The organism is Nocardia sp. NPDC004260, assembly GCF_053603155.1.
Genome location: NZ_JBSGEZ010000022.1, coordinates 56,044 through 100,351 on the forward strand (window position 1 = coordinate 56,044; position 44,308 = coordinate 100,351).

General features: G+C 67.2%; 42 protein-coding genes and 2 pseudogenes (1 of these 44 cut by a window edge). 29 read left to right on the forward strand and 15 right to left on the reverse strand.

Annotated features, from left to right (window positions below; translation table 11 throughout):
• A protein-coding gene (fabG, locus tag ACWEO7_RS15435; RefSeq protein WP_452423858.1) for a 3-oxoacyl-ACP reductase FabG crosses the window boundary here: on the reverse strand, positions 1 to 226 show its 5' portion. 527 nt of this gene lie to the left of the window's left edge; only the first 226 of its 753 coding nucleotides appear in the window; its start codon is at positions 224 to 226; its stop codon lies off the left edge, out of view.
• A gap of 163 nt (positions 227 to 389) precedes the next feature.
• Between fabG and ACWEO7_RS15440 the strand changes: the two genes are divergently transcribed.
• Positions 390 to 866, forward strand: coding sequence for an SRPBCC family protein (locus tag ACWEO7_RS15440; RefSeq protein WP_452423860.1), 477 nt, complete (start codon positions 390 to 392; stop codon positions 864 to 866).
• Positions 867 to 1,322: 456 nt separating this feature from the next.
• Positions 1,323 to 1,880: a TetR/AcrR family transcriptional regulator gene (locus ACWEO7_RS15445; protein WP_452423861.1), complete on the forward strand. Its 558-nt coding sequence runs from the start codon at positions 1,323 to 1,325 to the stop codon at positions 1,878 to 1,880.
• A 285-nt stretch (positions 1,881 to 2,165) separates the two neighbouring features.
• On the opposite strand, the gene ACWEO7_RS15450 is transcribed toward ACWEO7_RS15445, so the two are convergent.
• Positions 2,166 to 2,348, reverse strand: coding sequence for a hypothetical protein (locus tag ACWEO7_RS15450; protein WP_452423863.1), 183 nt, complete (start codon positions 2,346 to 2,348; stop codon positions 2,166 to 2,168).
• 169 nt (positions 2,349 to 2,517) lie between these two features.
• Between ACWEO7_RS15450 and ACWEO7_RS15455 the strand changes: the two genes are divergently transcribed.
• Entirely contained in the window at positions 2,518 to 3,759 is a 1,242-nt protein-coding gene (locus ACWEO7_RS15455) for a PepSY-associated TM helix domain-containing protein (protein ID WP_452423866.1), read from the forward strand.
• Positions 3,760 to 3,772: 13 nt separating this feature from the next.
• Here the strand turns inward: ACWEO7_RS15455 and ACWEO7_RS15460 are convergent, their stop codons facing one another.
• Positions 3,773 to 4,420: a LysM peptidoglycan-binding domain-containing protein gene (locus ACWEO7_RS15460; protein WP_452423867.1), complete on the reverse strand. Its 648-nt coding sequence runs from the start codon at positions 4,418 to 4,420 to the stop codon at positions 3,773 to 3,775.
• A 419-nt stretch (positions 4,421 to 4,839) separates the two neighbouring features.
• Between ACWEO7_RS15460 and ACWEO7_RS15465 the strand changes: the two genes are divergently transcribed.
• The 6 genes from ACWEO7_RS15465 (at position 4,840) to ACWEO7_RS15490 (ending at position 9,394) form a co-directional block, all read left to right on the forward strand.
• Positions 4,840 to 5,040 carry a hypothetical protein gene (locus ACWEO7_RS15465; protein ID WP_355080113.1) on the forward strand — a complete coding sequence of 67 codons (201 nt, stop codon included), beginning with the start codon at positions 4,840 to 4,842 and terminating at the stop codon, positions 5,038 to 5,040.
• Positions 5,041 to 5,471: 431 nt separating this feature from the next.
• Positions 5,472 to 6,713, forward strand: coding sequence for an oxygenase MpaB family protein (locus ACWEO7_RS15470; RefSeq protein WP_364436411.1), 1,242 nt, complete (start codon positions 5,472 to 5,474; stop codon positions 6,711 to 6,713).
• Positions 6,714 to 7,002: 289 nt separating this feature from the next.
• A complete protein-coding gene (locus ACWEO7_RS15475; RefSeq protein ID WP_452423869.1) occupies positions 7,003 to 7,197 on the forward strand; it encodes a hypothetical protein in 195 nt (64 codons plus the stop codon).
• A 61-nt stretch (positions 7,198 to 7,258) separates the two neighbouring features.
• A complete protein-coding gene (locus ACWEO7_RS15480) occupies positions 7,259 to 7,672 on the forward strand; it encodes an SRPBCC family protein (RefSeq protein ID WP_379252568.1) in 414 nt (137 codons plus the stop codon).
• A gap of 19 nt (positions 7,673 to 7,691) precedes the next feature.
• Positions 7,692 to 8,444 carry a helix-turn-helix transcriptional regulator gene (locus ACWEO7_RS15485; protein ID WP_452423925.1) on the forward strand — a complete coding sequence of 251 codons (753 nt, stop codon included), beginning with the start codon at positions 7,692 to 7,694 and terminating at the stop codon, positions 8,442 to 8,444.
• Positions 8,445 to 8,491: 47 nt separating this feature from the next.
• A complete protein-coding gene (locus tag ACWEO7_RS15490) occupies positions 8,492 to 9,394 on the forward strand; it encodes a sterol desaturase family protein (protein ID WP_452423871.1) in 903 nt (300 codons plus the stop codon).
• Here ACWEO7_RS15490 and ACWEO7_RS15495 read toward each other — a convergent pair.
• Complete coding sequence (locus tag ACWEO7_RS15495) at positions 9,358 to 10,305, reverse strand: NAD-dependent epimerase/dehydratase family protein (protein WP_452423873.1); 948 nt, start codon at positions 10,303 to 10,305, stop codon at positions 9,358 to 9,360. The genes ACWEO7_RS15490 and ACWEO7_RS15495 overlap by 37 nt on opposite strands.
• Positions 10,306 to 10,376: 71 nt before the next feature.
• Here ACWEO7_RS15495 and ACWEO7_RS15500 point away from each other — a divergent pair, with 71 nt between their 5' ends.
• Positions 10,377 to 10,832 carry a MarR family winged helix-turn-helix transcriptional regulator gene (locus ACWEO7_RS15500; protein ID WP_452423874.1) on the forward strand — a complete coding sequence of 152 codons (456 nt, stop codon included), beginning with the start codon at positions 10,377 to 10,379 and terminating at the stop codon, positions 10,830 to 10,832.
• A gap of 110 nt (positions 10,833 to 10,942) precedes the next feature.
• A complete protein-coding gene (locus tag ACWEO7_RS15505) occupies positions 10,943 to 11,248 on the forward strand; it encodes a WHG domain-containing protein (protein WP_452423876.1) in 306 nt (101 codons plus the stop codon).
• Between the two features lie 28 nt (positions 11,249 to 11,276).
• On the opposite strand, the gene ACWEO7_RS15510 is transcribed toward ACWEO7_RS15505, so the two are convergent.
• Together ACWEO7_RS15510 and ACWEO7_RS15515 are read right to left on the reverse strand one after the other, a co-directional pair.
• A complete protein-coding gene (locus ACWEO7_RS15510) occupies positions 11,277 to 12,017 on the reverse strand; it encodes an SDR family oxidoreductase (protein ID WP_452423878.1) in 741 nt (246 codons plus the stop codon).
• Between the two features lie 359 nt (positions 12,018 to 12,376).
• Positions 12,377 to 13,291, reverse strand: a complete 915-nt coding sequence (locus tag ACWEO7_RS15515) for an RNA polymerase sigma-70 factor (RefSeq protein ID WP_452423879.1) — start codon at positions 13,289 to 13,291, stop codon at positions 12,377 to 12,379.
• Between the two features lie 177 nt (positions 13,292 to 13,468).
• Between ACWEO7_RS15515 and ACWEO7_RS15520 the strand changes: the two genes are divergently transcribed.
• Positions 13,469 to 13,954 carry a carboxymuconolactone decarboxylase family protein gene (locus tag ACWEO7_RS15520; RefSeq protein ID WP_452423881.1) on the forward strand — a complete coding sequence of 162 codons (486 nt, stop codon included), beginning with the start codon at positions 13,469 to 13,471 and terminating at the stop codon, positions 13,952 to 13,954.
• A gap of 25 nt (positions 13,955 to 13,979) precedes the next feature.
• Here the strand turns inward: ACWEO7_RS15520 and ACWEO7_RS15525 are convergent, their stop codons facing one another.
• A complete protein-coding gene (locus tag ACWEO7_RS15525) occupies positions 13,980 to 14,942 on the reverse strand; it encodes a cation diffusion facilitator family transporter (protein WP_452423882.1) in 963 nt (320 codons plus the stop codon).
• A 228-nt stretch (positions 14,943 to 15,170) separates the two neighbouring features.
• On the opposite strand from ACWEO7_RS15525, the gene ACWEO7_RS15530 reads away from it, so the two are divergent.
• The gene (locus tag ACWEO7_RS15530) at positions 15,171 to 16,655 is read left to right on the forward strand and encodes a purine-cytosine permease family protein (RefSeq protein WP_452423883.1); all 1,485 of its coding nucleotides are present in this window, start codon (positions 15,171 to 15,173) and stop codon (positions 16,653 to 16,655) included.
• A 47-nt stretch (positions 16,656 to 16,702) separates the two neighbouring features.
• On the opposite strand, the gene ACWEO7_RS15535 is transcribed toward ACWEO7_RS15530, so the two are convergent.
• Positions 16,703 to 17,266: a PadR family transcriptional regulator gene (locus ACWEO7_RS15535; RefSeq protein WP_452423885.1), complete on the reverse strand. Its 564-nt coding sequence runs from the start codon at positions 17,264 to 17,266 to the stop codon at positions 16,703 to 16,705.
• A 122-nt stretch (positions 17,267 to 17,388) separates the two neighbouring features.
• Between ACWEO7_RS15535 and ACWEO7_RS15540 the strand changes: the two genes are divergently transcribed.
• From ACWEO7_RS15540 to ACWEO7_RS15560, 5 genes are all read left to right on the forward strand, one after another.
• Positions 17,389 to 17,805 (forward strand): nuclear transport factor 2 family protein, encoded by a 417-nt coding sequence (locus tag ACWEO7_RS15540; protein WP_452423887.1) that lies wholly within the window; start codon positions 17,389 to 17,391, stop codon positions 17,803 to 17,805.
• Entirely contained in the window at positions 17,802 to 19,289 is a 1,488-nt protein-coding gene (locus ACWEO7_RS15545) for a phytoene desaturase family protein (RefSeq protein ID WP_452423889.1), read from the forward strand. Before ACWEO7_RS15540 ends, ACWEO7_RS15545 begins: the two co-directional genes overlap by 4 nt.
• Positions 19,290 to 19,303: 14 nt before the next feature.
• Complete coding sequence (locus tag ACWEO7_RS15550) at positions 19,304 to 20,443, forward strand: 2Fe-2S iron-sulfur cluster-binding protein (protein ID WP_452423891.1); 1,140 nt, start codon at positions 19,304 to 19,306, stop codon at positions 20,441 to 20,443.
• Positions 20,440 to 21,246, forward strand: coding sequence for an SGNH/GDSL hydrolase family protein (locus tag ACWEO7_RS15555; RefSeq protein WP_452423893.1), 807 nt, complete (start codon positions 20,440 to 20,442; stop codon positions 21,244 to 21,246). The genes ACWEO7_RS15550 and ACWEO7_RS15555 overlap by 4 nt, the downstream gene beginning before the upstream one ends.
• Positions 21,247 to 21,374: 128 nt before the next feature.
• Positions 21,375 to 21,722 carry a DUF1330 domain-containing protein gene (locus ACWEO7_RS15560; protein ID WP_450017181.1) on the forward strand — a complete coding sequence of 116 codons (348 nt, stop codon included), beginning with the start codon at positions 21,375 to 21,377 and terminating at the stop codon, positions 21,720 to 21,722.
• On the opposite strand, the pseudogene ACWEO7_RS15565 reads toward ACWEO7_RS15560, so the two are convergent.
• Positions 21,719 to 21,931 (reverse strand): annotated as a pseudogene (locus ACWEO7_RS15565) (ATP-binding protein); the annotation flags it as partial. The gene ACWEO7_RS15560 and the pseudogene ACWEO7_RS15565 overlap by 4 nt on opposite strands.
• A gap of 126 nt (positions 21,932 to 22,057) precedes the next feature.
• On the opposite strand from ACWEO7_RS15565, the gene ACWEO7_RS15570 reads away from it, so the two are divergent.
• The 4 genes from ACWEO7_RS15570 to ACWEO7_RS15585 all read left to right on the forward strand — a co-directional run bounded on the left by ACWEO7_RS15570 (position 22,058) and on the right by ACWEO7_RS15585 (position 26,996).
• Positions 22,058 to 23,437, forward strand: a complete 1,380-nt coding sequence (locus tag ACWEO7_RS15570) for a serine hydrolase domain-containing protein (RefSeq protein ID WP_452423895.1) — start codon at positions 22,058 to 22,060, stop codon at positions 23,435 to 23,437.
• 28 nt (positions 23,438 to 23,465) lie between these two features.
• The gene (locus ACWEO7_RS15575; RefSeq protein ID WP_452423896.1) at positions 23,466 to 24,197 is read left to right on the forward strand and encodes a MerR family transcriptional regulator; all 732 of its coding nucleotides are present in this window, start codon (positions 23,466 to 23,468) and stop codon (positions 24,195 to 24,197) included.
• 188 nt (positions 24,198 to 24,385) lie between these two features.
• Entirely contained in the window at positions 24,386 to 25,504 is a 1,119-nt protein-coding gene (locus tag ACWEO7_RS15580; RefSeq protein ID WP_452423898.1) for an aminoglycoside phosphotransferase family protein, read from the forward strand.
• 325 nt (positions 25,505 to 25,829) lie between these two features.
• On the forward strand, positions 25,830 to 26,996 hold the full coding sequence (locus ACWEO7_RS15585) for a cytochrome P450 (protein ID WP_452423900.1): 1,167 nt from the start codon (positions 25,830 to 25,832) through the stop codon (positions 26,994 to 26,996).
• Between the two features lie 230 nt (positions 26,997 to 27,226).
• Here the strand turns inward: ACWEO7_RS15585 and ACWEO7_RS15590 are convergent, their stop codons facing one another.
• On the reverse strand, positions 27,227 to 27,529 hold the full coding sequence (locus ACWEO7_RS15590) for a hypothetical protein (RefSeq protein ID WP_452423902.1): 303 nt from the start codon (positions 27,527 to 27,529) through the stop codon (positions 27,227 to 27,229).
• Positions 27,530 to 28,014: 485 nt separating this feature from the next.
• Positions 28,015 to 28,878 carry an NmrA family NAD(P)-binding protein gene (locus tag ACWEO7_RS15595; protein ID WP_452423904.1) on the reverse strand — a complete coding sequence of 288 codons (864 nt, stop codon included), beginning with the start codon at positions 28,876 to 28,878 and terminating at the stop codon, positions 28,015 to 28,017.
• A gap of 96 nt (positions 28,879 to 28,974) precedes the next feature.
• Here ACWEO7_RS15595 and ACWEO7_RS15600 point away from each other — a divergent pair, with 96 nt between their 5' ends.
• Complete coding sequence (locus ACWEO7_RS15600; RefSeq protein ID WP_452423906.1) at positions 28,975 to 29,718, forward strand: TetR/AcrR family transcriptional regulator; 744 nt, start codon at positions 28,975 to 28,977, stop codon at positions 29,716 to 29,718.
• Here ACWEO7_RS15600 and ACWEO7_RS15605 read toward each other — a convergent pair.
• The gene (locus ACWEO7_RS15605) at positions 29,677 to 32,499 is read right to left on the reverse strand and encodes an aminotransferase class I/II-fold pyridoxal phosphate-dependent enzyme (RefSeq protein WP_452423908.1); all 2,823 of its coding nucleotides are present in this window, start codon (positions 32,497 to 32,499) and stop codon (positions 29,677 to 29,679) included. The two genes, ACWEO7_RS15600 and ACWEO7_RS15605, sit on opposite strands and share 42 nt — an antisense overlap.
• 189 nt (positions 32,500 to 32,688) lie before the next feature.
• Between ACWEO7_RS15605 and ACWEO7_RS15610 the strand changes: the two genes are divergently transcribed.
• The 6 genes and pseudogenes from ACWEO7_RS15610 (at position 32,689) to ACWEO7_RS15635 (ending at position 40,399) form a co-directional block, all read left to right on the forward strand.
• Positions 32,689 to 33,975, forward strand: a complete 1,287-nt coding sequence (locus tag ACWEO7_RS15610) for a helix-turn-helix domain-containing protein (protein WP_452423909.1) — start codon at positions 32,689 to 32,691, stop codon at positions 33,973 to 33,975.
• Between the two features lie 124 nt (positions 33,976 to 34,099).
• Positions 34,100 to 34,567, forward strand: a complete 468-nt coding sequence (locus ACWEO7_RS15615; RefSeq protein WP_450017205.1) for a hypothetical protein — start codon at positions 34,100 to 34,102, stop codon at positions 34,565 to 34,567.
• Between the two features lie 178 nt (positions 34,568 to 34,745).
• The gene (locus ACWEO7_RS15620) at positions 34,746 to 35,153 is read left to right on the forward strand and encodes a Zn-ribbon domain-containing OB-fold protein (protein WP_452423911.1); all 408 of its coding nucleotides are present in this window, start codon (positions 34,746 to 34,748) and stop codon (positions 35,151 to 35,153) included.
• Between the two features lie 117 nt (positions 35,154 to 35,270).
• Positions 35,271 to 38,548 (forward strand): annotated as a pseudogene (locus tag ACWEO7_RS15625) (protein kinase domain-containing protein).
• A gap of 185 nt (positions 38,549 to 38,733) precedes the next feature.
• The gene (locus ACWEO7_RS15630) at positions 38,734 to 39,246 is read left to right on the forward strand and encodes a zinc metalloprotease (RefSeq protein WP_355076685.1); all 513 of its coding nucleotides are present in this window, start codon (positions 38,734 to 38,736) and stop codon (positions 39,244 to 39,246) included.
• A 1-nt stretch (position 39,247) separates the two neighbouring features.
• Positions 39,248 to 40,399, forward strand: a complete 1,152-nt coding sequence (locus tag ACWEO7_RS15635) for an MAB_1171c family putative transporter (protein ID WP_452423913.1) — start codon at positions 39,248 to 39,250, stop codon at positions 40,397 to 40,399.
• A 213-nt stretch (positions 40,400 to 40,612) separates the two neighbouring features.
• On the opposite strand, the gene ACWEO7_RS15640 is transcribed toward ACWEO7_RS15635, so the two are convergent.
• From ACWEO7_RS15640 to ACWEO7_RS15650, 3 genes are all read right to left on the reverse strand, one after another.
• Positions 40,613 to 41,908 (reverse strand): DUF2254 domain-containing protein, encoded by a 1,296-nt coding sequence (locus tag ACWEO7_RS15640; RefSeq protein WP_452423915.1) that lies wholly within the window; start codon positions 41,906 to 41,908, stop codon positions 40,613 to 40,615.
• A 392-nt stretch (positions 41,909 to 42,300) separates the two neighbouring features.
• Complete coding sequence (locus ACWEO7_RS15645) at positions 42,301 to 42,714, reverse strand: GlcG/HbpS family heme-binding protein (RefSeq protein WP_450017217.1); 414 nt, start codon at positions 42,712 to 42,714, stop codon at positions 42,301 to 42,303.
• 81 nt (positions 42,715 to 42,795) lie between these two features.
• Complete coding sequence (locus ACWEO7_RS15650; protein ID WP_452423916.1) at positions 42,796 to 43,935, reverse strand: glutathione-independent formaldehyde dehydrogenase; 1,140 nt, start codon at positions 43,933 to 43,935, stop codon at positions 42,796 to 42,798.
• Positions 43,936 to 44,308 lie beyond the last annotated feature (373 nt).

Below are 44,308 nucleotides of genomic sequence, written 5' to 3' on the forward strand. Positions count from 1 at the left end.
TCTCCAGTTGCGCGACGGCGGCGGCGACCGACTCCTCGTTCGACACGTCGGCGCCGAGTGCGACGGCTCGGCCGCCCGCCTCGGTGATCGCGCCGACCGTGTCGGCGCAGGCGGCCGCGTCGAGGTCGAGCACGCCGACCCGAAGCCCGTCCGCCGCCAAGCGCTTGGCGATCGCCGCGCCGATCCCTCGTGCGGCGCCGGACACTACTGCAACTCGCTCGCCCATGAGCGCGTCCCTTCGTCGATCGGATGTCGGATCGAATCAGTCTTACCGCACCGGTCCGCCGTGGCCGGGAGGCGGATCGGTCGCCGGATCGGCGCCGGGGAATTAACACCGGCCTCGAGCGGAAGGCTTGCCCGGCTCTCGACCCGGATGCTTCGATCGGCACGTGACCGAGCAGAACGAGGTTCCCCGTATCGTCCGCGCCAGCCGTGAGATCAACGCGACTCCCGCGGAGATCTTCGAGCTCATCGCCGATCCCGCCGAGCAGCCGCGCTGGGACGGCAACGACAACTTGGCCGAGGCCGCGGCGGGGCAGCGGGTGCGAGAAGCCGGAGCGGTGTTCAGCACCACCCTGACCAACGGGGCTGTGCGCGACAACCACGTGGTGGAGTTCACCGAGGGCAGCCGCATCGCGTGGCATCCGTCGGAACCGGGCAAGCAGCCGCCCGGCCACCTCTGGCGCTGGGAACTGGAGGCGGTGGGCGATGGCCGCACCCGGGTCACCCACACCTACGACTGGACATCGCTGACCGACGAGAAGCGCCAAGTCCGGGCGCGCGCGACCACCGCGGACAAGCTGTCGGCCTCCCTCGACCGGCTCGCCGAACTGGCCGAGCAGCAAGCGGTTTCGTCGCAGCAGTAGTCGGCGTCGTCGCCCGGGCGCCGAATATCGTGGCCTCGGAACACCCACGCCGGACCACCGCGATGCGGCCCGGTCCAGTCGCGCCGGAGCCGCAGAGCACGCACGATGTGGTGGTTCAGGGCTGAGACACGGCCGGCCGGTGGCCCGGCGCCACCGGCCGCTACCGCGACGCCGCGGTGACGGCAGCGTCATCGTGTATCCGGACCACCCGATGCGGCATGGTGGCGTCGAACGAGTGTCGAATCCGTCCTGGCGCAACGGCGTCCCTACTCGCCGAGCCGGGCCGAGCCGACCCCCTCGCCATGCCGGACTGTATTGTCCGGTTACTCGGTCAGGGTCGTGAGATCACCGCGCCGCGTCAATACGGCGCGGCTGTATCCGGTCGGATTCCGGCATCCGTGCCGGCCCTCCGGCGTGCTGCGTGGCGGTCGGCGATGGTCCGGTAGCCTTGCCCGAATGACCTCGCCACGCCGTGTGAACAGGGGGCCGAAGGCGGCGGCCGGCAATCGGGCGGCCTTGATCCAGGCGGCGCGGGAGGTTTTCGCGGACAGTGGCTTCGACGCGCCGTTCAGCTCCATCGCGCGGGCCGCCGGCGTGGGGCAGGGCGTGCTCTACCGGCACTTCCCGACTCGGGAGAGCATCGCTCTCGCGGTGTTCGAGGAGAACATCGAGGGCATCGAGGCGCTGGCGGACGATCCCGCGGTCACCGTGGACGATCTGCTGGCGATCATGGTCGATCAGATCACCACCTCGGCGGCGTTCATCGCGATGATCCATCCCACCAACACCGACGACATGCGCCTGTTCGAGGTGGCGCGACGGCTGATCACCCTCATCACGGAGAAGCTGGAGGATCCGCGTCAGCGCGGCACGATCAGCGCCGACATCACCACCGCGGACGTGGTCCTGGCGCTGGCGATGCTGGCGGCCGTGCTGTCGAAGACCGATGCGCAGTCCAAGAAGGAGACCGCCCGGCAGGCATGGGCGTTGCTGGACCGCGCTCTGCGCGGCTGAAGGGCGCGCGTTCGTCGCGTGTCACGCCGCGCGATCGACGCCAGTGCGTCGGCGACGCGGTCGAGCGAACGGATCACGTGCAGGAGCCCGTTGGCGAATTCGCAGTGTGCCGGACCGGGAGAGCACCGCGCATGCACCCGGGATACGGCGTCGACCTCGGGCCCGCGGGGTAACGTGCCCGCCGACGACTCGATTGCTCGGGATGCCGCCCGTGGCCGCCGTGGTCGAGCCCTTCGGGGCCCGCGCGGATGGCCTCCGTTCGCCGGTACCGGGTGTGCGGTGACCTCAGATGCAGAAGCTGATGCTGGCCGGGCCCAGTGGGATATTGAGGCATACCGTGACCGAACCGAGGGCGTCGTTCGTCGGTACTGGTGAAGCCGGTGCGGCGGAGGCTGCCGGGGCGAAAAGGGCCCCGATGGTGAGTGTGAGAGCGGCTGCGGCGATCGCTTGCGTGGCTTTGGTGATCATGGTGATTTCCTTGGCTGAGCGATAGGGCGATCCGAACCCGGCCCGGCAACGTGGATCCGAGTCCGGGGTGACTCTGATCAGATCATCCGCCGGTGAGGTGGTGTAGACAAGCCCTCCGGGCTGCCATGCCCCCATTGGGAAGCTCGGATTTTGAAGTTAGCCTAACCTTATGAACACGACCGTGGTGGTGCGCGAGCCTGGCAAGCGGATCGTCGGATCACCGAAGCGATCCCGAAAACCGGTACGCCGCAGGCTGATCTCGATCCATCGCTGGTCGGCGCTGATTCTCGGCTCGGTCTTGGTGATCCAGTCGACCTCGGGCGCGATCCTGCTCTACCACGCGGAATTTTTCCGGGCTCGACACGCATCGTTCTATCGCCATACGGACGCGCCGGCGGTGATCGACGCCGAACAGGCCGTCGCGATGGTGCGTGCCACCGACCCCGGCTTCGACGTCGGCTGGGTCGGTAGAGACGGCGGCGTGATCGCGATCGGGAACACGAAGTACACCGCCGCCTACTCCGTCGATCCCGGCACCGGCCGAATCAACGAGCGGGTGAACCTGACCGACGGCGTTCTCGGCTGGCTGACCAACCTGCACAACTGCGCGTTCGGCTGTGCGCGCTACTCCCGCGCGATCCCGATCCTGGAGAATCAGGCTCCGCTCCTCGGCATCAAATGGGGCGCGGTGATTCTCGGCGCGCTCGGCGTCCTGCTGGTTTCGCTCGCGGTGTCCGGCGCCGTCATCTGGTGGCCGTCACTCGCACGGCTGCGCCACGGATTCCGGGTCCGGCTGCGGAAGGGACGCTTCGCCCGGGACCGCGACCTGCACGGCGTCGTCGGTATTCTCGCGGTGCCGTTCCTGTTGGTGTGGGGCATCACCGGCACCGCCATCGAATGGCCTGCCGTGCAACGGGCTTGGCTCATGGCGACCGGCGGCACCACGACCCTCGAACGAACCGAGAGGTCTTTCGTGCCGCGGTCGAGCGATGCCCGACGGCCCCCGCTGTCCATCGGCGAGGCCACGGCGATCGCGGATCGTGCCGCGCCGGGCCGACTCGCCTACCTGTTGCTGCCCACGGACGCCGCCCCGTACTACCGCGCCGTCGTCGCCGGGGCCTACTCCCCGCGCGAGCACCGCCTCTTCTACAGCGGTGACGTCATGGTCTACGTGAACGCCCATGACGATTCCGACATCAAGGTGGTCGACGCGAGCCACGACCGGCCGCTGGCGAACACCTTCTACGCCAAAGTCTTCGAGCCCGCTCACTTCGGCTGGCTGGTGAACGGCTGGTGGCGACTGATCTGGCTGGCCTTCGGCCTGACACCGCTCGCGCTGGCGATCACCGGCCTGTCGACCTGGCTGTTACGGCGCCGGACCCGGCGCCGCCGCGCTCACGCGACGATGTAGCGGCCGACCACGGTCACGACGGGAAGTGGATCACCTGGCGGGAGAAGAGCGCTTCGGGCTCGGCGATGTGATTCGCCGCCGCGACGACTTCCACTCTGGTGTCCAGATCCGCGGGACCGTACTGGTCCTCGCACATCGAGCGCAGCGTGTCGCCCGCGACGCCGCGGCGGCGGTTCAGGCCGGGCACGACGAGCACGTGGCCGGGAGCCGGTTCGGTGCCCGAGGGCAAGTGGTTGGCCAGTGCGATCACCAGGGCGAGATTCGCGTCGCCGTACCAGCGCTCGGCGAGTATCGCCAGGGTTTCGTTTTCCGTCACCGTGTGGTGACCGACATCGGCGAGCTCCGGAATGTGCAGCCACGCGCCGGGCTGGATGACACGTTGCGCCACGCCGTTGACGACTTCCCAGATCAGCTGGACGCCGGTGTCCTCGGTTCCGTAGTAGCGCTGGGTGATCTGCTTGCGCACCGCGGTGGAGTCGGGCGTGGTGAGGAGGTGGCGCCGCGTGATGTAGGGGATCAGGAGCTGTTGTCCGACGTCGATCGAATTCGGATCGGCGAGGTGGTTCTGGCGGGCGATCGCCGGGAACAGGCTGCCGTCTCCGTACTCCCGATGCGCGATCGCGGAGAGGGTGTCGCCGGGTTGGACTTCGTACTTCTTCATCTCTTCGGCCTTTCTGCACTGCTGACAGCCGGCGCCGCGAACCCCGATTCCCGCTTGTCTCGCACGCGCACCTGCCGTCCACGAACGGATGTGGCGCTACCGAATGCTCGTCGCGATCGGCCGCGCGATCGTGCGTAGGCGACTACTCGTTTCCGGCGGCGCTCGCCGCGATCCCGCCGGGGCGGCGTCCCGATTACCCGGTTGGTCTCGCCGGATACGCAGGTGGCGCCCAGCCGGTGTGGCCCGGTCGGATGCCGCGACCAGCTTCCGGGGGCGGCTCGTATAAGCCGTTTCCGGACAGTTCTTTTCGATCGTGTGAAGAAGCGCCGAGGCTGATTCGAGCGCTGGGTCAGGGGTAGCACGAAGACGTGGCGCCAAGAGCCACAGTCGGTTTCATCCGCTGCCGAAAGGAGCAAGTGATGGCAGACCAGAAGAACCCGGGCCAGTTCGGCAACCGTTCCGACACCGAGGAGCAGGCGCGTCGCGGCGGCCAGGCCAGCACCGGCAGCTTCGGCGAGCGTAACTCGGCCGATCCGAGTGCGGCCGGACGCAAGGGCGCCGAAGCGCAGCCCAACGAAGCGAAGGTGCGCGGCGGACAGCACAGCCACGCCGGTCGCTGACGTCGACCGAAGACGGGCCGGGCGGTACAACCGCCCGGCCCGTTTCGTTGTGCGGCGGTCATGATCCGCGGTGGCACGGCAGCGAGAAGACTGCGTGACCAACTGTCTATGTGACTAGCTATTAGCGAATGACGCAGGTAGTGATAGGCGCGGAGGTCCTGATGGCACGCCGGATGCCGTTCTACGGAGAGTGGCTGATCGAGTGTTCAAATACGGCGAATGTGCTGATCGTGCTGGATTTTCTGCCGGAGCCGCGCGAGTGCCGACCATGGTGCGATCGGCACCGGCAAGTTACGGAAAAGTCGGGACAACAAGCGCCAAGCTTGTTAAGTTAATCACTGTTCTTATCGCTGCGACGGCGATGTTGAGTGCTGCCGGTCTTTCGTCGCATCACCACGGCGGCGCTCGGCTCAATGAGGAGTGGCGCAGACATGGATGGACTCAGCAGGCGCAACGCGTTGAAAGCCGGTGGGGTGTTGGGCGCGCTCGGCGCGCTGGCCATGGCGACCCCCGCGCGCGCGGAGCCGTGGACGTGGTCCCCGCAGGGTTCGGTGGCCGGCTCCGGTGAAGGGGCCGACCCGCTCACCGTCTGGGATCCCGAGGCGGATCAGTTGGTCGCCTCTCTGATCGACCGGGGGGAGGTGCCGAGGGTCAACGAGTTGTTGCGCACCTGGACCGCGAACGGGCAGCCTTTGCCGGACGGATTGCCGCCGGATCTGCGCGACTTCATGGAGTACGCACGTCAGCTGCCGCCCTGGGCTGATCGCGGAAAGCTGGCCACCGCCGTCGAGTTCAACAAGAAGCGCGGGCTGTATCTCGGCGTGCTCTACGGGCTGGCCAGCGGGATGATGAGCACGGTCATTCCCAAGGAGGCGCGCGCGGTCTACTACTCCAAGGGCGGTCACGACCTGAAGGACCGCATCTTGAAGACCGCCAAGCTCGGTTACGACATCGGGACCGCGAATGCCTACGCGCCCGCCGGTGAGATGGTCGTGACCTGCGTGAAGACCCGGCTGGTTCATGCCGCTGTGCGTCACTTGCTGCCGCAGTCCCCGCACTGGGTGTACTCCGCCGAGGAGGACATCCCGATCAGCCAGAACGACCTGATGGTCACCTGGCACAGCCTGCCGACCACCGTGATGAAGCATCTGACCGCGTGGCAGGTGCCGATGCCCGTCGCGGAGTCGGAGGCGTTCCTGCATTCGTGGCAGGTGGGCGCGCACATGCTCGGCATCCGTGACGAATACATTCCCAACTCCTGGGCGGAGGCCGACTCGCAGGCCGCGCAGGTGCTGGATCCGATCCTGGCGCCGACCCCGGAGGGCGCCAAGCTGGCCGACCGGCTGCTGCGCCTCGGGGCGAACCTCGACTTCGCCGTCCTCACCAAACCGGTGCTCGGCGCCTTCACCCGCTTCCTGCTCGGCGACAAGATCGCCGACGGGCTGGCCATCGCCAGGGAGCCGGTCTGGGACCCGCTGCTGCGGGTGAGCTGGGGGCCCTTCATCGCCGTGCGTGAAGGTCTCCTGCCCGTGGTGCCGCTCGCGCCGGATGCCTACTGGCTGTTCGACGAATTCCTCCGCAGGGCGGCGCTGCTCTATCTGGCGGAACTGCGGATGCCGATCAGCATCGAGATCCCCACCATGAACCGGGACATGAGCCAGCCGCCGCGGTGAGCCTTCCGGACGCCGATGCGCTCTCGAAGCCTTCTGGAGTGCATCGGCGATAGCTGGTAAGTTACTGACTGTTCTTTGCGGTTAGATCGCCGAGATGGACCTTCTCCTCGCCATAAGCGCGCTGATGGGCGCGCGATCGAAGGGTTGATCTCGGTCTAAGTTACGAGGAGTTCGGAAACATGAGCCATAGGGCGCTCGGTCCTTCGCATGGCTCGGCCGCGCTGCGATCGATGTCTGGAGGTGGCGCGGAGTATGCCGTACCGACAACACACCGGCCAGTGCGGTGGACATGACGAACCCGCAGCACATCCGGCACATCCACATCGAATCCGGCGCCCTTGTCCTGGACTACCGGGCGTGCGCGGAACAGGCCCGGAGTCTGGCCGCCGACTTGGCGCGCAGTCATCCGGACCTGATCGTCACGATCGATGACGATGTCCACGTCGAGTTGCCCGAGCTGCCCTGCGGCGGTCTGTGGCGGTGATCGGCGCCCGGGCTCGAGTAGATTGACGATGATCTGACCCACGACGAGAAAGCGTCGGCCCATGACAGCGATTCGCCATGAGATCGTGATCGACGCTTCGCCGCGCCACATCTGGGATGTCGTGCGTGATGTCGGCGCCGTGCATCGACGTCTGCTGCCCGGCCGGGTCGTCGACACCCGCCTCGAGGGAGCGCGGCGTTGGCTGACTTTCCCGGACGGGCATGTGATCCGTGAACTGATCGTCTCCATCGATGACGAGGCCCGCCGCTTGGCGTACTCCGTCGTCGAAGGCGCCAGGCCCGCGCTGGACTATCACCACGCTTCGTTCGAGGTTCGCGCCGAGGGGGAGCGCGGTCGGCTGATCTGGATCACCGATGTCTTGCCGGAGTCGGCCGCGCCGGAAGTGCGGATTCGTACCGAATACGGTCTCGCGGAGATGAAGCAGGCGATCGAAGCTGCGGCGGCCGAGTCGTAAGGATCGGAAGGTGTCGGACATGTGGCAGGGCACCGCGACGCTGTACCCGGGCAAATTGTTGTACACGGGGCGGCTCGGGAGCGCGCACCGCCACCATCATGCCGCCGCGCAATTGATCTTCAGCGCCAACGGCTCCGTCGGTCTGCGCGACGACGCGGGCCGCCACTGGGCGGGGCGAGCGGCGCTGATCCCTCCCGGTGTGCCGCACGAAACCACCGGCACGGCAACGGGATTGCTCGTCTTCGCCGACGCGCAGTCGCCCCTCGGGCGCGCGCTGACCGATTGTGTGCGGCGCACCGGGAGCGCCGTCGACTCGGTCACCGCGTGGTCGCGGGCCGCGCTGCCACTGCTCGACCTCGGCGACGGCGAGCGGGATCCCCGGCAACTGGCGCACGCCGCACTGACGGCCTTGATCGGCGATCCCGCTCCCACCGGCGCTGCCCGACACCCGGCGCTGTCTCGCGCGCTGGAGCTGCTGCCGGACCTGCTCGACGGCCCGCTGCGTCTGGCCGAGCTCGCCGCCGCGGTCGGACTGTCGGCGAGTCGACTCGGTCATCTGTTCCGTGCCGAGCTCGGGCTGGCGTTCCCACCGTATCTGCGGTGGGCGCGCCTGCGACGAGCGATGGACCACGCCCGTCGCGGCGGCACGCTCACCGAGGCCGCGCACGCCGCGGGTTTCGCCGACAGCGCGCATCTCACCCGAGTCTGCCGCGAGATGTTCGGGCTCACCCCCTCCGAACTCGCCGGTGCGGTCACCATGGTGCGGCCGTAGCGAATCCGTTCAAGCGCCATCGGGACCGCGGCCCCACGCTGAACGGCATGCACACCTTGGTTCGCTACGGCTACGTGCCGTTCATGCTCTTGGCGGTCAACGGCGCCGCGCTGGCCGTCATCGCCACCGGCGTCGGCAAAGTATGGCTGTTGCCGCTGCTGGTACTCGCGATCGCCGCATCGTTCGCCGCCGAACGGATCTTGCCCTACCACGACGACTGGAACCGCGCCCACGACGACGGTCGGCGCGACACCGCGCACGCCGTGGTCAACGAACTGCTCACCCTCGGCGGCGTGGCCGCACTGCCGCTGATGGCCGCGCTGATCCCTTCCGCCGATGTCTGGCCGCACCGGTGGCCCTTCCCGATTCAGGTGCTGGTCGCGGTTCTCGTCGCTGATCTCGGCATCACGCTGACCCACTTGGCCAGCCACAAGATTCCCGCGCTGTGGCGGCTGCACGCCGTGCACCACAGCGTCGAACGCGCCTACGGTTTCAACGGACTGATGAAACATCCCCTGCACCAGACCCTGGAGACCGTCGCCGGTGTCACCCCGCTCGTACTGCTGGGCCTGCCCACCTCGGTGGCTTCCGCCCTCGCGTTCACCGTCGCGGTGCAACTCCTACTGCAACACTCGAACGTCGACTACCGCGTAGGCCCCCTGCGTACCGTGCTCGCGCTCAACCAGGCACACCGGTTCCACCACTTGAAATGGGCGGGCATCGGTGACGTCAACTTCGGACTGTTCACCTTGTTCTGGGATCACCTGTTGCGCACCTACTCCTACGACCCGGACCGCCGCTTCACCAGCGACGACCTCGGGATGGCCGCCAAGCCCCACTACCCCGGCGGCTATCTCGCCCAACTCGTCGAACCCTTCCGGCCCAGCGGCGCTTGCGGGGCCACGAAACCCGCTCAGCGCTCATTGCCCGCGCGCAGCCAGGCGATGTAGTCGGCGGTCGCGCGTTCGGTGTCGTAGTCGGGCCGGTAGCCGGTGTCCTGCTGGATACGGGTGATGTCGAGGTAGTTGCGTTGTCCGGACCCACCGGCGGGGAGGTCGATCCCGGCGGCCGGGACGACATTCTCGATCGCGGCGATGAGTTCGGCGTTGGTCGTCGCGCGGCCGGACGCGACGTTGTAGGTGCGGTGATTGAGCCGGTCTGCCAGTTGCAGGAGTGCGATGGCCCGGCCGCAGTCCTTCACGTAGCACAGGTCGATCGCGTCGTCCGCGTAGGCGGGGAAGCGCAGCGACGACAGGTCCGGCGCGGTGCCGCGGGTGGCGGCATGAACGAGCTGAGGGGCCGGGAAGAACGGGTCAGCGGGTCGGCCTCGCGGGCCCCAGATGGCGGAGATGCGGTAATTGACGATCTCGATGCCGGTCGCCCCGGTCAAATGGTCGGTGAGCAGCTCGCCGATCTTCTTGAAGCCCGGTATCGGGTGGGCTGCGGTCAGCGGAACCGGCATGTCTTCCCGCAGTGGGCCCGCACCGGTCAGGCCGGCGTAGACGCCGATCGTGCTCGCGACGCCGACCCGCGGCACGCCCCAGGCCTCGGCGGCTTCGATCACATTGAACAGACTGCCGATCGCCTTCCGCGCGCCCTCGATGGGCTCGTCGGAACCGGGTGGCCAGGGCATCGAACCCGCGAGATGCACGATGCCGGTGATCTTGTGGCGCGTGCCCACGTCGAGCAACGCCGTCAGATCGGTGATGTCGGCCCGCTCCACCGCCACCTGCGCACCGGCGAACTCGGCCGGTACCTCGCCGGTTCGACGCTGGACCAGCACGCAGCCCTCGCCCAGGTCGAGCAGGGCCCGCACCGTGTGGGAGCCGATGAACCCGAGACCTCCGGTGACCAAGATCATCACATGAGCCTTTCTGTCGTCTAGCTGATTATCAGTACTACTGACGATCAGGCTAGCGATAGAATCGCCCGGTGTCTAGGACGGATGGGCCGGGCCCCGAATTGAGCAGACGGTTGGGCTACCTGCTCAAGCACGCGCAGTTGCGGATGGCCGAGCTGAATACGAAAGCGTTGGCGCCGTACGGCATCGACGGGCGCGAGCTCGGCGTGCTGTTCGTCCTCGCGGGCCGTGAACCCACGTCCCAACAGCAGGCGGCGCAGCGGCTGGGCATCGACCGCACCACGATGGTCGCGATGCTGGACACTCTGGAAGGCAAGGGCCTGGTGGCACGTCATCCGGACGCGAACGACCGGCGTCGCAACGTGGTAGAACTGACCGATACCGGGCAGGACACTCTTCGCCGGGCCACCAAGGCGAGCGATGCCGCCGAGCGTGAGTTCCTGGCGCAGCTCAGTCCGCAGGCCGCACAGCAACTGCGGAACTCGTTGCAAACCATCGTGACCCATCCCGAGCAAGAGCAGTCCTGACGCTATGGGCCGCATGGGCGGAGAACCGGACCGTCGGCAGCCGATGGGCGAATCGCGCCGTTCGTACTCGGCTTCCGGCCTACGCGAATCCGCGTTGTCGGCATTCCGGCTTGTACAAAGTGCTGTACGAGAGCGCGCTCAACCAGCGCACCGACATGGCATTCCGGGAGGAGCTGGCGGAGAGCACAGTCGCGGCGGTGCGGCGATGCATGGACGCAGGCGCGGTCCCGGCCGACGACGCGGCCGCGGTCGCGCTCGATCTGCGCGCCGCCGTCCACGGTGCGGTATCGATGCGGTTGCACCAGCCGGACCGGCCCTGGACACCGTTGGCGGAGCAGGTCGAACGTTTTCTGGTGAAACTGGTCGGTGCTCCGGCTCCGGCGGTCGACGCGGCGCGCGCATCGCAACCCCGTTGACCGCGAAGCCCGGCGGGTGGCGAAATCTTCAGTGCTGCTTCTCGAGCCAATCTCGGTAGTGCGTAGCGACCAGACGGGCGTCCGGGCCCGCGGTGAGAACGTCGCCGGGAACGTCCGCGAACATGCCCGCGGTGTCGTCGGTGACGACGGTGCGGCTGTCGCGCCGAGCGGCCAGGGTGAGCCTGCCGAGGTCGTCGAGGCGGAAGACCTCCGGACCGGCGACATTGCGGACTCCGCCCAGCGGAGCACCGGTGGCGACCTCGACGACCGCGTCGACCACGTCCGCGGCGGCCATCGGCTGGATCGGGGTGGCGGGCAGGCGGACGGTGTCGTCGTCGGAGGTCCAGGACAGCACCGCGTCCATGAACTCGAAGAACTGGGTGGCGCGCACGATGGAGTACGGCGTGGGGCCCAGCCGCAGCAGGTCTTCCTGCAAGCTCTTGGCCCGGTAGTAGTCCAGGCCGGGCACCTGGTCGACACCCACGATGGACAGCACGACCTGATGCCCGACACCGGCTTTCTCCCCGGCATCCAGCAGGTTGCGCATGGAGATGCGGAAGAAATCCACCGACGCCTCGTCGAAGGTCGGCGAGTTCGCCAGGTCGATGACGACCTCGGCCCCCTCCAGCGCCCGGTCCAGGCCCTCTCCGGTGATCACATCGACACCGGTGGACATCGACGCGGGTACGGCCTCGTGCCCCGCCGCGGCCAGCTTGCGCACCACCTGCGAGCCGATCCGTCCGGTACCGCCGATGACTGTCAGCTTCATGGTTCTCGCCTTTCCCGGCGTGCCGCCGGGGAGCCCGCGCTTCATGGAACCGTTACCGGTTCGTTCCGGTCTCGGTACCACGCCGCCGCTCTCGCCACGGGCATCGGTCGTCAGTCTCTGGCGTCGATCGCTCGGAACTGGTGGCCGTCGTACACCGTTCTCCCGCAACACCGTTTCGTGGCACTGATGTAAGAGCGGCGACAACCGCTGTAGGGGTGTTGGTGGGGCAGGTCGTGCACGCTCGGTTTCGGGAGAAGACCGGGTGGCGGGGGAGCCGGAGTCGCCGCGGGCGGGTGAGCGGCTCGGCGTGAAAGGCGTCACCGGTTCGGCATGTTTACAGCGGCATTCCCTCGCCTTCGTCAGCGGCACAGCGCCGTCTCGCGCTCCATCCGGGACAGCTTCTCGGGATTGCGCACGGCGTAGAGGGCGGTGACGAGGCCGTCGTCGATGCGCAGCGCCAGGACGGTGTCGATCTCGCCGTCGCGCCGCAAGATCAGCGCCGGATATCCGTTGACCTGCGCGGGCTGCCTCGACACCGCGGCGAGCCTGCCCAGCCCGGCCGCCAGTATCCGGGCCACGCTGTCGGCTCCGAGGACGGGTGCGAGGGTGGCCTGCACCACGCCACCGCCGTCACCGAGCAGGACGACATCCGGCGCGAGGATGTCGAGCAGATGCTGTAGATCGCCCGTTTCGGTCGCTCGCTGGAACGCCTCGAGGGCGCTGCGGGTCTCGGCGGGCGAAACGACTCCGCGCGGTCGGCGTGCCGCGACGTGCGCCCGGGCCCGGTACGCGAGCTGGCGGACCGCGCCGGGGCTCTTGTCGACGGCTTCGGCGATCTCGTCGTAGCTCAGATCGAATACCTCGCGCAGTACGAAGACCGCTCGCTCGATCGGCGTCAACGTCTCCAGCACGAGCAGCATGGCCATCGACACGCTGTCGGCGAGCTCGACGTCCTCGGCCACGTCGGGCGCGGTGAGCAACGGCTCCGGCAACCACGGGCCGACGTAGGACTCCTTGCGCCGCCCCAGTGTCCGCAACCGGTCGAGCGACTGGCGGGTGACGATCCGCACCAGGTACGCGCGCTGATCCTGGACGGTGCCGAGGTCGACGGCCGCCCACCGCAGCCAGGTCTCCTGCAGCACGTCCTCGGCGTCGGCGGCCGAGCCGAGCATCTCGTAGGCGACGGTGAACAGCAGATTCCGGTGGCTGAGGAACGCCGCGGTAGCCGGGGCGGGGCGGTGATCGCCGGGCGTCTTCTGCGATGTGTCGGCCATGAAGTGGCTCCTGTTCCCTCTCGGCTGTGTCACCCATCAGACGCCTGTCCCTGCCGTCTCGTAACACCGATACGCAGTGGCGCGGGTCACTTCGATGCGCTGTTACGAGGCTCGGGCAGCCGACGTCTGGTGTTCGTTCAACGCACAGCACACGACATCACGAGTGAGGACCACGTCATGGGACCCCGTATCAATCTCAACGACAGCGAGATCGGCGCCAAGATCGGCAAGCGGTTCGCCAACACCAGCCTGGCGATCCTGCAGTCGACGGTGCCGAAGGCCACGATGGAGCTGATGGAGCTGCGCGCAAGCCAGATCAACGGCTGCGGTTGGTGCACCGACGTGCACACCAAGGACCTGACGGCCGCCGGTGAAACCGCGGTCCGCGTCAACCTGGTCGCCGCCTGGCGCGAGTCCAGCGTGTTCACCGAGGCCGAACGGGCCGCGCTGGCGCTGGCCGAGGAGGGTACCCGGCTCGCCGACGCCCACCGAGGCGTCTCCGACGAGACCTGGGCCGAGGTGCGCGAGCACTACGACGACGACCAGATCGCCGCGCTGGTCTACCTGGTCGCCATGATCAACGCGGCCAACCGGCTCGGCGTGATCACGCGCATGCCGGGAGGTTCCTATCAGCCCGGCATGTTCGACGCCATCACGAACTGATCGGCGGGTGCGAGCAGGCTCGGCTTCAGTCGTTCTCGGGAGCGGCGATCGTGAGGACCGCGTCGGCGATATGCGGATTGCGTTCGAGTTCGCGCTCGAGCGCGCGCAACGTGAGGGCGATGCTCGACTCGGCCGGATCGCCGACCAGATCGACGCTCGCGACGAGGAAGACCTGCCGAGGGCCGACGTATTCCAGGCGAACGAAGCGCACCGAGGCCACTTCGGGCATCTCCTCGATGCGGGCCGCCGCGGCGGCGCGGAGTTCGGGCGAGGCGGGCTCGCCGGTCAGGAAGCGCCGGTTACGGTCGATGAGTACTACGGCGATCACCCCGAGCAGCACGCCGACGAGCACCGATCCGAGTGCGTCCCAGCCCGCCGCGCCGGTGAGCTGGTGCAGCCCCATTCCCGCGAAGGCGATGACGATGCCGATCAGTGCCGCGCTGTCCTCGGCGAAGACCGCGCGCAGGGTCGGATCCGAGGTATCCAGCACGTATTCGAGGATGTCCTGATCGAAGCTCTCGGCCTCGACGCCGAGCTGCCGGGTGGCTTGTAACCACGAGGTTCCCTCCAAGACGAAGGCGATTCCGAGCACGAGGTAGGCGATCGCGTAATCCTGTCCACCGCGACCTTCGTGCAGCAGTTCGGTGATCCCGTGCCACACCGACACCGCGGCGCCCGCGACGAACAGTCCCACCGCCGCCAGCAACGACCAGACATATGCCTCGCGCCCGTACCCGAGAGGTCGTTTCGCGTCCGCGGTGCGAGCGCTCCGACGGTTGGCTACGAGCAGGAAGATCTGGTTGCCGGTGTCCGCCCAGGAATGTGCGGCTTCGGCGACCATGGACGCCGAGCCGGAGAGCGTCGCGGCGACCGTTTTGGCCACCGCCACCGCGAGGTTGGCGCCGAAGGCGACGATCACCGTGCGAGTGCTCCCCCCGCCGGCGGTGGGCGCGGATCTCTCGTCACGGAAAGCGTTCGCTCGCTCCATCTACGCCAGTGTGGCACGACCCCCCGGCCGGACTCTGTTTACCGAACCGTGTGTGTGGTGTGCGCGGTGAAGTGGCCACCGCGCTGCGGTTTTGGTTGTGCTGTCAACTTTGGTTCCGAATCGGCGTTCTCACACTTACAATGGGCCAACACATAACGGCACGTCATATAGGTGCACGGTGGTGAGACCGGGTCGGCGGTTCCTCCCACCTCGACGATGGGATTCGACATGGTCGGGAGTTCAGCAGAACCGTCGGACTGGTCCTTCGAGCGCAAGGGCGCCGAATGGGTCGCGGACGAGGAACGTCGAGGCAAGCCCCGCGCCTTGTTCTGGCCGTGGGCGGGCACCAGCTGCAATGTGGTCCTGGTGTCGTTCGGTCCGTACGTGACCGCGCTCGGCCTGGACTGGCATGTGGCGGCGCTGGCCGCGGCGGTGGGCGCGGTGCTCTCCTTCCTGCTGCTCGGCTTGGTGTCGCTGGCCGGGCAGCAAGGGGGAGCGGCGACCATGGTGGCGGGCCGCGCCGCGTTCGGGTTCCACGGCAACAAGATTCCGGCACTGCTGAGCTATCTGGCGTTGGTCGGCTGGGAGACCTTCTCGGCGGTGCTGGCGACCCTCGCGGCCCGCACGGTGGCGCACCGGCTCGACCCGGATATGGACACCGCACCGCTCATGGTCGTCACTCTCGTCACTGTCATCGTGGTGACCACGGTGATCGGGATATACGGCTGTCACGTGATCCTGCGGATCCAGAAGTGGTTCGCTCTCGCATTCACCGCCCTGTCGGTGGTCTATGTCGTGCTGACGCTGCCCAGGATCTCGTTCGCGACGCACGGACAGGTGAGCGTGGGCGCGTTCGTGGGCGGGGTGATGCTGGTCGCCAACACGCTGGGCTTGAGCTGGGTCAACTGCGCGGCCGACTACACCCGCTACCTGCCGCGCACCGCCGGCAAACGTGCGCTGGTCGGCTGGATCACGTTCGGTGGCACCGCTCCCGCCCTCGTTCTGATGGGACTCGGCACGGTGCTCGCGGCGGGGGATCCGGACGTCGCGGCGACGGCGGCCACCGATCCGATCAGCGCGTTGTCGGCCCACTTGCCCACCTGGTTTCTGGTGCCCTACCTGATCCTGGCGCTGGTGGGCTTCGTGTCGGGCTCCATCATCGGCCTCTACTCCTCCGGGCTCGCGCTGCAGACGTTGGGCGTCCGGATATCCCGGCACTACACCGTTCTGATCGACGCGGCCCTGATCGCCGCCGCCGGTGGCTATGTGGCGTTCGCGGCCCCCGGGTTCTTCGCTCCGTTCCAGGCGTTCCTGACCACCACCGGTGTGGTAATGGCCGCATGGACCGGAATCTTCGTGGTCGACCTGTGGCAGCGTCGCCGCGTCGGCTACGACCGGACGGCCCTGTACAGCCCGGTCGGCGGCTACGGAAAGGTGAACCGCGTCGGAGTCGGCTGTCTGATCGTCGCGACCATCGCCGGGCTCGGCTTGGTCACCTCGCCCGATCCGCATGTCGGCCCGCTGCTCGGCTACCTGTTCACGCCTGCCGCCCGCGCGGGTGGCCTGGGCAGCAGCAACCTGGGGGTGTTCGTCGCGCTGGTCTTGGCGAGCGTGGGATACGCGGCGCTGCATCGGGTAAGTCCACTCGCGCGGGCGAGCGCGACCGAGCGGATCGAGGACCGGGAACCGGAACCGGCCCGAGCGGCGGTGTAGAAAGAACGCCGTATCGGCTGGTCGGCGCGGGCTTTTCGCCGCGATGGTCACACGTGCGCGGCGATCCGCCGATCGATCACCGACAGCGTGAACTCCCCCCATCGAATGTTCTCCTGCTCGAGGGAGATTCCGCGCAACAGCGTGAGGTAGGGGCCGACTCGCTCGGCCTCGGCCAGGTACGCCTGCTCGCTGCGGCCGTCCAGCAACCGGGAACGCAGGCGTTCGTAGCGGGCCAGTTTCGACTTGGACCACTCCAGCTTGTCCGCTACCGCGGCACGCACGGCGGGGGCGTCCTCGACGTCCATGCCCTGCACCTTCACCATCATCTCGTCGCGGATGGCGGTGGGCTTGGCCGGCTTCTCGACGAATTCGTGGAGAGCCGCGCGCCCGGCGGGGGTGATGGCGTGCAGGCGCTTGTTGGGCCTGCGCTCCTGCTGCACGACCCGGGTCTCGATGAGGCCGTCGGCCGCCATCCGCTCCAGCTCCTTGTACAGCTGCTGGGGTGTGGCCATCCAGAAGTTGGCCACCGAGGCGTCGAAGCTCTTGGCCAGGTCGTAGCCGGAAGCCTCGCCCTCGAGCAGAGCGGCCAGCACCGCGTTACGTAGCGCCATCGGCTCAGGCTACCACTCGAGGAGATTAATCAAATATCTGTCCTTCGAGCTATGGACAGGTCGACTTTACCTGGATACGGTTCAAGCCACCTATTAAATTTCTTGAATATAGGAGGTGGGAGATGCACCCCTTCCGCGTAGCCGTGGAAGCTCGTGACGAGGCCGCCATCGAGGCGCTGCTGGCCGACAACGTGGTGTTCACCAGTCCGGTGGCATTCCAGCCGTACCCGGGCAAGGCGATCACCGCGGCCACCATGCGCGCGGTGATCCGCGTGTTCGAAGATTTCCGCTATGTGCGCGAGATCGCCGACGCGAACGGTCGTGATCACGCGTTCGTGTTCGAGGCCACCGTCGACGGCAAGCGGCTGACCGGCTGCGACTTCCTGCACTTCGACGAGGACGGCAAGATCGACGACTTCATGGTCATGGTGCGTCCGCTCTCGGCGGCACAGGCCCTCGCGGCGCGTATGGGTGAGCAGTTCGAGCGCATCAAGGCCGAGGCCGCCGCGCAGCTCGAGCGGGAAGCCGCCGGCGCGTGAGCGACTACGACGCCATCGTCATCGGCGCGGGCAATGCCGGACTGACCGCCGCCGCGACCCTGCAGCGCGCGGGCGCGCGAACCCTCCTGCTCGAGCGGCACAATATTCCCGGTGGCTGCGGAACATCCTTCCGCCGCGGACGGTTCGAGTTCGAGGTCGCGTTGCACCAGCTGTCCGGCGTGGGCGTCGATGGGCAGCCGATGTCGTTGCGAGAAGGGCTTTTCCGGCAACTCGGCATCGCCGACAAGCTGGAGTTCGTGCAGGAACACGACCTCTATCGTGCCGTGATTCCCGGTCGGCTTGATCTCACCTTGCCCGCGGACTGGGACGGCGCGGTCGCCGCCATCGAGGCCGAGTTCCCCGGCAACCGCGACCGGGCCGCGAAATTCTTCGACCTGATCCGGCAGGTGAGCTTCTGGCAGATCGCCGCCATGCGGAGGATGCCGGTCGAGCAGATCGACCCGGTGCTGTTCGAGTACGGATTGCGGCCGCTGAAGGACGTGCTCGACGAGTTCTTCGATGACGACCGCATCAAGGTCGCGCTGGGCATGTACTGGACCTATCTCGGGCAGCCGCCGTCGAGACTGCGATTCCAGGATCTGGCGCTGACCCTGTTCGCCTACTTCGAGTTCAAGCCCTGGCATGTGCGCGGTGGGTCGCAGGCGATGTCCACCGCCATCCTGGACGCCTTCCTCGCCGCGGGTGGCGAAGTGCGGTTCAACACCGGCGTCGAGGCCGTTCTCACCGAATCCGGCCGGGTCCTGGGTGTGCGGTTGGAAGACGGTTCGGAGGTCACCGCTGCCGACGTCATCTCCAACGCGTCGCTGCCGACCACCTACGGCATGCTCGAAGGCATCGACGTGCCCGCCGAGGTGCGAAATGATTTGGCCACCAGGCGAATCGGCGTCTCCGGCTTCGTGCTGCACATGGGGCTGGACGCGACTCCGGCCGAACTGGGTTTCACCACCAGCACGACGTTCGTCAACATGGACGCCGACGACGACCGCACCTACCGGGCGTGGAAATCGTTCGAGCCCGCGCGGGGCATCTGCGTCAGCTCATACGATGTCGCGCCGATCGGATTCGCGCCCGCCGGCGCCACGCACGTCAGCCTGATGACGTTGCAGTACGCCGACATCTGGAAGACCGTCCCCGCATCGGAGTACGCGCGCACCAAGTTCGCCTACGCCGAAACCCTGCTCGACCTGTGCGAAACCATCACCCCCGGCATCCGCGACGCCATCGAAGAGGTCGATGTCGCGACACCGTTGACCATGATGCGCTACCTGGGGCATCCGGGCGGCGCGATCTACGGCTACGACCAGGACGCCACCGAAGGCTGGCTGTTCCGCGACAGCGAACGCCGAACCCATGTTCCCGGACTCCATCTGGCCGGCTCCTGGGCCGGGATCGGCGGATTCCAGCCCACCCTGGAGGCCGGTGCGCGCGTCGCCCGCCGTCTCCTGCGCTCCAAAGCCGCCTGACCAGAGGACAGCACGTGAAGCACCCACTCGCAGAACGGTTCGACGGAGCGGCGGAGATCCTCACCGAGATCGATGCCCGCGTCCCCGATACGCGCGACTACTCCGCCGAAACACGCGCCACCGTCGACGCCTACCACCCCAAGCGGCTGCGGTTGGTGGTCACCGCGATCATCGAGGAGACCGCCACCGCCAAGACCTTGCGGCTCGAGCGCGCCGACCGGTTCGAGCTGCCGCCCTTCCTGGCGGGCCAGTACGTGAACGTCTTCATCGACGGCACCAGCCGCCCGTTCGCGATCTCCTCCAGCCCGGCCCGGCTGACCCACTACGACCTCACCGTCCGCCGTGTCCCCGGCGGACGCGTCAGCAACCTGCTTGTCGACACCGTCGAGATCGGGCAGGTGCTCACCACCACCGGCCCGATGGGCACCTTCCACCACAACCCGCTTTTCCACGGCAACGAGGTGGTGTTCCTCGCGGGCGGTTCGGGCGTGGCTCCGGCCATGAGCATGATTCGTGAGATCGCCGATCTGGGCCTAGACCGCGCCTTCCACCTGATCTACGGCTCCCGCGACGCCTCCGACATCATCTTCGGCGCGGAACTGGACGAGATCGCCGCCACCCACCCCGGCATCGACGTGGACCATGTCATCGCCGAACCCGCCGCCGGCTGGACCGGAGCCACCGGCTTCCTCACCGCGGAAACCATCGACCGGCTGGCGGGCGAACTCGACGGCCGCATGGTCTACGTGTGCGGCCCGCAGGCGCTGTACCCCTACGCCCTCGGGCAGCTCACCGCGCTGGGCCACCCGCGCAAACGCATCCGTTTCGAGGCCAACGGCGCGCCCAGCGATCCCGCCGCCCAATCACACTGGCCCGCCGGTATCGATCCGGCGGAGGAGGAGGTCACCGTCACCGTCGGCAGCACATCCTTCCGCACCCCGCGCAACCGTCCACTACTGGACGCGTTGGAAGACAACGGTATTCGTCCCGAGGCCGCCTGCCGTTCCGGCGAATGCAGCCTGTGCCGGGTGCGGATTCTGAAGGGCGAGGTGCACAACGCCGAGGAGGCGAAGCTTCGGATCTCCGACGCTCGATTCGATTACACCCATTCGTGTGTGGCCTACCCGATCACCGATGTGGAGCTGGGCCTGTGACCTACCGAACCTATGTCGCGCTCGGCGACAGTCAGACCGAAGGCGTCGGCGACGGCGACGACCGGACCGGATTGCGCGGCCTGGCCGACCGGCTCGCCGAACGCCTCGCGCAGGCCGATCCCGGCGTGCGCTACGCCAATCTCGCGGTTCGAGGCAAACTCGCCCGGCAGATCCGCGCCGAGCAACTCGATGCCGCCTTGGCGCTGCGACCGGACCTCGCGACCGTGGTCGCCGGAGTCAACGACCTGCTGCGGCCGAATTTCGACGCCGACGAGGTCGCCGGACACTTGGACGCGATGTTCGCCGCCCTCACCGCCCACGGCGCGGTCGTGGCGACGCTGACCTTTCCCGACCTAGCGCGCATCACCCCGCTCGCGCGCCCGCTCTGCGGTCGCGTCACCGCGCTCAACCAGCGCATCCGTGCCTCGGCGGCACGGCACGGCGTCGTCCTCGCCGAAACCGCCCACCATGCCGTCACCGATCCTCGCTTGTGGAGCCGTGACCGGCTACATGCCAACCCGCTCGGACATCAGCGCATCGCCGACGCCCTCGCGCACGCCTTGGGCCTACCCGGCGCCGATGAAAGCTGGGCCGCGCCCTTGACGCCGCCGCTGCCCACCGGCACCCGAATGGCGACGGCGATGGGTGAAATACGTTGGGCAGCAATGTTCCTGGGTCCCTGGCTCGGTAGGCGGCTCACCGGACGCTCCTCAGGCGACGGACGCACCGCCAAACGCCCGCACCTCCTCCCGGTGCACGGCCGCACGGCGATCGCCGCGCCCACGGACCGGATCCAGCCGTGACCACGGTGTCGGGACGCTCTGTGCGGGCTCGTATTCCGCTCGTCGGTTCCCCAGCACACCCCGCGAGACGAGCATCGCTTACCCGGCAGGTAATCGACTCTGGTCGATCACCATGCCACGATCACGTCATGACCGCTTACGCCATAGCCCACCTGCAAGACGCCGCTCCGCACCCGGATATCGCGGACTACATGGAGCGTCTTTCGGCGACCCTCGAACCGTACGGCGGCCACTACCTCGTGCACGCGACACCGCACGAGGTGAAAGAAGGTAGCTGGCCCGGCGCCGTGGTGATGCTCGGCTTCCCCGGGATCGCCGAGGCGCGAGCGTGGTGGGACTCGCCCGCGTACCGGGAGATCGCACCGCTGCGCACGCGGCATATCGAGGGTGACCTCATCCTCGTCGAAGGTGTCCCCACCGGCTACGCCCCGACCGCCGCCGTGAAAGCCATCCGGGAGGCCGTGTCCGCCGACTAACCGGTTCCCGCGCCGGGCAGACGCACGGTGAACGCGGTGTGGCCCGGTTCGCCGGCCACCGAGATGTCACCGCCGTGCGCCTTGACGACCGCCGCGACGATCGCCAGACCGAGGCCGGTGCTGCCCGCCCGTCGCGAGCGCGACGAGTCGCCGCGCGCGAAACGCTGGAATACCGTCGGCTGCAAAGCTTCCGGGATTCCGGGCCCGTGACGAGCGCGTCTACACGGTGCGCGGCGAGGACGACGACGCCCGGTCGAGCGGAGTCAGGGCCGTTTGATCGCCGCCGCTGGCAAGGGCTTGACATTGCCCCAGGGGCAGGGTTCGAGCATGGTGGCATGAACGAGATGAACACGGAATTGGCCGGATTCGTCGCGGCGTCGGCCGGAAAGTTGGGCGTACCGGGTGTCGCGGTCGGCGTGACGGTCGGCGGTCGAGAAGACTTCGCGTGCCACGGAGTGACGAGTGTGGTCAATCCGCTTCCGGTCGACCGGGACACGATGTTCCTGGTCGGGTCGGTGAGCAAGACGTTCACGGCGACCGCATTGCTGCGGTTGGCCGCCGAGGGACGGGTGGAGTTGGACGCGCCGGTGCGGCGGTACGTCCCGGAATTCGCCCCTGCCGATGCGGCCACGGACGAGATCACTGTGTTGCGGCTGCTCAACCATACGGCCGGGCTGGAATGGAAGCTCGGCGTCGACACGGGCGAAGGAGACGACGCCTTGGCACGGCACGCGGTGAAACTCGCCGAGGCGCGGCTGATCGCGAAACCGGGAGAGCGGGCGTCCTACAGTCAGGCGGGGTTCAATCTGGCAGGCCGGGTCGTCGAGAACGTCACCGGGTCGACCTTCGAACGGGCGGTCGCGTCGCTGTTGTTCGAACCGCTCGGGCTGACACACAGCTGTTATTCGGTCGACCACGTCATGACCCGGCGGTTCGCGGTGGGTCACAACGTCGACGCCGACGGTGTGCTCGCCGTCGCCCGGCAATGGAAGGACAACCGCGCGAACAACCCCGGCGGTGGCGTGGTGACGTCTGTCCGCGATTTGCTGCGCTGGGCGCGGTTCCACCTCGGCGACGGCCGGACCGAGGCAGGTGAGCGCATCCTGCCCGCCGAACTGCTGCACCGGATGCGGGAGCAGACCGTGGAGCTGCGCGGGAGCACCCTGGGTGACGCGTTCGGGATCTGCTGGTTCCTGCGCGAGGTGGACGGTGTCGCGACCATCGGGCACGGCGGGTCGGGCAACGGTCAGTTCGCCGACTTGCTCATCGTGCCGGAGCGCGATTTCGCCGTCGCGGTGACGTCGAACGCGGGCCCGGACGCGGGGCTGGCGTTCAACCGGACCGTGGTGAAATGGGTGCTCGAACACTACCTCGGTGTGGTCGAACGCGATCCGGAGCCGCTGCCCTACGACGCGGCGCGGGCAGGGGAGATCGTCGGGCATTACGAGAACGAGATGATGCGGCTGACCCTCGACACCGACGGGGCAAGGTTGACGATCGAATGCGCCATCAAACCCGATATCCGTGCCGCCGCGGTGACCGATCTGCCGCCCGACCTGCCACCGGCTACCCTCGGCCTGCTGGCCGGCGACGCGGACGAGTACATCGTCACCGAAGGCGGTCTGCAAGGACAACGCGGGTTCTTCACCCGTGACGATTCCGCCGCCGTGACCGGAATCGATCTCGCCGGTCGCTTGTTCGCCCGGGTGCGATGACGGCGGCGGGCACCGAAGGGAGCCACGCATGATCACGATCGGGCAGCTCGCGCGGTACGCGGGCGTGACGATCAAGGCCGTGCGTGTCTACCACGAACGCGGCCTGCTGCCCGAGCCGCCGCGCGACTCCTCCGGCTATCGCCGCTACAGTGCCGAGGCCGCCATCGATCTGGTCAAGATCAAGACATTGGCGCGATCCGGCGTGCCCCTGGCGCGGGTCAAGGAATTGCTGACCGCGAATTCCGACGAGTTCGCGGCGGCGATCGCAGAGATCGACCGCATGCTCGCCGAACGCGCCGAGGAGATCCGCCGCACCCGCGAGCAGATCGCCGAACTGGGGTCCGGCGATCGACTGTTCGTGTCCGCCGATGTCGCCGAATACCTCGGGCGCCTGCGCGAACTCGGGGTGAGCGACCGGGCGGTCCGGATGGAGCGCGACATCTGGATTCTGCTGCAATCGGTCGCTCCGGAACAGGCGTCGGACTGGGCCGCCGACAAGCTCGACGCCATCGATGATCCGCGATTCCGGGCCATCTACCTCGACTACGACGCGGCATTCGACTGGTCCCCCGACGACCCGCGTCTGGTGGACCTCGCCGACCGCACTCGCCGGTGGATCATCGGCAGACGCACCGGAGCCGGCCGGACCACCCCGGCGCTGGATCCGAAACTGATCCGCCTGGTGAACGAATCCGTCGGAGTCACCTCGCCCGCCTGGGAACGGCTGACGAAGATCGCGCAGAAGGCGACCACCGAGTAGCAACCGCCCCCATCGGCTCGGCAATCGCATTGCGGTACAGCTGTTTCGAGAGTGCGTTACTGTCCTGCGGACCCGTGCGCCGGCGATCCGGCTGCTCGGGCGGTCATGTCGTACTCCGGAATCGAGGCAAGCGTATGAACCACAAGCTCTGGTTGCTCGGACGGTCCGTCACGGTCGGTGCTCACATCATGGGCGAGAGAGTGTTTCGGCCGAAGGCGCGCGACGTCGAGGACGTCCCGGTGTCGGGCGAGACGCTGACCCCACGGTGGCTGACGGCCGTGCTGTGCCGCGATGTCCCCGGGGCCGAGGTGCTCTCGTTCGAAACCGCGAACGGCAGCCGCGGAACATCCACCCGCGTCGCGATTCGCGTCGACTACAACGACGCGGGACGGCAGGCGGGCTTGCCGACCGACCTCTTCGCGAAGACAACGACGGCCTTCTCGCAACGCATCCTGCTCGGTGGCGGAAAGATGATAGACGGCGAAACCCGCTTCTTCCGTGACTTCCGCCCCCAGGTCGACATCGAGGCGCCGATCGGCTATTGGGGAGCCGCCGATTCGGCGTCCTGGCGATCGATCGCCTTGATGGAAGACATCGCCTCGACCCGTGGTGCTCAGTTCGTCGAGCCGAACGCTCCGGTCGCCCGTGACCAGATCGAAGACCTGGTGCGCAATCTGGCTCGACTCCACCGCACCTTCTGGAACCACCCGTCGATCGCGGACCTCAAGACCACGACCGAGGCGCTGCAGGCATACCTCGCCGCCATCGACATGAAGAAACGTTGCGAGGTCGGCCTGCGCCGCGCCGCAGCGGTGGTTCCGGAGGCCCTGCACGACCGAGCCGACCGGCTGTGGGCCGGTGTCGAGCGGGCGATCGACAACGCGACGAACGAGCTTCCGCAGACCTTGTTGCACGGTGACCCGCACATCGGGCAGACATATCGAACCGCCGCCGGGCGAATGGGATTCGTCGACTGGCAGGTGGTGATGCGGGGAGGCTGGGCACACGACTTCGCCTATACCGTGAATTCGGGATGCGAGCCCGAGGACCGGCGTGCTTGGGACCGCGAACTGCTGGCGGCCTACCTGGACGAACTCGGAGCCCTCGGCGGCCAGGCGCCGTCGTTCGAGGACGCGTGGCTGGCGTACCGGCAACAGTCCATGTTCGCCTACGCGGCATGGGCGTTCACGATCGGCAGGGCGGCGTATCAACCCAAGATGCAGCCGGTGGAGACTTGCCTGACGCTGTTGAAGCGAATCACCACGGCCATCGACGACCATGACTCACTGGACGCTCTCGGCGTCTGAGGCCGAGAGCGTCCACTGCCTCCGTGTTGTCGCGGCCGGGTCGATTCCGGCCGCGCAGCGGATCGGCAGGCATTCTGCGAAGCTTGTTCTCGTCCGCGGTGAGGGTCACGGTCCACGCGCGCTATACCATCGCTTGGTTCCGGCACAGTCGCCGTGAGTTCGCTCCAGTGCAGTGTCCAGGCAGGGAGCGGTAGTTCAGCAGTCACGTTGTGCAACACCAATGTTTGGAGTTCGCTCTTTGAGTACGCCACAATCTCATGCTCCGGCTGGGTCGTGCCCGGTCCTCCACGGCTCGCCGATCGAATCCGACGAACAGCGAGTGCCCATGTACTCGCCCGAGTTCGCGGCCGATCCGCACCGTGTGTACCGCGAGATGCGCAGGCGCTACGGGTCTTTGGCGCCGGTGGACCTGGCCCCCGGTGTCCCGGCCACCTTGGTGATCGGCTACGGCACCGCGGTGCGGATCCTCAACGATCCCGACCATTTCCCGGCCGACCCGCGCGCCTGGCAGAAGAACATCCCCGCGGATTGCCCCATTCTTCCCCTGCTGGAGTGGCGGCCCATGGCCAGTCGCAGCGCCGGGACCGACTTCACCCGCTACCGTGGGGCGATCACCGCCAGCATCGACGAGGTCGACCTGTATGCCCTCCAATCCGTCGTGGAGGGACTGGCCATCCCGCTGATCAACTCCTTCTGCGAAGACGGGTCCGCCGAACTGATTCGCCAGTACGTGTTCCCGCTCGTCTTCCAAGCGGTGAACTATCTGCTCGGCTGCCCGCCGGAGATCGGGGCGCAGGTCGCCGCCGGTACGGCCGCCCTCCTCGAGGGTGTCGACGCCGAAAAGGGCAATCAGATGCTCGGCGAGGCGCTGATGAGCCTCGTGACGCTGAAACGCGCCGAACCCGAGCGCGACATCACCTCGGTACTGCTGCGGCATCCCGCCCGGCTCGACGACGTCGAGGCGTCGCACCACGTGTCCCAGGTGTACGGCAGCGGGATCGAGTTCCAGCTGAACCTGATCACCAACACCCTGCTGCTGATCCTCACCGACGAGCGCTTCGGCGACAGCATCCTCGGCGGAAACCTGTCGTCCCGCGATGCGATCGACGAGGTCTTGTTCAACGACCCGCCACTGGCGAACCTTTTGATCACCTATCCCCGTCACCCGATCCTCATCGACGACGTCTGGTTGCCCGCGCATCAGCCTGTCGTCATCAGCATGGCCGCGTGCAACAACGACCCGGCGATCCGCGCCGGCGACTTGACCGGCAACCGCTCCCACCTGGCCTGGGGCCTCGGCCCGCATGCCTGCCCCGCGCGTCCGCTGGCCTACCTGATCGCGCAAGAGGCCATCGACCAGCTCCTCGACGCACTGCCGGAGCTCGAACTGAATCTGCCGAACCGAACCCCCGACTGGCGACCGGGCCCGTTCCACCGCGCCCTGACCGAATTGCCGGTCACCTTCCCCCCGACCTCTCCGCTGAACATCTGACGCAACGCTGTCGAGGCATGGGCCTGCGGCCGTCATACGACAGGCGCGCGCCGCTACACACCCGACGACAGTTGGCGGTGTGAGGTGCTGACCGCTCTCGATGCCGGGACTTCCCTCCGACCACTGGCCGTGCTCGGAAAGATCGTTGTCGCCGTACGGTCACCGGGCTTCACTGCGACCCCGCCGAGTGCTGCGGGGTCGCACGTACGCACCGTGATCATGAACCGGCGCTACCCCGCGATCGGCCGGACGTGAGGCGGCCGGTGGGGCCCGCCCGGGGTGCGGTCGGCGGGGATGCTGGTGGAGCTGGCCGCGTTGCCGGGTGTGAGGTTGGTCTGGCCGCCGGGAGTCAGGTTGGTTTGCGGACCGCACGCCAGGTTGGGCCAGGAACAGGTCGGTAGGTTGGGGTCCTGACCGGCCTGGGCCACGCCGGCCGTCACCAGCCCCAGGCCCAGCAGCGCGGGTGCTGCGGCGATCGCGAGGGCGCGGGCGAGGCGGTGGGTGCGGCGGGTCGAGCGCTGGTCGATGGTCATATGGGTGCTCCTTCGTGTCGGTGTGGCGGGGCGGTCCCGCTTCGTCATTTATGACGCTGTCCAGACTCATCGACGCTGGTCCGAGCCGAAAGGACACCCAGGGTGCGCGGCAGCGCACCCTTCTCGTGGTTCGATCCCACCAAGGTGTCGGGTTCCGATGGCCGACGCGGACACCTTTGCGCGTCGTCCCCGACATCGCGTTCTAGGTCAGCGCGGGCGGCGGTATCGTCTGCGGCCGCGGAATCGGGACGGCCGAGGATGGCGTATCGGGATACAGCAGCCTGCCGATCCGACAGCGACGGCCGACTCCGCCGCCTCGGCCGGGCGAGCGGAGTAGGCCGACTACAAAGCGATCATCCCGCAGACCGCGCGCTGATCTCCGGGTCGAAACGAATGCCGGTCACCCAGCGTGTGGACTCAATGGTTGTTCTATACACCGCAACAACTTTCGGCGATCACCCCGGGCTCGCTCTGCCGACACGCCATCAACCGTGGGAGAGCTGCTCGCGCAGCACCGTACGCAAGGTGACGGGTTCGCGACCGAGCAGGGTGCCCAGTGTCGGGTCGACAGTGGCGAACTCGCCGACTCGGCTGGCGGCGAAGATGCCCAGCAACTGATCCGCCCGCTGCGCGGGAACGCCTTGGCCCACCAGCTGATCCCGGAACTTGTCGTCGGGTGTCGTGGTCCTCGTCATGGCGCGGCCCGTGATCTCGGTGGCGATACCGGCGATGTCGTCGAAGGTGAGCGCTTGCCCCCCGGTGAGCGGCGGCGTGGGGCCGTCGAAGCGGCCTTCCTCGGCCAGGATGGCGGCGGCGGCTTCGGCGAGGTCGGCGTGCGCGGTCCAGCTGAACGGCCCGTCCGCGGGAAGTTCGAGCTGACCGGATTGCACTGCGTGGCCGAGGAAGTGCGCCGCGCTGGTGGCGTAGAAGCCATTGCGCAGCGACGTGAACGGCACGCCGGAGGCGCGTAGCGCATCCTCGGTGGCGGCGTGATCACGGCACGCCTGGAAGTGCGACGAGGCACTGGCTCCCATCTGGCTGGTGTAGAGGATGCGCCGGGCGCCCGCGGCGACGGCCGCTTCGATCGCGGTGCGGTGTTGTTCGACGCACTCTTCGCCCATTTTGTCGACGGAGACGATGAGTACCTGAGAGGCGCCCTCGAAGGCGTTGGCGAGGCCGGCGGCGTCGGTGAAGCTTCCCTCTCGTACCCGTACCCCTCGCTCGGCGAACGCCCGCGCTTTTCGCGGGTCGCGGACGCTGACCCCGACTCGGTCCGCGGGCACGCGCGTCAGCAGTCTCTCGACGATCTGACGTCCCAGCTGTCCGGTGGCTCCGGTCACGATGATCATGATGCACTCCCGTGTTGCGACGATGGTTCCAATGGAAACAATTGAACAGTATCACTGATACTAACGATGGAACCAAGGAAGCGGTATCATTGATATATGACATCGCGCGCACACGGCATCGATGACGCCACTCCCGTCGAGTCCGGCACGGCCACGGGCCGCGAGCAGACCCGGCAGCGGGTCATCGAGGCCGCCATCGGCCTGCTGACGCGTGGGGGTCGCGACGCGGTCACCACGCGCGCGGTCGCTGATGCGGCGGGCTTGCAGCCGCCGGCCATCTACCGGCTGTTCGGGGACAAGGATGGGCTGCTCGACGCGGTGGCCGAGCACGGCTTCGCCGCGTTTCTCGCCACCAAGCACGTCGACCCCGATCCGCGAGACCCCATCGAGGACCTCAGAGCCGGCTGGGACGTGGCGGTCGAGTTCGGTTTGGCCAACCCCGCGCTGTACACGTTGATGTACACCGAACCCGTCGGTACCACCTCGGCTGCCTTCAAGGCAGGCATGGAGATCCTGATGGGCCGAATCCGCCGCCTCGCCGCGGGCGGCTGGCTGCGCGTCGACGAGGAACTCGCGGCCCAGATCATCCATGCCACGGCGCGCGGCGCAGTGCTCACCTGGCTCTCGCTGCGCGAGGAGCGGCGTAACCCGGCCCTGTTGACCACTCTGCGGGAGTCGATGGTCGCCGCCGTCACCAACCAGCAACCGGCGGTGCAAGACGCGGGCCCGGCAGGCGCCGCCCGCGCCTTGCGCGCCGCACTGCCCGAGCAGACGACCCTCAGCAGCGCGGAGCAAGATCTACTGCGGGAGTGGCTGAACCGCCTTGCCGCCGACGGCTGATCGCCGACCCTCGATCTTCCCGGCGCCGACACCGTCGGATGCCGCGACAACCGGGTGCCGAGCCGCTGCCAGCCGCGCGAGCGCGGTTTCGGTGAAGACCGACAACCCGAGGTCGGGGTTGTATCCGTGAATTTCTTTGACGTCGAGGTCGGCGAGAAAATAAAGGATCTCCGTCGAGACCACCTGCCCTGGAACCAGTATCGGGAAGCCGGGCGGGTAGGGCACCACGAAGGTAGCCGACACCAGGGGCTTCCCCTTGGCGAGCCGTCGCCCGGCATCGCCGAGCAGGACGTGTTCGCGGTCGGACTCCGCATACCCGGCGTAGAAGGCCGAACGCATATCGCCGAACGAGCTGGCGCCATCGGGACGAAAAGCGCTGTCGAACTCGCTGAAATCGGGCAGCGCGGGCAGATCCTTGGTGATCTCGTCGACCCGGCGCTGTTGCAGGGCGCGATCGGCCCTGCCACCCGCGCTCCAGCTTCGCTCGAAGTCGGTGGCGACCCGGCGCAGCACGTCGAGCAGGTAGTGCACGCTCGACCAGGTGACGCCGATCGTGAAGATCAACAGCACACTGTTGATCGAGGTCTTGTTGATCTGGATGCCGAACCGGTCCATCAGGATCTTCTCGCGGAAGTCGTATCCGTTCATGCCAGTCTTGCCGATGAACAGGGTGACCCGGGTCGGGTCGAGCACGAACTGATCGGATCGCCACGCCTCGTTCCACTCCGCCAAGCCACCCTGTCTGACCTGCCGGTAGGAGATGACTTCGGAGGGGCGGAACTCGTCGGGCACCAGGTCGTCCTCGTCGAGGATGCGGAACCACTTCCCGATCAGCCGGTCCTTACGGACGCGGTGGCGGAACACGAGCGCCATGTCGTAGACGTTCCGGACCAGCTGGAAGCCCTCGATGTCGACCTGCCTGCGCGCCAAGTCCAACGACGCCAGGAGTTGCTGGTTCGGCGAGGTCGAGGTGTGGGTCAGGAACGCCTCGGCGAACGTCTCGCGGACGAGGGCTTTGAAATCCTGGTCGCGGACATGGATCATCGACGCCTGCCGCAGCGCGGACAGCGATTTGTGGGTGGAATGCGTCGCGTACACGCGCACCCGCGCACGCTCGGGGTCGGGAAGCAGCCTGCGCTCGCTCCACTCGGCACGGTCGACTCCCTGCATCGACGCACGCCACTCGCGGTACTCCTCGGCGTACCCGGGCGAGGACAACGTCGATCGGAGTTGCTCGGCGGCAACCATCGCGGTGCGCTGTCGCGCCCACGGCACGGCGGTCGCGAACGCGTACCACGCCTCGTCCCACAGGAAGCAGATGTCCGGCTTGATCGCCAGAACCTCCTCCATCACGCGCTGGGGGTTGTAGACGATGCCGTCGAAAGTGCAGTTGGTCAGCAGCAGCATCCGCACCCGGTCCAGTTGCCCGGCCGCCTCGAGGTCCAGCAGCGCTTTCTTGATGGTGTGCAGGGACACGGCTCCGTAGATCGCGAACGGCGCGAGCGGGTAGGCGTCCAGGTACAGCGGGTACGCTCCGGCGAGCACCAAGCCGTAGTGGTGCGACTTGTGGCAATTGCGGTCGATCAGAACGATATCGCCCGGCCGGGTCAGGGCCTGCACGACGATCTTGTTCGCGGTGGATGTGCCATTGGTGACGAAGTACGTCTGATCGGCGCACCACGTCTCGGCGGCTTTGTCCATCGCCGCCCTGATCGTGCCGTGTGGATCCAGTAGTGAGTCCAGCCCGCCGGAGGTGGACGACGTCTCGGCCATGAAGATGTTGCGGCCGTAGAACTCGCCCATGTCCTGTAGCGACTTGGAGTTGAAGATGCTGGCGCCACGTGCGACGGGCAGCGCGTGGAATTGGCCCACCGGCGCGGCCGCGTAGGCACGCAAGGCATCGAAAAACGGTGTGGCGAACCGGCTGCGGACGCCCGCGAGCACCGTGCTGTACAGGTCGGTGACGTCGTTGAGGCGGTAGAACGTGCGATCATAGACGTCCGTCTCGTCCTCGGTCTCCGCGGCGATCGACTCGTCGGTGAGCAGATACAGGTCGATATGCGGTCGCAGCTTCCTGATCCACTCACCGCATTCCACCCAGTCGTGGTTGCGGTCGGTCACGTTCACGTCTTCGTTGGCGCCGAGCAACGTGGTCATCAACGGCGCGCGGTCGCTGGAACGGAGGGGGAGGTCGTGCCGGATGATCGCCGCCTGAATCTCGCCGTTCAACGCGACGGCGGTGATGGCGTCCTCGATGCTCGCCACGACGAGCAGTTCGAACTGCACATCGTCCGACGGGTCGCGCAGTGCCCGCAGGCTCTCCGCCAGGCCCGCGGGAGCGTCGGACGGAGAGTCGTCGCCGAGCAGGACGGTGTAGAACTGCTGCTCTTTGGCCCGCGCCACGAGTTCCTGATCTTCCAGCGGCGCGGAGGTGTCGAACAAGGCCGCACGGTCGCCGTACTCGGAGAGCAGGCGCACGGCCAGCGACACTTCGTCGGCGAGCCGCGCCGTCGCGAGATCGGCGAGATAATCGCGGAACGCCGCCAATCTCGCCGGTCCCGGGTACAGCCAGTACCGCTCATAGGTGCCGAGTCGATCGAGAAGACGCCGCACCCGGGCGGCTTCGTGGGTGGCGTCCAGCCCGGCCTGATTGACATCGGCGAGCCGACGGCACGCGTCATCGAGCAGATTCCAGGTGTCGATTCGCGAGTACGACGGGTTGGCCACCGCCGCCAGCGCGGAAACAGAAAGCCCTTTCGGGCGCTCGCCGTCTCGGTGCATGTCGTCAGTTCCTCCCCCTCGATGGGCGAAGTGATCTGTCGAACGCGGTAGACCTAATTGTGCCTTGCGGTAGATCGAATTCCTAGCCGAGCGAAGAGAGCACGTCGGCAGGTTCCTCGCCGCGGTTGTCGCTCGAGGGCCGCCCGCGATATTTCCGTGGCGTCGAAGCGAGGTACCTACAATGATCGTGTGACGACTTTTCGTCGCGATAGCGAAGTCGAGCTCGGCGACTACGTCGGAGGGATCGCCGCCCGGATGAACGAGCGGGTGACGGAAATCGGCACGGCCATCCGGCGCAAACTCGAGGAAGAAATAGCCGAACTGCGCGAGGACACGCATTCGCGGGAACTGCTCGGGGCCAGCGTGCACGCGAATGTCGAGACACTGTTGCAGGCGCTGCGCCACAATATTCCGGTCGCGCGCGTCCAGGCGCCGACGGCGGCGATCGAATACGCCAAACGGCTTGCTCAGCACGAGGTTTCGCTCAATGCTCTGATTCGCGCCTACTGGGTGGGGCAGCGACGGATGAGCGAACTGGTGTTCGCGGAGGTGCGCGCCGCCGACATCACGCCGCAGCAGCGGGTCGATGCCCTGCAGACCATCACTACGACGCTGTTCAACTACATCGACTCGATCACCCGGCAGGTCGTCGCCGCCTACCAGGGCGAGCGGGAACAGTGGTTGGAGAATCAGAACAGCATTCGCACACTCCAGGTCCGCGAAGTGCTGACCGAGACGAGCGCCGTCGACGTAGACGCGGCGACCGAGTCGATCCGCTACCCGCTGCGCTGGCATCACCTCGCGCTGGTGCTGTGGTATTCGGAGCTGAGCACCGACGGTGACGAACTGCCCCGGATACAGCGGTTCGTGCAGGAACTGGCCGAAGCGGCGAACACGTCGGCGCGCCCGCTGTTCGCCGCCGTCGATCGGGTCAGCGCATGGGCCCGGCTGGCCTACCGGACGGTTCCCGCCGACCCGGTCGGCGCCGTACGCAGGTTCGCACGCGACCGGGCCGACGCTCCCTGTTTCGCGATCGGCACGCCCGGCGCCGGCGTCGAGGGCTTCCGGCGGTCCCATCGGCACGCTCAGGCCGCGCGCGCGGTCGCGCTCGCCCGCGGCACGGACGATCCGATGGTCTTCTCCGCGACGGATCCGGGACTGTCGGCCGCGGCGCTGCTGGGTGGTGACATAGCCGAAGCACGGGACTGGGTGAGCGAGGTACTCGGCGATCTGGCCTCCGACAACGACAACGACGAGCGGCTCCGCGAGACGTTGCGGGTCTTCCTGCGCACCGGATCGAGCTACAAGGCCGCGGCCGCGGAGATGAACCTGCACTTCAATTCCGTGAAGTACCGGATAACGCGAGCGATCGCGCGGCGGGGTCGACCGATAGACGACGACCGGCTCGAGGTCGAGATGGCGCTGCTGGTGTGCCAGTGGTACGGGGGCGCGGCCTTGCGCCGAGGCCCCGCGTAGCGCTCTTGTCGTTTCGAGCTTTGCGCCTGCATGTACCGAAACTCAACACCCCGAAGGAGGACCTCGATCAGATCCTGCACACCTCCTGGCTCGAACCCATCACCCCGAAGCAAAGGAGCAGGCAATGTCCACGATCCACTTCAAGGAGACGACGAGCTCGACACCGGAGCAGTTCGTAGCAGCGCTCACCGATTTCGGGCCGGGCCGCTCACAGGTGTTCGGCAACAGCGCCGACGAATACCTCGAAGTGCACAACCAGGGCCGCCGTGAGGCCGACGTCACGGAAGGCTCGCGCGGCATCTGGGAACGCCTGCACTACGACTGGTCGAATCCGGAGCGTGTCGTCATGACGACCACCGACTCGAACGTATGGGGCGGCCACTCGGGCCACACCTACACCTTCAACCGCCGGTCGGACGGGAAGACCGATGTGGATGTCGTCATCGTGCGCGAGGGCAAGAACCTAAAAGGGCGAGTCCTCGAAGTCGTGGTCGGGACCGTGGGCAAACGCGTCCTGCGCCAGGCCCTCGACAAGACCGTCAAGGCCATCGAAACCCGCGACAACGGCGGAGGAACGGCCGAACGCCCGTAACAAGAACGACAAACTCGCCACGCAGAGGACGGGGAGGTTGTCGAGGAACTCGGGCGCGGTCCGGCCACTCGATCGTGCGAAAAACAGGTATACCCCTGGGTAATTTCACCGTCGCTCGACGTGGCTCAGCGGGGCAGTCTGGAGCGGAACTTGCCAGCACCGCCTCGGGGAGCCTCGTATGCACACGAACCAGGTCGAGCACACTTCGAACGTCGTCGGAGGTGGCAGTGCGCTGCGCGCGGACGACATGTTGATGATCTACCGCTGCACGCGGTGCGAGAAGTTGCTCGCGCCGATAACGTCCGGGTGTTCGTCCTGCGGATCCGACGACCTCGAAAGTGTGCCATCGTCGGGTGCGGGTTCCATCGTGTCATGGCGGGTAGTGGATCGGGCCCCGACCGACCGGCAGGGCGGGTTGGTGCCGCTGACGATCGCCATCGTGGAGCTCGACGAAGGCCCGTGGGTCTACACATCGCTCGAAGGCGAGATCCCCTCGTCCGCGGGCCCGCCGGTGCGGGTTCAATTCCAGCCCAATCCCCGGGAAGGCAGGTTCCCGGTCTTCGCGGTCAGCAACCGTTTGCCCTGACAGTCCGACTGCGCGACCCGCTGGATATATCCCGGCGATATTCTGGGGATACGTCACCGGGAGGTGTGCAGTGGTGGGTTTGCCAATGTGCTCGGATGGGGTGAATCGGTGTAGCCGATGACCGATGCCGATCCCTTCGCGACGCAACGCCACGCGTCCGGTTCGGTCGCGGCGGAGCTGGCGGCGGCCGGGTTGGAGGACGCCGCCGAGATCGGCCGGGGTGGTTTCGGCGCCGTGTATTGCTGCAGACAGGCTTCGCTCGACCGGGTGGTCGCGGTCAAGGTCCTCACCGCCGATCTGGACGAGGACAATCGGGCCCGGTTCTTACGCGAGCAGCGGGCCGCGGGCAGGCTGACGGGACATCCCAATATCGTGCATGTCTTGCACGCCGACGTCACCGACGACGGTCGCCCCTACATCGTCATGCCGTATTACCCGCGCGGCTCGCTGGACGCACGGATCCGCGGCAGCGGGCCGCTGGGACTCGAGGAAGTGCTGCGGCTGGGGGTGAAGATGGCCGGGGCTCTCGAGACGGCGCATCGCGCCGGGGTGCTGCATCGCGACGTCAAGCCCGGAAACATTCTCTACACCGACTACGACGAGCCCACGCTGGTGGATTTCGGCATCGCTCATATCGGAGGCGGGTTCGTCACCGGGGCGGGCATCGTGACCGGGACGCCCGCCTTCACCGCTCCGGAAGTGATCGGCGGCGAGGCGGCAGGCCCGGCCGCGGACGTTTACGGCCTCGGCGCCACCTTGTTCGCCGCGGTCACCGGCCATGCGGCCTTCGAACGCCGCGACGGCGAGCAGTTGGTGGCCCAGTTCCTCAGAATCACCTCCGAGCCGGTACCGGACCTGCGCGAGCACGGCATTCCCGAGGCCGTGGGCGCCATCATCGAACGTGCAATGGCCGGTGACCCGAGCAGCCGCCCTTCCGCCGCGGAACTGGGTGAGCAACTCCGAGAAGCGCAGACCCGTCACGGTTTCCCCGCCGATGAAATGGCGTTGCACACCCCGCCCGCGGGCGAGCCCGAGGCCGAGTCACCAGGCCGGCAGTCTCCTTCGACGGGGTCGCGGCAGCTTCGAGCGACGGGGGCTTCGTCGGGTTCGGGGAAGCTTCCGCTGGAACTGACCAGCTTCATCGATCGGCGAACCGAGCTGACGCAAACGATGAACTCGTTGTCGACCTCACGGTTGGTGACCCTCACCGGGATCGGCGGAGTGGGCAAGACGCGGCTCGCGGTGCAAGTCGCCACCACTGCGCAACGCGATTTCGCCGACGGTGTGGTGTTCGTCGAGCTGGGTGAGCTCCGTGACGAATCGCTGCTGGCGAGCGTCATCGCGGGCGCGCTGAACTTGCAGGACCGGTCGATGCGGCCGTTACGCGACGTACTCGCCGAGTTCCTCGCCGATCGCGAACTGCTGCTCGTGCTGGACAATTGCGAGCAACTGGTGGCCGCGGTGGCGGAACTCGCGGAGTCGCTGCTTCGCGCGTGTCCGCGAGTGCGGATTCTCGCGACGAGCCGCGAGCCGATCGGCCTCGCAGGGGAAGCGGTTCTGCCGATCCACCCGCTGGCCGTCCCCGATCCGGATCGGCTACCCAGGAACCCGGCCCGCAATGACGCGATGAGATTGTTCGGCGACCGGGCCGCACGGCCGTGCCGGGGTTCGAACTCACCGAGGACAACCAACGCGCCATCGCCCGGATCTGCCGGCAGCTGGACGGCTTGCCGTTGCCGATCGAGCTGGCGACGGCCTGGTTGCGGGTGATGTCGCCGGAACAGATTTTGCGACGCTTGACCGATCGGTTCGCCTTGCTCACTCGCGGCAGCAGGAGCGCACCGCCGCGGCAACAGACGTTGCGCATGTGCATCGACTGGAGCTACGACCTGTGTACACCGGTGCAACAACGAGTGTGGGCTCAGTTGTCGGTGTTCGCGGGCAGCTTCGACCTCGAGGCCGCGCAATACGTCTGCGCAGAGGGTCTGGCAGCGGAGAACATCCTGGATACGGTCGCGTTCCTCGTCGACAAGTCGATCCTCATTCGCGAAGAGTCGGCGGGCGTGGTGCGGTTTCGGATGCTGGACACGGTGCGTGACTACGGCCGCGAAAAAGGGGAGCGGACCGGCGAATACCTCGAACTCTGCCGTCGCCACCATGACTGGTACGAACAGCTGGCGCTCGACGCGAATGCCGACTTGATCAGTCCTCGGGACTTCGAGTGGGTCGGACGGTTGCGCCGGGAGCAGCCGAACATGCGGCAAGCGCTGGAATTCTGCGTGTCCGACAGCCCCGAAGCCGGAATCCGGATCGCCAACGCTCTGTTGCCCTTCCGGTTCTCCCACGGCTCCCTCGCCGAGGAGCGTCGCTGGCTGGAGCGCCTGCTGGCCCGCCGCACCGGCACAGTCACCGTCGACCAGGCCTCGGCGATATACGCGACCTGCCTCATAGCCGCAGTACAGGGCGACGTCTCAGGAGTGGCCGATCTGGTAAGCGAAGGGCACGCGTTCGCCGAGCGGACGACCGACCCGCTGATCCGCGCACACATCGACTTCGCCGATGGACTCCTCGCACTGTTCAACGGAAACCTTGCCGACGCCCGCCCCTATCTCGAGAAAGCCCTCCAGGTGTATACCGAACGCGGCGGCCCTCTCCTCTTCCGAGTCGACGCGCTGACCTTTCTCGGTCTCACACACGGACTGGGTGACGACAACGCGCGGGCCATCGAATATTTCGAGCGCTCCCTCGCGCTCATCGAACAACACGGCGGGACGGTATATCAGGCCTACGCGATGTGGGCGCTGGCTGTTTCGCTGTGGCGTCGGGGAGATCCCGTGCGGGCGACTCGACTCATCGTGCGAGCATTGCGGGTGAGCAGGAAGGTGGATGACCGCACGAACCTCAGCATGTGCCTGCAAGCACTGGCGTGGATCGCCGCCGACCACGAAGCCGCCGAGCGTGCGGTCGTCTTGTTCGCGGCCGCCGAACAGATCGGCCGGTCCGTGGGTACCGCGCCGACCCAATTCCCAGAGCTGCTCGCTTATCAGGAAGAGTGCGAGCGCCGAACTCGGGAAGCCATCAGCCAGCAGGCCTACGCCGCGGCCCACCGGGAGGGCGCCGCGCTCGATCTCGACGCCGCGATCGCCTACGCCCTGGGTGAACCGGCCTCGCCGGCGGCTCGAAATCCCCTGGGCAGCAAACTGACCAAACGCGAGCGGCAAGTCGCCGAATTGGTTGCCGAAGGCCTGACCAACAGGGAGATCGCCGCGCGCCTGGTGATCTCGCCCCGCACCGCACAGGGACATGTCGAGCACGTGCTGACCAAACTAGGGTTCACCTCGCGAACACAGGTCGCGGCGTGGATAGTGGCCTCGCGCAACCCTGCGGGAACATGAGCGAGCCGTCACGATCGACTCCGCATTTCTCTGTCAGGCCAACCGGGCGATGATCTCGCGGCCGATCCGTCTCGGTCGGTGCGAGAAAGCCTGCGCGACAAGCCGCGTCCGTGACGATGCTCGGTCGGCGACTACGCTCGTCGCGGTATCGGCATAGGTCACGTGATCGACAAGGGGAAGGCGTAATGGAGGATCTCGCCGCGCGATTCGAGGAGCTGGGTCGCCTGGTACCGATCCCCCACCCATGGGACGTAACGGAGTACATCGCGCGGGTGGCAGAGTACCGGGAACGGCCGATCACGTTGTGCCCGATCGATGTCGGCGCACTCTCGGAGAACGGATGCGGCACCGGAAGCGGCCTGTGGATCGCTCGTGCAGGCGACGACGTGATCATGTACGGAGCCGACACCGAATGGCATGCCGATCACATCATCGCCCACGAGATCGGTCATATGCTGCTCGGCCACGGAGGAACCGCGAGCGGTACCGATGGTGCCGCGGCCGATCTGCCGTTGCGCGAATTGATGCCCTCGCTGTCGCTGGAAACGATCCGCAGCGTACTGCGCCGCCAGGACTACGGAAGTGAGCGCGAGCGCGCCGCCGAAACCTTCGCCGACCTGTTGCTCGTCGAAGCGATGCTGCCGAAGCGGTCGGCGAGCCGGTTCCGCTCGACGTTCTTCCGAAACCGGCATCGGTGAGATGACTTCCCCGATCCCGGGTTCGATCACCTGGCCCGTCCTGACAGGTATCGCGTTGGCGCTCGTCGGTCGGTGGTGGCTGTTGCCGGACAATGTCGTCGACCGGCTCGTCGATCGTGCGCTCGCCGCCGCTGTCCTCGAACACCTGTTGCGGGAGGCATGGTTCGAAAAGTCACTGGCCTGGCTGCTGCCCTGGGACGACAGCGACGTGGTCAACATCGCCCGGCAGCTCTCGCTGGGAGCAACCGTGCTGGCCGTCTCGAATATCTACGGCATCGCCAAGCTGTGGGCAGGCGCAGACCCCGCCCACACGTGGCACAGGCAGCGGCGCTACTACCTGCTCACCCTCACCATCACCGTTGTCATCCTGATCGCGGGGACGCCCGCCCGACGCGCCGACCAGTTGATCGACCAAGCCCTCGGCTGGCCTGCCGTCGTGATCTGGATCGCGTTTTCCCTGCCGCTCGGTGCGACTGCTGTGCTCGTCAGCCGGGCAAGCGTGCGCGAGATGCGCGCCGCGGGCGATAGCACCTGGCAGGAACGCGCACTGTACACAGTGGTCCTGTGCACCGGGGTGGGCATGGGGATTGTCGCGGTCGCATACCCGATCGATTCGCTTGTCGGTGTCCTGGCGGGCCGACCGTCATTCGATCCCGAAATGCACTGGAAAGCATGGTGCGGGTTTCTTCTCTCGGCGGTCGGCGCTCCCGCCGTGGTCACGGTGCCGCTGATCAGCGCCTTGGTCTCCCGCGTCGGATGGGACCGTACCAGCCGATATCGCCGCCGCCTGCAGCCGATGTGGGCCGATCTCACCGCAGCCGTACCGGAAATCGTCATGGAGACGCGGCGCGACCTCGACGGCCGAACAGACCCGGCCATCCGTCTGCATCGCATGACGGTCGAGATCCGCGACAGCCTGCTGCATCTCAAGCGCTACAGCGACAGCCCCGACGATCTGGCCGCCACCGGCGGTGACCCACACATCTATGCCCGTCGCGTCGCCGAGGCCATCGCCACAAAAGCTGCCGGGCACGCCCCGAGCGCGAGCCGGCTCACGCCGCGGCACCAAATCCAACCGGGGCAAGGGATCTCACCGCGGAGCTACGCCAGCTCCTCGCACTCGCCAAGGCATGGCCACACGTCCGCGACCTGACGAAGTCGCCGTAGCGTCGCGGATCGGTGTATCCGCCGCCGTCGACGGCTCGATATTCCTCATCGGCGCCGTCGGACCTCGAACGTCATCCCTGCGGCCCGCATACGGTCGGAGAGCGCGTCGCCCATTGCCGCAACGTCGAATCCAGCCACCTGCGGGCATTCATCGCCCGCCGTGTCTCCCGCTCGGAAGACGCCGACGAGAGCCTGTCGATCATGTTCCTGCGCCGGCGCGGTTGGTCGCCGCCTCGGACTCCACTGTGAGGTCGGCGCCCGAACCGATGCCCTGCTGATCGGCGACCAGCGCCGCACTTCGGTCGCGCTGGTCGTCGTAACTGCGGTGTACCGCGGCGACGAGCACGTCCAGCTGCCGCTCGAGCGGTGGGTGCCGCTCGGGTGGTGCGACCGTCAGGAGATCTTCCAGTGCGGCGCGTAGCCGGCGCGATGCCTGGGGGGAGGCGGCTCCGGCGAGGCAGAGCTCGTCGAACGCGAGCCGGACGTAGCCCGCCCAGCTGAGCGTGCGCTCGATGAGCCGAACCTCGCCGCAGGCGTCGTGGTGCCGGCCGGAGGGGAAGTCGCGGTTGGCGAGCTGCCGCAAGCAGTCGTGCAGGCGGTCGATCACCATCACGGCGGTGGTCGGGTCGGTGAACGGTTGGGACAGACCACGCTCGGCGATGTCGACCAGCTTGCGGAAGCCGTACGCCGGGTCATCGCCGTGGGTCCGCTCCGCGGCGAGGACGACGAGGCGTGCGACGCGGGTGTGGTCGAGACGGACAGGGTCGCCGTGCACGCGGAACAGCGGCGCGCCTGCCGGTACGAAGTCGCCCATCAGGGGGACCATCTCCACCACGCAGCCGGCCTTGGACGCTGCTGCGACCAGCGCGGGACGATCCAGGTCGATAACGAGCCCCGGTTCGGGCGAGACCACGACATCAGGCTGGGCGGGCGGCGGCCCCTTCGCTGGGTACTTGCGGTCCAGCTGCTCGTGCAGATGATCGCCGACCAGGTCGATCAGGCCCGAGGCGCGCAGCGCGTTTCCCGAATGGTGGATGTAGAGGAACAACGCGGCGATGCTGGCCAGCACCAGCAGGTAGGCCACCGACACGGTCAGGCCTGGCACCGTACCCTCGCCCACGGCGTTGACCTCGCGGAGCGCGAGCATCGCGAAGATGAACGTCGAGGCGAACAGCCCGTAGGCCAGCTGGCTGCTGCGGTCCTGGAGCAACGCCCGCACGATGCGCGGTGAGAACTGGCCCATCGCGAGCTGGACGGCCACCGTCGTCACCGTGAGCACGAGCGTGGTCAGGGTGACCATCGCGGCGGCGATGGTGCTGAGGATGTTGGACACCGCGTCCGCCGAGCCCGTGATCGTCACCGGGATCAGCCGATCGCCGAACTGCCGATCGATCGCCACGGTCACGAACGACAGCCCGATCGAGGCCAGCACGCATAGCAGCGGCGTGATCCACAGGCTGGACCGTAGCCGATGACGGAACCGCAGGCACACCATCAAACGCCTTTCTCCTCCGGCCGTGGCCGAAACTCGCGGTGCGCCACCCCGGCGGGCAGCGGGCCCGCTTTGTCAGGTACCGGAAGACCGGTGGGCGAGCCGCTGGGGGATATGTCCGATGGCGATCACCCTCTCCGCCGAGCCGCGCTGCCGATCGTGCGGCGACCTGCTCGACGCCGCAGTAGCCCCAGACCGCGACGACATCTCCGGGCTGCACCTGGCCCAGGGCGGCGCTGATTCAGCAGGTGGGCACGGCGTGCGGGGTGAACACGGCGGGTCACGCCAGCGCCGCGCGATCGGACTGTCACGGCGACCCCTACGGCGTTATCGGCGAGTGTTTGCACTGCTCCCGGGGCTATCCGCGATGGCGCCCTGTCGACGTAGTTCACTGCTCACATCGCCGTTGCGGCTGCCTCGGCGACAGCCTTGTCCTGCGCTCCGGTGCCGCCGCTGACGCCGACCGCCCCGACGACCTGGCCGTTGTGCCGCAACGGCACACCGCCGGCGAAGATCATGATGCGCCCACCGTTGGACGTATGTATCCCGTAGAACTGCTCGCCCGGACGCGCGTCGGCCGCGAGGTCCTCGGTCGAGATGTCCAGCGCTCGGGCGGTGAATGCCTTGTTGATCGAGATGTCGATGCTGGCGATCCATGCGCCATCCATCCGCACATGGGCTACGAGGTTGCCGCCGGCATCGACCACCGCAATATTCGAAGGCGACTCGATCTCGGCGGCTTTGGCCTGTCCGGCGGCAATCACCCGCTGCGCGTCGTCGAGGGACACCGAGGTCTGGTTCATTGTCATGACGCACCTGTCCCGGTCTTCGCGAACTGCCTGCCCTGCAGTGCATTTGCCATCGTTGCGCTCCTCTCGGTCCGGGCCGCCTCACGGATGCATTACGACCTTGGTCCATCCGTCGTCGCGGGCATCGAAATGCTGGTAGCCGGACTCGGCCTCAGAAAGCGGGATTTCGTGAGAGACGATCCACGACGGTTTTGCCCGGCCTTCATGGATCAGGTCACGAAGCTGGCGGTTGTAGTGCTTGACGTTGGCCTGCCCGGTTCCGGCCTTTTGACCCTTGAACCAGAACTTGCCTATGTCGAAGGCGATCTTGCCCTTCTTCTCCAGCTGGTCGGGGCCGTTGGGATCTCGCGGCAAGAAGATGCCCACCACGCCGATGTGCCCGGTGAACCGCACCGAATCGACCAGCCGGTTCATGGTCATCGACGCATCCTCATGTCCCTGCGGGTCATGGGCCTGATAACCGACGCACTCACAACCCTTGTCGGCGCCGTGCCCGTCGGTCTGCTCCAGCACCTGCTCGACCGGGTCGCCCTTCGAGTCGTCGATCGGTATGACGCCGACCTCCTCGGCCAGGCGCAACCGGTCTGGATGCCGGTCCACTATCATCACCTTCCTCGCGCCCTGGATCATCGCCGAATATGCCGCCATCAAGCCCACCGGGCCGGCCCCGTAGACCACCACCGAATCGCCAGGCCGCATATCGGCCAGACGGGTGCAGTGCCAACCGGTCGGGAAAATGTCCGCCAGCATCACATAGTCGGTTTCTTTGTCCTGAGCATCCTCAGGCAGCCGCAGACAGTTGAAGTCGCCGAACGGTACCCGCAAATACTCGGCCTGTCCCCCCCAGAACGGTCCCATCCCGGCGAAACCATACGCGGCGCCCGCCATATTCGGATCCGGATGCACCGTCAGGCAGAACGCGGTCAACCCTTCCTCGCAGTTTCGGCAGAAACCGCAACCGATGTTGAACGGCACGCACACCCGGTCCCCGGCGGTGAGCTTTACCACCGCATTGCCCACCTCGGCGACGATCCCCAGGTTCTCGTGACCGAGGACCATCCCGGGTTCCAGCTCGGTGCGGCCCTCATACATGTGTAGATCCGAGCCGCAAATATTGGTGCTGGTGATCTTTACCAGCACATCGGTCGGCTGCTCAATTCTCGCATCGGGCACATCCTTCACATGAACCTCACGGGGCCCGTCGTACACAAGCGCTTTCATCTCGATACTCCTGACATGCGGCGTTTCCGGTTGACGCCCGGCGGCCACAGGCGGTTACGTGTTAGCGACCGACCGAACGAACCGTTCTGCTGGGGTAGCCGACGCGACAGCGCACGTAACGGAAAGGGACACACCAAAACTGAGGCACGCCACCATGTTTCGCGTCATGGACAACAAGCAGTGGGTGCATTCCAGGCGTCGAATTCTCTCCACCCTGGAGTCTCCTCTTTCGGCTCCGCGATAGCTAGGGGTTGAGGTCGGTCTCATTGATTTGTGGGCTAAGGGTTGTCCCGTAAGTTGTTGAGCGGCAGTCGGTATCGTGTTCGCGTGGCGGTGATCTCGGCGGTCGATCCGGTGATGGTGGAGTTGTTCA

Excerpts from the sequence above, each read along its gene's own strand:
- ACWEO7_RS15570 (WP_452423895.1), top strand. The coding sequence starts at position 22,058 with ATGAACGAGATGAACACGGAATTGGCCGGATTCGTCGCGGCGTCGGCC.
- ACWEO7_RS15595 (WP_452423904.1), bottom strand. The coding sequence starts at position 28,878 with ATGATCATCGTGACCGGAGCCACCGGACAGCTGGGACGTCAGATCGTC.
- ACWEO7_RS15450 (WP_452423863.1), bottom strand. The coding sequence starts at position 2,348 with ATGATCACCAAAGCCACGCAAGCGATCGCCGCAGCCGCTCTCACACTC.
- ACWEO7_RS15445 (WP_452423861.1), top strand. The coding sequence starts at position 1,323 with ATGACCTCGCCACGCCGTGTGAACAGGGGGCCGAAGGCGGCGGCCGGC.
- ACWEO7_RS15600 (WP_452423906.1), top strand. The coding sequence starts at position 28,975 with ATGACATCGCGCGCACACGGCATCGATGACGCCACTCCCGTCGAGTCC.
- ACWEO7_RS15475 (WP_452423869.1), top strand. The coding sequence starts at position 7,003 with ATGACGAACCCGCAGCACATCCGGCACATCCACATCGAATCCGGCGCC.
- ACWEO7_RS15540 (WP_452423887.1), top strand. The coding sequence starts at position 17,389 with ATGCACCCCTTCCGCGTAGCCGTGGAAGCTCGTGACGAGGCCGCCATC.
- ACWEO7_RS15525 (WP_452423882.1), bottom strand. The coding sequence starts at position 14,942 with ATGGAGCGAGCGAACGCTTTCCGTGACGAGAGATCCGCGCCCACCGCC.
- ACWEO7_RS15605 (WP_452423908.1), bottom strand. The coding sequence starts at position 32,499 with ATGCACCGAGACGGCGAGCGCCCGAAAGGGCTTTCTGTTTCCGCGCTG.
- ACWEO7_RS15585 (WP_452423900.1), top strand. The coding sequence starts at position 25,830 with ATGTACTCGCCCGAGTTCGCGGCCGATCCGCACCGTGTGTACCGCGAG.
- ACWEO7_RS15520 (WP_452423881.1), top strand. The coding sequence starts at position 13,469 with ATGGGACCCCGTATCAATCTCAACGACAGCGAGATCGGCGCCAAGATC.
- ACWEO7_RS15590 (WP_452423902.1), bottom strand. The coding sequence starts at position 27,529 with ATGACCATCGACCAGCGCTCGACCCGCCGCACCCACCGCCTCGCCCGC.
- ACWEO7_RS15470 (WP_364436411.1), top strand. The coding sequence starts at position 5,472 with ATGGATGGACTCAGCAGGCGCAACGCGTTGAAAGCCGGTGGGGTGTTG.
- ACWEO7_RS15455 (WP_452423866.1), top strand. The coding sequence starts at position 2,518 with ATGAACACGACCGTGGTGGTGCGCGAGCCTGGCAAGCGGATCGTCGGA.
- ACWEO7_RS15575 (WP_452423896.1), top strand. The coding sequence starts at position 23,466 with ATGATCACGATCGGGCAGCTCGCGCGGTACGCGGGCGTGACGATCAAG.
- ACWEO7_RS15630 (WP_355076685.1), top strand. The coding sequence starts at position 38,734 with ATGGAGGATCTCGCCGCGCGATTCGAGGAGCTGGGTCGCCTGGTACCG.
- ACWEO7_RS15490 (WP_452423871.1), top strand. The coding sequence starts at position 8,492 with ATGCACACCTTGGTTCGCTACGGCTACGTGCCGTTCATGCTCTTGGCG.
- ACWEO7_RS15495 (WP_452423873.1), bottom strand. The coding sequence starts at position 10,305 with ATGATCTTGGTCACCGGAGGTCTCGGGTTCATCGGCTCCCACACGGTG.
- ACWEO7_RS15640 (WP_452423915.1), bottom strand. The coding sequence starts at position 41,908 with ATGGTGTGCCTGCGGTTCCGTCATCGGCTACGGTCCAGCCTGTGGATC.
- ACWEO7_RS15535 (WP_452423885.1), bottom strand. The coding sequence starts at position 17,266 with ATGGCGCTACGTAACGCGGTGCTGGCCGCTCTGCTCGAGGGCGAGGCT.
- ACWEO7_RS15635 (WP_452423913.1), top strand. The coding sequence starts at position 39,248 with ATGACTTCCCCGATCCCGGGTTCGATCACCTGGCCCGTCCTGACAGGT.
- ACWEO7_RS15650 (WP_452423916.1), bottom strand. The coding sequence starts at position 43,935 with ATGAAAGCGCTTGTGTACGACGGGCCCCGTGAGGTTCATGTGAAGGAT.
- ACWEO7_RS15580 (WP_452423898.1), top strand. The coding sequence starts at position 24,386 with ATGGGCGAGAGAGTGTTTCGGCCGAAGGCGCGCGACGTCGAGGACGTC.
- ACWEO7_RS15560 (WP_450017181.1), top strand. The coding sequence starts at position 21,375 with ATGACCGCTTACGCCATAGCCCACCTGCAAGACGCCGCTCCGCACCCG.
- ACWEO7_RS15465 (WP_355080113.1), top strand. The coding sequence starts at position 4,840 with ATGGCAGACCAGAAGAACCCGGGCCAGTTCGGCAACCGTTCCGACACC.
- ACWEO7_RS15515 (WP_452423879.1), bottom strand. The coding sequence starts at position 13,291 with ATGGCCGACACATCGCAGAAGACGCCCGGCGATCACCGCCCCGCCCCG.
- ACWEO7_RS15460 (WP_452423867.1), bottom strand. The coding sequence starts at position 4,420 with ATGAAGAAGTACGAAGTCCAACCCGGCGACACCCTCTCCGCGATCGCG.
- ACWEO7_RS15620 (WP_452423911.1), top strand. The coding sequence starts at position 34,746 with ATGCACACGAACCAGGTCGAGCACACTTCGAACGTCGTCGGAGGTGGC.
- ACWEO7_RS15485 (WP_452423925.1), top strand. The coding sequence starts at position 7,692 with ATGTGGCAGGGCACCGCGACGCTGTACCCGGGCAAATTGTTGTACACG.
- ACWEO7_RS15510 (WP_452423878.1), bottom strand. The coding sequence starts at position 12,017 with ATGAAGCTGACAGTCATCGGCGGTACCGGACGGATCGGCTCGCAGGTG.
- ACWEO7_RS15645 (WP_450017217.1), bottom strand. The coding sequence starts at position 42,714 with ATGACAATGAACCAGACCTCGGTGTCCCTCGACGACGCGCAGCGGGTG.
- ACWEO7_RS15480 (WP_379252568.1), top strand. The coding sequence starts at position 7,259 with ATGACAGCGATTCGCCATGAGATCGTGATCGACGCTTCGCCGCGCCAC.
- ACWEO7_RS15615 (WP_450017205.1), top strand. The coding sequence starts at position 34,100 with ATGTCCACGATCCACTTCAAGGAGACGACGAGCTCGACACCGGAGCAG.
- ACWEO7_RS15530 (WP_452423883.1), top strand. The coding sequence starts at position 15,171 with ATGGTCGGGAGTTCAGCAGAACCGTCGGACTGGTCCTTCGAGCGCAAG.